61 protein-coding genes and 2 pseudogenes (2 of these 63 cut by a window edge) are annotated in these 56,271 nt (G+C 62.9%); 15 read left to right on the forward strand and 48 right to left on the reverse strand.

The genetic code is table 11. From position 1 onward, the window contains the following. Window positions 1–465, forward strand: partial view of a dienelactone hydrolase family protein gene (locus tag ABH922_RS15905; RefSeq protein WP_424807840.1) — the 3' portion only. The gene continues 375 nt to the left of window position 1, outside the view; only the last 465 of its 840 coding nucleotides appear in the window; its start codon lies off the left edge, out of view; its stop codon occupies window positions 463–465. Here the strand turns inward: ABH922_RS15905 and ABH922_RS15910 are convergent. From ABH922_RS15910 to eccCa, 10 genes are all read right to left on the reverse strand, one after another. Next, the gene (locus tag ABH922_RS15910; RefSeq protein WP_424807841.1) at window positions 426–737 is read right to left on the reverse strand and encodes a hypothetical protein; all 312 of its coding nucleotides are present in this window, start codon (window positions 735–737) and stop codon (window positions 426–428) included. The two genes, ABH922_RS15905 and ABH922_RS15910, sit on opposite strands and share 40 nt — an antisense overlap. Then, window positions 737–1,978, reverse strand: a complete 1,242-nt coding sequence (locus tag ABH922_RS15915) for a hypothetical protein (protein WP_424807842.1) — start codon at window positions 1,976–1,978, stop codon at window positions 737–739. Before ABH922_RS15915 ends, ABH922_RS15910 begins: the two co-directional genes overlap by 1 nt. Continuing rightward, a complete protein-coding gene (locus ABH922_RS15920; protein WP_424807843.1) occupies window positions 1,975–2,280 on the reverse strand; it encodes a hypothetical protein in 306 nt (101 codons plus the stop codon). The genes ABH922_RS15915 and ABH922_RS15920 overlap by 4 nt, the downstream gene beginning before the upstream one ends. A 140-nt stretch (window positions 2,281–2,420) precedes the next feature. After that, on the reverse strand, window positions 2,421–3,758 hold the full coding sequence (glmM, locus tag ABH922_RS15925; RefSeq protein WP_424807844.1) for a phosphoglucosamine mutase: 1,338 nt from the start codon (window positions 3,756–3,758) through the stop codon (window positions 2,421–2,423). 145 nt (window positions 3,759–3,903) lie between these two features. Then, the gene (rpsI, locus tag ABH922_RS15930) at window positions 3,904–4,413 is read right to left on the reverse strand and encodes a 30S ribosomal protein S9 (protein WP_424807845.1); all 510 of its coding nucleotides are present in this window, start codon (window positions 4,411–4,413) and stop codon (window positions 3,904–3,906) included. Beyond that, window positions 4,410–4,853, reverse strand: a complete 444-nt coding sequence (gene rplM, locus ABH922_RS15935) for a 50S ribosomal protein L13 (RefSeq protein WP_424807846.1) — start codon at window positions 4,851–4,853, stop codon at window positions 4,410–4,412. The genes rpsI and rplM overlap by 4 nt, the downstream gene beginning before the upstream one ends. Before the next feature lie 258 nt (window positions 4,854–5,111). Then, window positions 5,112–5,423, reverse strand: a complete 312-nt coding sequence (locus ABH922_RS15940) for a WXG100 family type VII secretion target (RefSeq protein ID WP_424807847.1) — start codon at window positions 5,421–5,423, stop codon at window positions 5,112–5,114. A 69-nt stretch (window positions 5,424–5,492) separates the two neighbouring features. Continuing rightward, window positions 5,493–5,813: a WXG100 family type VII secretion target gene (locus ABH922_RS15945; RefSeq protein WP_424807848.1), complete on the reverse strand. Its 321-nt coding sequence runs from the start codon at window positions 5,811–5,813 to the stop codon at window positions 5,493–5,495. A 185-nt stretch (window positions 5,814–5,998) separates the two neighbouring features. Next, complete coding sequence (locus ABH922_RS15950) at window positions 5,999–7,444, reverse strand: type VII secretion-associated protein (protein ID WP_424807849.1); 1,446 nt, start codon at window positions 7,442–7,444, stop codon at window positions 5,999–6,001. Further along, entirely contained in the window at window positions 7,426–11,433 is a 4,008-nt protein-coding gene (gene eccCa, locus ABH922_RS15955; RefSeq protein ID WP_424807850.1) for a type VII secretion protein EccCa, read from the reverse strand. The genes ABH922_RS15950 and eccCa overlap by 19 nt, the downstream gene beginning before the upstream one ends. Window positions 11,434–11,692: 259 nt before the next feature. Between eccCa and eccD the strand changes: the two genes are divergently transcribed. After that, entirely contained in the window at window positions 11,693–13,132 is a 1,440-nt protein-coding gene (gene eccD, locus ABH922_RS15960; RefSeq protein WP_424809693.1) for a type VII secretion integral membrane protein EccD, read from the forward strand. A 17-nt stretch (window positions 13,133–13,149) separates the two neighbouring features. Next, window positions 13,150–14,538: a type VII secretion-associated serine protease mycosin gene (gene mycP, locus ABH922_RS15965; protein ID WP_424807851.1), complete on the forward strand. Its 1,389-nt coding sequence runs from the start codon at window positions 13,150–13,152 to the stop codon at window positions 14,536–14,538. A gap of 15 nt (window positions 14,539–14,553) precedes the next feature. Here mycP and eccB read toward each other — a convergent pair whose 3' ends face one another. Further along, window positions 14,554–16,017 (reverse strand): type VII secretion protein EccB, encoded by a 1,464-nt coding sequence (gene eccB, locus ABH922_RS15970; RefSeq protein ID WP_424807852.1) that lies wholly within the window; start codon window positions 16,015–16,017, stop codon window positions 14,554–14,556. A gap of 123 nt (window positions 16,018–16,140) precedes the next feature. Between eccB and eccE the strand changes: the two genes are divergently transcribed. Further along, entirely contained in the window at window positions 16,141–17,760 is a 1,620-nt protein-coding gene (gene eccE / locus ABH922_RS15975; protein ID WP_424807853.1) for a type VII secretion protein EccE, read from the forward strand. A gap of 4 nt (window positions 17,761–17,764) precedes the next feature. Here the strand turns inward: eccE and ABH922_RS15980 are convergent, their stop codons facing one another. After that, window positions 17,765–18,322, reverse strand: a complete 558-nt coding sequence (locus tag ABH922_RS15980; protein ID WP_424807854.1) for an NADPH-dependent FMN reductase — start codon at window positions 18,320–18,322, stop codon at window positions 17,765–17,767. A 22-nt stretch (window positions 18,323–18,344) separates the two neighbouring features. Beyond that, complete coding sequence (locus ABH922_RS15985) at window positions 18,345–18,923, reverse strand: TetR/AcrR family transcriptional regulator (protein ID WP_424807855.1); 579 nt, start codon at window positions 18,921–18,923, stop codon at window positions 18,345–18,347. 58 nt (window positions 18,924–18,981) lie between these two features. Here ABH922_RS15985 and ABH922_RS15990 point away from each other — a divergent pair, with 58 nt between their 5' ends. Continuing rightward, the gene (locus tag ABH922_RS15990) at window positions 18,982–20,124 is read left to right on the forward strand and encodes an acyl-CoA dehydrogenase family protein (RefSeq protein ID WP_424807856.1); all 1,143 of its coding nucleotides are present in this window, start codon (window positions 18,982–18,984) and stop codon (window positions 20,122–20,124) included. A gap of 64 nt (window positions 20,125–20,188) precedes the next feature. On the opposite strand, the gene truA is transcribed toward ABH922_RS15990, so the two are convergent. The 21 genes and pseudogenes from truA to rplN form a co-directional block, all read right to left on the reverse strand. Further along, a complete protein-coding gene (gene truA, locus ABH922_RS15995) occupies window positions 20,189–21,073 on the reverse strand; it encodes a tRNA pseudouridine(38-40) synthase TruA (RefSeq protein WP_424807857.1) in 885 nt (294 codons plus the stop codon). A gap of 5 nt (window positions 21,074–21,078) precedes the next feature. Further along, window positions 21,079–21,636 carry a 50S ribosomal protein L17 gene (rplQ, locus tag ABH922_RS16000; protein WP_424807858.1) on the reverse strand — a complete coding sequence of 186 codons (558 nt, stop codon included), beginning with the start codon at window positions 21,634–21,636 and terminating at the stop codon, window positions 21,079–21,081. Window positions 21,637–21,665: 29 nt separating this feature from the next. After that, entirely contained in the window at window positions 21,666–22,727 is a 1,062-nt protein-coding gene (locus ABH922_RS16005; protein ID WP_424807859.1) for a DNA-directed RNA polymerase subunit alpha, read from the reverse strand. 120 nt (window positions 22,728–22,847) lie between these two features. After that, the gene (rpsD, locus tag ABH922_RS16010; protein WP_003940769.1) at window positions 22,848–23,453 is read right to left on the reverse strand and encodes a 30S ribosomal protein S4; all 606 of its coding nucleotides are present in this window, start codon (window positions 23,451–23,453) and stop codon (window positions 22,848–22,850) included. 22 nt (window positions 23,454–23,475) lie between these two features. Beyond that, window positions 23,476–23,889 (reverse strand): 30S ribosomal protein S11, encoded by a 414-nt coding sequence (rpsK, locus tag ABH922_RS16015; RefSeq protein ID WP_003940683.1) that lies wholly within the window; start codon window positions 23,887–23,889, stop codon window positions 23,476–23,478. Beyond that, a complete protein-coding gene (gene rpsM, locus ABH922_RS16020; RefSeq protein WP_003940834.1) occupies window positions 23,889–24,263 on the reverse strand; it encodes a 30S ribosomal protein S13 in 375 nt (124 codons plus the stop codon). Before rpsM ends, rpsK begins: the two co-directional genes overlap by 1 nt. A gap of 254 nt (window positions 24,264–24,517) precedes the next feature. Further along, a complete protein-coding gene (rpmJ, locus tag ABH922_RS16025) occupies window positions 24,518–24,631 on the reverse strand; it encodes a 50S ribosomal protein L36 (protein ID WP_003938068.1) in 114 nt (37 codons plus the stop codon). 90 nt (window positions 24,632–24,721) lie between these two features. Continuing rightward, complete coding sequence (gene infA / locus ABH922_RS16030) at window positions 24,722–24,943, reverse strand: translation initiation factor IF-1 (RefSeq protein WP_003418601.1); 222 nt, start codon at window positions 24,941–24,943, stop codon at window positions 24,722–24,724. A 319-nt stretch (window positions 24,944–25,262) separates the two neighbouring features. Continuing rightward, the gene (map, locus tag ABH922_RS16035) at window positions 25,263–26,057 is read right to left on the reverse strand and encodes a type I methionyl aminopeptidase (protein ID WP_424807860.1); all 795 of its coding nucleotides are present in this window, start codon (window positions 26,055–26,057) and stop codon (window positions 25,263–25,265) included. Then, window positions 26,057–26,603: pseudogene (locus ABH922_RS16040) on the reverse strand (adenylate kinase). The gene map and the pseudogene ABH922_RS16040 overlap by 1 nt, the downstream one beginning before the upstream one ends. Next, window positions 26,600–27,919, reverse strand: coding sequence for a preprotein translocase subunit SecY (secY, locus tag ABH922_RS16045; RefSeq protein ID WP_424807861.1), 1,320 nt, complete (start codon window positions 27,917–27,919; stop codon window positions 26,600–26,602). The pseudogene ABH922_RS16040 and the gene secY overlap by 4 nt, the downstream one beginning before the upstream one ends. A gap of 259 nt (window positions 27,920–28,178) precedes the next feature. Then, on the reverse strand, window positions 28,179–28,622 hold the full coding sequence (rplO, locus tag ABH922_RS16050; protein WP_424807862.1) for a 50S ribosomal protein L15: 444 nt from the start codon (window positions 28,620–28,622) through the stop codon (window positions 28,179–28,181). A gap of 2 nt (window positions 28,623–28,624) precedes the next feature. Further along, entirely contained in the window at window positions 28,625–28,804 is a 180-nt protein-coding gene (gene rpmD, locus ABH922_RS16055) for a 50S ribosomal protein L30 (protein WP_005253859.1), read from the reverse strand. Next, window positions 28,804–29,475: a 30S ribosomal protein S5 gene (gene rpsE / locus ABH922_RS16060; RefSeq protein ID WP_424807863.1), complete on the reverse strand. Its 672-nt coding sequence runs from the start codon at window positions 29,473–29,475 to the stop codon at window positions 28,804–28,806. The genes rpmD and rpsE overlap by 1 nt, the downstream gene beginning before the upstream one ends. A 31-nt stretch (window positions 29,476–29,506) precedes the next feature. Next, window positions 29,507–29,915: pseudogene (gene rplR, locus ABH922_RS16065) on the reverse strand (50S ribosomal protein L18). A gap of 1 nt (window position 29,916) precedes the next feature. Then, window positions 29,917–30,456, reverse strand: a complete 540-nt coding sequence (rplF, locus tag ABH922_RS16070; protein WP_424807864.1) for a 50S ribosomal protein L6 — start codon at window positions 30,454–30,456, stop codon at window positions 29,917–29,919. Window positions 30,457–30,470: 14 nt separating this feature from the next. Continuing rightward, entirely contained in the window at window positions 30,471–30,869 is a 399-nt protein-coding gene (rpsH, locus tag ABH922_RS16075) for a 30S ribosomal protein S8 (protein ID WP_033231371.1), read from the reverse strand. A 327-nt stretch (window positions 30,870–31,196) separates the two neighbouring features. Beyond that, window positions 31,197–31,382 carry a type Z 30S ribosomal protein S14 gene (locus ABH922_RS16080; protein WP_005239644.1) on the reverse strand — a complete coding sequence of 62 codons (186 nt, stop codon included), beginning with the start codon at window positions 31,380–31,382 and terminating at the stop codon, window positions 31,197–31,199. A 4-nt stretch (window positions 31,383–31,386) separates the two neighbouring features. Continuing rightward, a complete protein-coding gene (gene rplE / locus ABH922_RS16085) occupies window positions 31,387–31,953 on the reverse strand; it encodes a 50S ribosomal protein L5 (protein ID WP_424807865.1) in 567 nt (188 codons plus the stop codon). A gap of 1 nt (window position 31,954) precedes the next feature. Continuing rightward, the gene (gene rplX, locus ABH922_RS16090) at window positions 31,955–32,272 is read right to left on the reverse strand and encodes a 50S ribosomal protein L24 (RefSeq protein ID WP_424807866.1); all 318 of its coding nucleotides are present in this window, start codon (window positions 32,270–32,272) and stop codon (window positions 31,955–31,957) included. Further along, window positions 32,272–32,640, reverse strand: a complete 369-nt coding sequence (gene rplN, locus ABH922_RS16095) for a 50S ribosomal protein L14 (RefSeq protein ID WP_424807867.1) — start codon at window positions 32,638–32,640, stop codon at window positions 32,272–32,274. Before rplN ends, rplX begins: the two co-directional genes overlap by 1 nt. Before the next feature lie 718 nt (window positions 32,641–33,358). On the opposite strand from rplN, the gene ABH922_RS16100 reads away from it, so the two are divergent. From ABH922_RS16100 to ABH922_RS16110, 3 genes are read left to right on the forward strand one after another with little or no spacing between them, the layout of a single operon-like run. Then, window positions 33,359–34,483, forward strand: coding sequence for an endonuclease domain-containing protein (locus tag ABH922_RS16100; RefSeq protein ID WP_424807868.1), 1,125 nt, complete (start codon window positions 33,359–33,361; stop codon window positions 34,481–34,483). After that, window positions 34,480–35,127 carry a hypothetical protein gene (locus ABH922_RS16105; protein ID WP_424807869.1) on the forward strand — a complete coding sequence of 216 codons (648 nt, stop codon included), beginning with the start codon at window positions 34,480–34,482 and terminating at the stop codon, window positions 35,125–35,127. Before ABH922_RS16100 ends, ABH922_RS16105 begins: the two co-directional genes overlap by 4 nt. Continuing rightward, entirely contained in the window at window positions 35,124–38,291 is a 3,168-nt protein-coding gene (locus ABH922_RS16110; protein ID WP_424807870.1) for a helicase HerA domain-containing protein, read from the forward strand. The genes ABH922_RS16105 and ABH922_RS16110 overlap by 4 nt, the downstream gene beginning before the upstream one ends. Before the next feature lie 78 nt (window positions 38,292–38,369). Here ABH922_RS16110 and rpsQ read toward each other — a convergent pair whose 3' ends face one another. From rpsQ to rpsJ, 11 genes are read right to left on the reverse strand one after another with little or no spacing between them, the layout of a single operon-like run. Further along, window positions 38,370–38,651, reverse strand: a complete 282-nt coding sequence (gene rpsQ, locus ABH922_RS16115) for a 30S ribosomal protein S17 (RefSeq protein ID WP_094271913.1) — start codon at window positions 38,649–38,651, stop codon at window positions 38,370–38,372. Continuing rightward, window positions 38,648–38,884 (reverse strand): 50S ribosomal protein L29, encoded by a 237-nt coding sequence (rpmC, locus tag ABH922_RS16120; protein ID WP_003940734.1) that lies wholly within the window; start codon window positions 38,882–38,884, stop codon window positions 38,648–38,650. The genes rpsQ and rpmC overlap by 4 nt, the downstream gene beginning before the upstream one ends. Beyond that, complete coding sequence (gene rplP, locus ABH922_RS16125; RefSeq protein ID WP_003940899.1) at window positions 38,884–39,300, reverse strand: 50S ribosomal protein L16; 417 nt, start codon at window positions 39,298–39,300, stop codon at window positions 38,884–38,886. Before rplP ends, rpmC begins: the two co-directional genes overlap by 1 nt. A gap of 3 nt (window positions 39,301–39,303) precedes the next feature. Next, the gene (gene rpsC / locus ABH922_RS16130) at window positions 39,304–40,110 is read right to left on the reverse strand and encodes a 30S ribosomal protein S3 (RefSeq protein WP_003941003.1); all 807 of its coding nucleotides are present in this window, start codon (window positions 40,108–40,110) and stop codon (window positions 39,304–39,306) included. Then, window positions 40,110–40,514, reverse strand: a complete 405-nt coding sequence (gene rplV, locus ABH922_RS16135) for a 50S ribosomal protein L22 (RefSeq protein WP_003940717.1) — start codon at window positions 40,512–40,514, stop codon at window positions 40,110–40,112. The genes rpsC and rplV overlap by 1 nt, the downstream gene beginning before the upstream one ends. Continuing rightward, window positions 40,511–40,792, reverse strand: coding sequence for a 30S ribosomal protein S19 (rpsS, locus tag ABH922_RS16140; RefSeq protein WP_003940820.1), 282 nt, complete (start codon window positions 40,790–40,792; stop codon window positions 40,511–40,513). Before rpsS ends, rplV begins: the two co-directional genes overlap by 4 nt. 13 nt (window positions 40,793–40,805) lie before the next feature. After that, window positions 40,806–41,642 carry a 50S ribosomal protein L2 gene (gene rplB / locus ABH922_RS16145; protein ID WP_424807871.1) on the reverse strand — a complete coding sequence of 279 codons (837 nt, stop codon included), beginning with the start codon at window positions 41,640–41,642 and terminating at the stop codon, window positions 40,806–40,808. 39 nt (window positions 41,643–41,681) lie between these two features. Further along, entirely contained in the window at window positions 41,682–41,987 is a 306-nt protein-coding gene (gene rplW, locus ABH922_RS16150; protein ID WP_003940990.1) for a 50S ribosomal protein L23, read from the reverse strand. Then, a complete protein-coding gene (gene rplD / locus ABH922_RS16155; protein WP_424807872.1) occupies window positions 41,984–42,658 on the reverse strand; it encodes a 50S ribosomal protein L4 in 675 nt (224 codons plus the stop codon). The genes rplW and rplD overlap by 4 nt, the downstream gene beginning before the upstream one ends. After that, entirely contained in the window at window positions 42,655–43,311 is a 657-nt protein-coding gene (rplC, locus tag ABH922_RS16160) for a 50S ribosomal protein L3 (RefSeq protein WP_424807873.1), read from the reverse strand. Before rplC ends, rplD begins: the two co-directional genes overlap by 4 nt. Before the next feature lie 17 nt (window positions 43,312–43,328). Next, window positions 43,329–43,634: a 30S ribosomal protein S10 gene (rpsJ, locus tag ABH922_RS16165; protein WP_003938093.1), complete on the reverse strand. Its 306-nt coding sequence runs from the start codon at window positions 43,632–43,634 to the stop codon at window positions 43,329–43,331. 518 nt (window positions 43,635–44,152) lie between these two features. Here rpsJ and ABH922_RS16170 point away from each other — a divergent pair. Both ABH922_RS16170 and pabB read left to right on the forward strand, forming a co-directional pair. Then, window positions 44,153–44,638 (forward strand): hotdog fold domain-containing protein, encoded by a 486-nt coding sequence (locus tag ABH922_RS16170; RefSeq protein ID WP_424807874.1) that lies wholly within the window; start codon window positions 44,153–44,155, stop codon window positions 44,636–44,638. Between the two features lie 102 nt (window positions 44,639–44,740). Then, window positions 44,741–46,864 carry an aminodeoxychorismate synthase component I gene (gene pabB / locus ABH922_RS16175; RefSeq protein ID WP_424807875.1) on the forward strand — a complete coding sequence of 708 codons (2,124 nt, stop codon included), beginning with the start codon at window positions 44,741–44,743 and terminating at the stop codon, window positions 46,862–46,864. 294 nt (window positions 46,865–47,158) lie between these two features. On the opposite strand, the gene ABH922_RS16180 is transcribed toward pabB, so the two are convergent. Next, window positions 47,159–48,019: a glycosyltransferase family 2 protein gene (locus tag ABH922_RS16180; RefSeq protein ID WP_424807876.1), complete on the reverse strand. Its 861-nt coding sequence runs from the start codon at window positions 48,017–48,019 to the stop codon at window positions 47,159–47,161. 407 nt (window positions 48,020–48,426) lie between these two features. Between ABH922_RS16180 and ABH922_RS16185 the strand changes: the two genes are divergently transcribed. From ABH922_RS16185 to ABH922_RS16205, 5 genes are all read left to right on the forward strand, one after another. Next, window positions 48,427–49,398, forward strand: coding sequence for an ATP-binding cassette domain-containing protein (locus tag ABH922_RS16185; RefSeq protein WP_424807877.1), 972 nt, complete (start codon window positions 48,427–48,429; stop codon window positions 49,396–49,398). Next, window positions 49,395–50,258 carry an ABC transporter permease gene (locus ABH922_RS16190; protein WP_424807878.1) on the forward strand — a complete coding sequence of 288 codons (864 nt, stop codon included), beginning with the start codon at window positions 49,395–49,397 and terminating at the stop codon, window positions 50,256–50,258. The genes ABH922_RS16185 and ABH922_RS16190 overlap by 4 nt, the downstream gene beginning before the upstream one ends. Next, the gene (locus ABH922_RS16195) at window positions 50,255–51,115 is read left to right on the forward strand and encodes an ABC transporter permease (protein WP_424807879.1); all 861 of its coding nucleotides are present in this window, start codon (window positions 50,255–50,257) and stop codon (window positions 51,113–51,115) included. Before ABH922_RS16190 ends, ABH922_RS16195 begins: the two co-directional genes overlap by 4 nt. A 169-nt stretch (window positions 51,116–51,284) precedes the next feature. Beyond that, entirely contained in the window at window positions 51,285–52,322 is a 1,038-nt protein-coding gene (locus tag ABH922_RS16200) for an alpha/beta hydrolase (RefSeq protein ID WP_424807880.1), read from the forward strand. Between the two features lie 5 nt (window positions 52,323–52,327). Beyond that, the gene (locus tag ABH922_RS16205; protein ID WP_424807881.1) at window positions 52,328–53,260 is read left to right on the forward strand and encodes an esterase/lipase family protein; all 933 of its coding nucleotides are present in this window, start codon (window positions 52,328–52,330) and stop codon (window positions 53,258–53,260) included. 25 nt (window positions 53,261–53,285) lie between these two features. On the opposite strand, the gene ABH922_RS16210 is transcribed toward ABH922_RS16205, so the two are convergent. Continuing rightward, a complete protein-coding gene (locus ABH922_RS16210; RefSeq protein WP_424807882.1) occupies window positions 53,286–54,149 on the reverse strand; it encodes a glycosyltransferase family 2 protein in 864 nt (287 codons plus the stop codon). A gap of 105 nt (window positions 54,150–54,254) precedes the next feature. Continuing rightward, on the reverse strand, window positions 54,255–56,271 hold the 3' end of the coding sequence (locus ABH922_RS16215; protein WP_424807883.1) for a non-ribosomal peptide synthase/polyketide synthase. It continues 24,494 nt past the right edge of the window; the window shows 2,017 of its 26,511 coding nt (coding positions 24,495–26,511); its start codon lies off the right edge, out of view — the gene reads right to left on this strand; it ends in the stop codon at window positions 54,255–54,257.

Here is a 56,271-nt window from a genome sequence, read left to right on the forward strand (position 1 = left end):
GCCGGCGTCGCGGTCCTCGCTGCCGCGCAACGCGCGGAGATCGGGGCTGTCGCGGCGCTCTTCCCCGCACCGACCGCACCGAAAGCTGAGAACTACGCGTCCAAGATCACAGCCCCAGGGCTGATCCTCGCCGGTGCCGACGACGTCGATTCCCTCACCAGCAATGCCCGACCGTTGAGTCAGGCCTGGGGTGGACCGGTAATCGCCCGAACCGTCGACGACGCTCGAGACGCCGGTTTGATCGAAGGTAGACGCCTGCTCGGCGCCCTGGGATTCGGTGGTTCCGAGCGCAAGACTCAGGCCACGACCCGCTCACTGCTCACCGGATTTCTGCTCCAACATCTGGCTGGGGAGAAACGATACGAAGCACTGACCGACGAGACCGCCGAGATTTCCCACACCGCGTTGCTGACAGAGGAGCCGGCTCAGTCCGACGCGCGAGTGAGCCAACTGCTCCGCCGGTGACCGTCCGGGTCACCGGGCGGATCAGACGAAGTGATCCGCCCAGCCGGGGTCTTCGCAGCCGTGCTCTCCCCGGCCGTGCTCTCCCCGGCCGACCTCAGGTATCGCACCGGCTCGTCGCGGTAAGCACGGGAATCGTCGGCACGCACCGGTTCGCTCTCCGGGGTCTTCGGCTCACCGTACGTCCGTTCGGCGACGTCGCGCCGTCGCCGAAACTCCGCCAGTTCTGCATCACACGTCCGCAGGATGCTCGCGAACCGTTCGTGCGCCGACATCACAGCGGCCCCGACCCGGCCAGCCGAGCACCGTTCGATTCCCCCGCCTCCGGCACGGGACGATCTACCAGGTCCGTCGTCGATTCGGTTGGTGCCACATCGGATTCAGCCGATTCCAACCCGCCGGGCACTCGGGTAGAGCTGTCGTCGAACTCCACCTCCTCGGTCGTCATGCTGTTCGACGGCCCACTGTTCGACGAGACTGCAGAATCCGGCGCCCCCGCCGTATCGGCCGGACCTGATTCCGAAACCGCCTTCGGATCTTCTGATTCGACAGCCGGCGAGTACACGGTCCGGGACTCGACAGCCGGGGATTCGACTGTGAACCGAGGGATTCCGTTCGCATCCAGTTCCAGGCGTACCGACACCGCCTGCCCCGATGCACGCAGAATGTCGACCGCTACTCCCCGTCCGTCCGCGGCCATCGACAAACCCCATTGATCACCCGCGATGTTCAGTGACGCCAACGCCGTGGGCACTGCACTCGGCACGAGATCGTCCTCCCGTCCGGCACCACCGGTGGCCAAGGGAAACAGTTCCTCGATCAGGTCGGCTGCCGCGTCGAACGCGCGCGTCAACGCCTCCGAGCACTCTGCACACGCCCGGTCGAACTCGTCACGAGCGTCGACGTATACCGGCCGAAACATCGTGTCCACCCACCACCTGACCGCAGGATTCTCGACACTGCTGCCACCGCCGAGCAGCTGGTCGATCGTCGGGCGGTCAAGTCCACCGACAGTGTGCCGATCCAGGCTGGCAATCTTGAATGCCTTGTCCGACACCGCAGTCCGAACCACCCGGCTCAGATCCTCGGACACGGTGACCAACAGAGAAGTGGACTCGACGTCGAAATTCGACTCCTGCTGCACATTTCGGACCTGTCGGACCACCGCATCGACTCCGGTCACGTCCCACACCTCGGGTAGCGACTCGACACAAGCGGCGGCAAGCGCATATTCGACAGATGATCCGCGCACGGCGGCGGCCGTGTCCGAGACGTCGAGTGCGAACGCCGCGAGATCGACACCGGATTCCGCACGATACGCCCGGTCGTAGGATTCGAGGCTACGGTCGTCGATACCCAACTGCGACGCCACCTCGTGAAATCGTCGGAAGAACCCCAACCCCCCGGCACCTTGCTCGAGGACTGTGTCCGGATCACCCGGACAGTGCCGCTGCGCCAGAATGTCCTCGGCCGCACTCGACACCCGAACCGGCGAGCACCCGACGCCGAACGTCATTGCCCCGAACCGCCTGCCTTACGTAAGCGGTCCGCGGTCTCCCGATCCACCTCGGACAGGGCACTGGTGACCGAACCGATCCGGTCCGCGACAGACTCGACGACATCCGCCCGCGCTGACATCCGGATGTACACCCCGTCGAGCGCCGACGCCAGCCGGTCACCCTGCGCGGCGTGATCCCGCCCCGCCGCGGTACCGGCGAACCTGTGCGAATCAACCAGTTGCGCATGCTCACGCAGTCGGTGCGTGAGCGCTCGGATCTTCTGTTCCACCTGCTCGACCGCACGTACGTCGATCTCCACACCTGGCCCCCTTCGTCACCTCACACGTCGATCATCGACGGCAGTCGACTACTTGGACGCACCAGAGGGCTCGTACGTTCCCTCGCCGGGACAAGTCGAAAGGCAGGGCAATTTCAGGCAGCCGGGCGAGCGTGTTCGGGTCAGACCGACGCGACGGTCTCGGCCAAGGAGTCCGCCAACTTCTGTGCCACGGCCAGATCGGTTGCCTCCACCATGACGCGCACCAGTTGCTCGGTTCCCGATGGCCGAAGCAGAACCCGGCCGTCTTCGCCCAGAATCCGCTCGGCATCCGCCACTGCCGAGACCACCGAATCCGAAGAGGCCACTGCGGCTTTGTCACCGACCTTCACGTTGATCAGCACCTGCGGCAACGTCGTCATGATCGCAGCCAGCTCCGACGCCGAACTACCCGACTGCGCCATCCGTGCCAGCAGCCGCAATCCGGTGAGCACGCCGTCACCTGTCGTCCCGAAATCGGGCAGAACCACATGGCCGGACTGTTCACCGCCGAGGCTGTACCCACCGGCTCGCAATTCCTCGAGGACGTACCGATCGCCCACCGATGCGGTGACGACCTCGATTCCCGCCGACCGCATCGCAATGTGCAGGCCCAGGTTGCTCATGACCGTGGCCACGAGCGTGTTGTCCACCAGTTCACCAGCTTCGTTCATAGCCACCGCCAGCACCGCCATGATGGCGTCACCATCGATCACGGCGCCGTTCTCGTCGACCGCGAGGCACCGATCGGCGTCGCCGTCGTGGGCGAGGCCCAGGTGTGCGCCGTGCTCGACGACAGCTTTCTGCAAGTTCGCCAGATGCGTTGAACCACACCCGTCGTTGATGTTCAAACCGTCAGGATCTGCATGAATGGCAATGACATTCGCTCCGGCAGCCCGGTAGGCCAGTGGCCCTACCACCGATGCCGCACCGTTCGCGCAGTCGACGACCACCGTCAGCCCGTCCAGCGGAGCGGACAGTGCCGTTCGCAGATGAGTCACGTACAGTTCCGCGGCATCGGTGACCGGCCGGACTCGTCCGATGGCAGCACCGACGGGCAAGGACTCGCCCGTATCACCGTGCAAAGCCGCTTCGATCGCCGCTTCCACCGTGTCGTCGAGTTTGTGTCCACCGGCTGCGAAGATCTTGATTCCGTTGTCGGGCATAGGGTTGTGCGACGCAGAGATCATCACACCGAGACATGCATCGAACTTGCCGGTCAGATATGCCACCGCCGGCGTCGGCAGTACCCCCACATCGAGAACGTCGACCCCCGCCGACGTCAGCCCCGCCGTCACCGCTGCCTGCAGCATCTCACCACTCGCGCGAGGGTCACGCCCCACCACCGCGACCGAACGCTCCTTCTTCGAGTCAGCTGTCAACACTCTGGCCGCCGCGACTGCCAATCTCAGAGCCAGATCTGCCGTCAGATCCGAATTGGCAAGGCCACGAACACCGTCAGTACCGAACAACCGACCCATAGAACAACTCCTGGATTCCTGTGAGAGATCGAAACACACCTAACCCGACAAACACGAGAGCGGGCGTCCGGTGATCGTGGACGCCCGCTCTCGTGGTGAACAGGTGCCGAACCCGACCGAATTCACGGTCGACCTCGGCAAAGCATCAGCGCTTGGAGTACTGCGATGCCTTACGGGCCTTCTTCAGGCCGTACTTCTTACGCTCGACAGCGCGGGCGTCACGCGTGAGGAAGCCGGCGCGCTTGAGCGCGGGACGATCCTCGGGGGTGACCTCGATGAGTGCCCGGGCGATGGCCAGACGCAGCGCGCCTGCCTGTCCGGACGGGCCACCGCCGTGCAGCAGTGCAACGATGTCGAAGGACTCGGGACGCTCGACCGTGACCAGCGGAGCCTTGATCAGCTGCTGGTGCACCTTGTTCGGGAAGTAGTCTTCCATGGTGCGACCGTTGAGCTTGAACTCTCCGGTGCCGGGGGTCAGACGGACGCGGACAACCGCTTCCTTACGACGACCCACGGTCTGGATCGGCCGATCGATGACGATCGGTGCGAGCGCAGCTGCGACCTCTTCGACCTCTTCGACGACGTCAGCAGCGACGAACTCTTCGACTGCCTCGATGTTCTCTTCGGACAAGTTCTGCTCTTCCGACGATGTCACTGTGCGACCTGCTTGATCTCGAACGGCACCGGCTGCTGCGCGGTGTGGGGGTGATTCGGGCCGGCGTACACCTTGAGCTTGCTGCTCATTGCGCGGCCGAGCTTCGTCTTCGGGAGCATGCCGACGATGGCCTTCTCGACGAGACGGTCGGGAGTCCGGTCGAGGACCTCACCGACGGTGCGGGACTTGAGACCACCCGGGAATCCGGAGTGGTGATAGACGTTCTTGCCCTGGAGCTTGTTGCCGCTGATGGCAACCTTCTCGGCGTTGATGACAACGACGAAGTCGCCGCCGTCAACGTGCGGTGCGTAGGTGGGCTTGTGCTTGCCGCGCAGCAAGGTCGCTGCCTGAACGGCAAGACGGCCGAGCACCACGTCGGTGGCGTCGATGACGTGCCACGTGTGGGTCACATCTCCGGCCTTCGGGGTGTACGTAGACACAGATCTTCCTCGTCTTAATTCATTCCACTGCTGACCATGTGCGTATCGCGAATACGATCCTCGGCGGCCAGTTGAGACCCGAGAACCGCCGGCCCGTTCACATCACTGCGAGAGGCCTACGGCACGCCACCGGTAGACGATACCGGCCGATACCATCTTCGGTCAAAGTGGCCTACTCCACCCGCACACGCCGCTGCCCCCGCCGAGATCACGATTCGACGGGGGCAACTGACGATCACACGGCGCGATCGCTCCGGATCAGCGATTCCCGAATCGGCTTGCCGCCGCGCGGTCCGCAGTGTGCATGTCCTCTGATCCTTGCCCGGTTGCCCGCGCGATCAATTCGAGGACTTCGTTCAACTCGCGCGATCCTTCGCCCCAGCGATTCTGCGCGTCGTTCCACTCCACGGCACCGGCCCCGTCCCACGAGGCCTGCAGATTTGCCACCACCGATGCGATCGCGCTGTTCTGGTCGTCGATATTCCTCGACTGAGACCGCATCGTGTCCGCCAACGCTTGCAGTGCCGGGAAGTTGTACTGAATACCCGTGCCGGTAATGTCCAGTCCCATAGTTGCTCCAGTTCGTGTGAAAGAAGTCCGTATTACCTTGTACTGCCGCCAATTACGTCAATCGATCCGTCAGAGCATGTTGATCGAGCCGCCACCCTGCACAGCCCGGTTGAGGCCCGCAACGTTCTCTTCCTCGACCGCGACGAAATCGCCGGCCGAAAGCTTGACCTGATTGCATATGTCGGTGAGAGCGTCGTCCAACTTCTTGGTGGCAGCGTCGTATCGCGTCATGATTTCCATGTACGTGGCCTGCGATACTCCCTTCCACATACCGTGTGAACCTTCAGCTTCGGCACGAACAGATGCCGCGACACTCTGGATCACACCCCGATGGTTGTCGATGGAATTGGCCGACTGCGTCAATTCGGACGGTGTTGCCGTGAAGCCCATGTATCCCCCTGAGATTCGTCGAGTCCCGTCCCCTGCCGATCCACCACCCCGAGACAGTCCCCCGGACACGGCACAGCACGAACGACACCCTGTTGATGTGCGCTACACATTGTTGGACGCGGCGACGTCACGATCGGTTCCGGCATCACGCGCAATTTTCTCGCCCCGACGAACCACCACCCGGCTCACTCCACGACGTGCACCGTCTCCCACACTCGGCGGCAATCCGCGGCGACGGCATCCCACTCGTCGAGCAGGTACTGACAGCCGACACTGATCTGAAACCCGCCTTCGACGTACACGCGCCACCGCACCTCCGAATAGTTGTCGGGGAACTCGACGTACGTCGCCGTCCTCCGCCCGTCCGCACCACCGACCACCGCGAATTCGCCGAACCGCAGCGGATCCTCGAAAGCCGAGAACTGCTGGTGCAGCGAATCGTGCACTTCGTCGACAGTGGATCCCGGACGTAACGCAGTCTCGACGATCACGATCTTTCGATCAGTCCCCGTCGGCGGCACCGCGTCCGTGCGGCCCGGCTCGGCGGACTTCGGGATGAACCTCCATCCCGAAGGGAAGACCGCCTCGACCTCCCCTACCCGGACCTGACCGGCCGCAAGTGATGTCGGGGCCGCGCCCGGCTCCTCAACCGGAGGCCCGGATTCCGGGATTCCGGTCTGCCGAATCGTCGAGATCGGCTTGTCGAGAGCTGAATTCGACTTCTCGATACCTGCCGTTCGAATCGTCAGGCCGACAACAGCCACGGCGACAAGCGTGAGCACACCGGCAAGAACTGCTCGACGCCGACGTGAACGCGTCGTAGCCGGCCCGATGTCCGCCGGTTCCGGGCGAACCGCGACGTCGGCCACTCGCGCCTGCCACTCTTCGCGGAGGACGCGATCGTCGACACCGGCCGCGGGTATCGGGCGCAGCCGAGGGTCGATCACGGCGGTGACCAGCTCGGATTCGTCGACAGCTCGAATCCCACCCCGCACCGAACTGCCTGGCACGTCGGCGTCGAGCAAGGCCGCAGTACGGCGCGACTGCATCCCGACCACCATCATGGCGTCTCGGCGAGATATCGCGCCCACACTTGCCACCAGTGACATCAACTCGCGGTTCGCGGCAACCCGAGAGAAGGTGATGCGCAACTCGTCGCCGCACTCCTCCACGACCGACACTGCGACCTCGGTCGGTCGCTGCTCCACTACGACACACCGGTCCCGCCACTGCGATCGTCTGCTGCGCGCCACCGCGACCGCCATCGGAACCAGCATCACATCGGAGGCGACTCGTCTTGCGGCGTCGAGGAATTGATTCCGGCGACGGTGACCCCAATGTGATGGATGCGTCAGATACACCCGGTCCGGGCCGGGAACGCCGCACCCGCGAACCACCCGCTCGAACAGGTCGGCAAGCGCCAGGACCGTCGGCCGGATTCGGTCATCGACATCTACGTAGTCGTCGTCGACGAACACCAGCGGACTCATCTCGACCACGCCGGACACACTCGAATCCGACCGCAGGTCGGCCGCGCATTCGAACACCTGTTCGCCTGAAGCCGCCCACACCGTCGAGTGCCCCACGTGTACGGCCACGGAATGCGGGTTCGTCACAGCGGCGGCAGCCACGGCACCTGGATCAGCTGGGTCCGGGATCGCGAAACGAAGGTTCCTCGGCCCTCCGGCATCGGTTGCCCTCGCACGGGACCGACGAGATTCCCTTCGTCTCGGCTACCACTCATGACCAATCCGGCCGGCGCCATGTCGCGAATACGGGCGATGACCGGTTCGTACAGAGCTCGGGATGCACCCCCCGACCGCCGGGCGATCACCAGGTGCAAACCGATGTCCTTGGCGTGCGGAATGTACTCGAGAAGCGCGGCAACCGGGTTTCCGCTCGGAGTTGCCACCAGGTCGTAGTCGTCGATCAGCACATACAACTCCGGGCCAGTCCACCACGACCGCTCACGTAGCTGTTGCTGCGTCGTCTCGCCGGTGGGCATCCGTTCGGCGACGATGAGTGCCAGATCGGCCATCACCTGCCCGAATGCCACGGACGACGACGAGTACGCACCCAGATGGTTTCCCTCGACCACGCCGAGCATCGAATGCCGATAGTCGGCGATGATCAGTTTCGCCTGAGCCGATGTGTTCGCGGCGACGATTCCCTCCGCAATTCCGCGCAGCAGCGTCGTCTTCCCGCACGCCGTGTCACCGAAGATCAACAGGTGGGGGTGCTCGGCGAAATCCATGTACACCGGTGCCAGGTCCGACTCGCCGAGACCGATGGGGACTCGCAGGCATCGCCCGTCCACCCCGGTGGATGCCGGCCAGGCCGAACCCACCGCGCCGAGCAGTTCCGTTCTCGGATAGGACTGCGGAAGCATCCGAACCGCCGGAGCCGGACGCGACACCGAACTGGCCGCTATCTGCGCCACTGCGGCAGCGACGGCGACGCTCGAGTTCTCGTAGCTCGCCACCCCGTCGATCCGCGGTAGTCCGATCAGCAGGTGCAGCCCCTCGCGGGTGATACCGCGACCCGGCCGGCGTTCCGGGACCAGGTTCGCTTTCTGGCGCCCGATATCGGAGTCACCCGGATCTCCCAGTCGGAGCTCGATACGAGTACCGAGCTGATCTTTGAGGGCAGGTCTGATTTCCGCCCACCTCGATGCGCTGACCACGACGTGAATTCCGAAGGACAGACCCTGAGCCGCCAGCATGGTGATCTCTGCTTCTGCGGACTCGAAGTCCGACCGTACCGTCGGCCAGCCGTCGACCACGATGAACACGTCGCCGAACCGGTCGCCTGCCAAACCGGCGGCCACGTTTTCTGCCCGCGGATCGGCAGCGCGTAACCTGCGGAACTCCGCCATGGAATCGATCCCTCGATCACGGAAAAGCCGCTCCCGCTCGGAGAAGACGGTGAGAACTTCGGCGATGGTCCGCCGAACACGATCGGAATCCAGACGATTCGCAACCGAGCCCACGTGCGGGAGATCTCTGAGACCGACGAGTGTTCCGCCACCGAAGTCGAGGCAGTAGAACTGAATCTGCTCGCTGGTGTGTGTCAACGCGAGCGACATGATCAGTGTCCGCAGAGCGGTCGACTTCCCGGACTGAGGTCCGCCGACTATCGCCACGTTTCCGGTCGACCCGACGAGATCGGCAACCAGGTTGTCTCGACGCTGGTCGTACGGTCGATCCACGATGCCGAACGGCGCAACCAGATTTCCTCCGGCACGGTTCGGTCCGGCCGCCACCACGTGCGGAAGTAATTGGTCGAGAGTGGGTGACTCCCTCAGTGGCGGTAGCCAGATCTCGTGGGCATTGGGACCGTGGTTCTTGATCCGATCGACGAGAACCCCCATCAAGGTTCGGGATTCGTCACCGTCCTCACCCATGTCCACCGTGTCGGGCGGTAACGGCGGCAGTGGCGCCTGGTACCCGATCACCGGCGCCGTGGTGAACGGTATCGGCACACCCGGCGACGAGGATTCCACTTCGTTCCTACTGGATCCGATCGTCGTACCCTCGTAAGGTCCCGACACGTACGCGCCTTGGAATCGGACGATCTCGGCGGAATCTGCCTTCAGATACCCGGCACCGGGTGTGCCGGGTAGGTGATATGCGTCTGGAACTCCCAGAACGGATCGGGACTCGTTCGCGGAGAACGTCTTCAAGCCGATTCGGTAGGACAGGTGACTGTCGAGGCCACGAAGTTTGCCCTCCTCGAGGCGCTGGCTGGCAAGCAGCAGATGAATGTGCAGAGATCGACCGAGCCGGCCTATCGCAACGAACAGTTCAGCGAAATCCGGCTGCTGACTGAGTAACTCGGAAAACTCGTCGACAACGACGAACAGGGCAGGGAGCGGATCCAGCGCCGCACCCGCCACCCGCGCCTTCTCGTAGTCGGTCACGTTCGCGAAATTTCCGGCCGAGCGCAGTAGTTCCTGTCTCCGATTCATCTCGCCGGCGAGCGCGTCTTTCATCCTGTCGACCATGGCCAATTCCTCGGCCAGATTGGTGATGATGGCAGCGACATGGGGAGCGTCTTCCAGCCCGAGGAACGTAGCCCCACCTTTGAAGTCGACGAGGACGAGGTTGAGCGCATCGGGTGAATGTGTTGCGATCAGACCGAGCACGAGTGTGCGTAGGAACTCCGATTTCCCGGACCCGGTCGCACCGATACACAACCCGTGCGGCCCCATACCGTTCTCGGCTGATTCCTTCAGGTCCAGTTCCACCGGATTGCCGTCCGGGCCGGTGCCGATCGGCACCCGCAGGCGGTCGCGGGCGTTGCGAATCTGCCAGCCGTGATCCGGGTTGAACCGCGCCGGGTTACCGATACCCAAGACCTGGGTCCACGACTGCGTCGACCGGTCGTCGTCGGAGTCTGCGGCGTCACGGGACGTCGGACGGTACGGCGCCATTCGGCGCGCCAGCGACTGTGCAAGTTCCACACCGGCCCAGTCGGGCGCCGCGAAGTTCTCGATACCGGCGCTGCTGACGGCGCCCAATTGGTCTTCACCGGCGATCAAGCGCAACCCTTTCGTGGCCGACAGCGCCGGACAGAAACCACAGAGGTCGATCACCGTGACCGAGTCCAATCCGACTTCGGTCAGGAGTGCGGTGTCGCCTTCCAGCAATCCGCCGTCGACTATGACGACAAGATGCGGCAATCCGGCGGTGGGCGCGGCATTACGAGCGAATCTCCCCCTGAACGAGAGCTGTTCACCGAGCGAGCTCGCGAACTCGTAATACGACCCGTACACCATCCGGGCGGAGCCGGCGTCGTCGTGGCGAGCTGGGTGTTGGACGTGCGGCAACCACTTGATCCACTCCCATCGAGCTTCCGTGTCCGGTCCGCGGACGAGGGCGATCTGCAGCACATCCGGCGCGTGAAACATCGACAACTGCATGATCATTGCGCGCACCAACGAACGAGACCGATCGCGTGCCCCCTCGACGGAGATCGAGGCGAACCCGCGCATCGACACCGCTGTCGGTAGATCGTGGACCACCGAATGCGCACGAACGAACCGGCGCAGCGCCGCAGCCGCCACCGGTTCCAGGTCCTCGACCGGACCGGTCTCCGGCGACACCAGCCGAGTGGCGAGTCGTTGGTTGCCGGTACCGACCCGGACGTGACAGAAGTCCGGGTCACCGACCTGCCGTTCCCACATCCGGGCGGTGCCGGTCAGTGTCCACAGCAGACCCGGTTCCGGATGCGTCCACTCGAGCGCGGCCCGCTGAGCTTGCGCCGTCGAAGCGACGTCTCGGCGTTGTTGGTCGAGATATCGCAGATAGTCCTTGCGGTCTTCGTTTGCCTCCGATGCCCTCGCGCCGCCGCCGCGCCCACCCCCGGCGAGCATCCCGAGCATGGATACCATCATCATCACGGGAAACATCAGGGACATGGGATTTCGTGCCATGCCGGAGCTGAACATCAACGCAACCATGCCGATCATGGCCACTACCATCACCACGGGCAGCAACTTCGTCAGAAGATTGCCGGGTGTGAGGCGAGGAATCTCCGGTGGCGCCTGAAGCGTCACCTCGCCACCAGGTGCTCGCGGCACCTCACGACGCGGCCGACGCCGGAATCTGACGGTACTCACTTCTGCCCCACCCCGATCCGTGCCGCGGACCCACCCGCGACGACACAACCCCATCGGCCGAAGCCGAACTGCCCCCCATGGCAGAGATATCGTACCGACAGAGCGTAGACCATGACGCCGACATGGCGCCCGATCCGAACCGTCGAGGCACCGTCCGCACGGCTCGTGTCGTAAAGTTCGGTGAAGTTGGTGGCGCGACGGGGGAAATCGCGTTGTAGGAGGGGACTAGTTTGTGACCATCTCGGAAGCTTCGAACACTGTGCAGGCCGGCAATGCACAACGGTTGGCACTGTCAGCTGAACTGTGCAGGTTGACAGTGCTTTCTGCACACTCTCAGGTGGATCTTGCAGTGCCCCTGCATATCCCGCTGACACTCGCGATTCCGGGCATTGTGGACACCATCGTGAGCCATCGGGAGATCAACGAATTCGACGACTCCGCCGAGCAACTCGAACCAGTCGACTGGACTCTGGCGAGAGTGGGTCGGGCGCCGCTGGCACCCGCACTGTCTCTTCACGAACACGGAATTCGGGACGGTGAACTACTGGTTCTGGAAGCAGCCGACAGCGCCGCACCGGCGCCGTTGTTCGACGACGTCATGTACACCGTCGCCGCAGCGGGGGCGGACGACTATCGTCGATGGACACCCGGAACCGCGCGCATCACCGGATCGAGCGTCGGCATCATCGCGTCGGCGATCGGTTCTCTCGCGCTGGTCCTCGGCTCCACCGAACTGGTCGGCGCGCTCTGCGCTCTGACGGTGGCGGCAGTGTTCGCAATCATCGCGGTGGTGCTCGCTCGTGTCTATCATGACGGAGCGGGAGCCATCACCCTCGGTTGCATGTCGATGTCGCCGGCACTCGCATCCGGGATTCTCCTCGTGCCGGGCACGATCGAAGCAGCGCACTTCATGCTGGGAACAGCCCTCGCTGCTGCCGTCTCGCTCTTGTGCCTGCGATTGTGCGGAACCGGGTTGGCCGTGTTCACGGCAGCATTCGGAATCACGCTCTCCGCCACAGCCGTTTTCGGTGCTATCACCGCATTTCCCCGCATTCCGGTTGCCACTGTCTGCGCCGTCTGCATAGCCGTGGCGTTGCTGGTGATCACGTTCTCGGCACGACTGTCCATGTTGTCGGCGCGTCTTCCGTTGCCGCCGGTGCCTGCACCGGCCAACCCCCTCGGCGACGATCCGAACGGGCCACCTGAACCCGAACCTGCGAGTCTGGCCGAATTGACCGAGCGCGCGTCGATCGCCCGCAATTATCTGACCGGCCTGGTGGTCACGTCAGCCGTGGTAGCAGCCGCTGCTGCCGTCGCCGTTGCGATACCGCGCCCGGGAACCGGCATCATCTGGCAGAACACCCTGCTCGCCGCTGTCACCGCGGTCGTGTTGATGTTTCGCGGACGAACGTTCGCGGGAGCGCATCAGGCCGTCCCCCTCATCGGCGCCGGCATCGCCATCGTCCTCGTCGTCCTCGGCCGGGTGGCATGGATTCACGTCGCCAACGCTGTGATCGTTTTCGGTGCCTGCATGGCAACCGCACTGTTCGCACTGGTGGTCGGGATCCTCGCGCCCCAAAGGATATTCAGCCCGGTGATGCGCCGAACTGCCGAGTTGATCGACCTCGCTGCGATTTCCGCAGTGGTTCCACTCGTCTGCTGGGTTGGCGGACTCTTCGCCACCATGCGCGGGCTCTGAAGCGCGAGTAGATCGACATGGGACTTCGATGGGCCGAAATCGCGGCAATGACGACCACCACCGCTCTCACCCTGCTCCTCGGTCAGAGCCCGGCGCTCGCCATCACTCCGGCTCCGATCGATTCGAGCGCGCTGCCCGAAGGCCTCCCGCCCGCGCCACCGCAGCCCACCGAGCAACGCTCGCTGTGTTTTTCGGCGGCCTCCGCAGGAGACGGCCCTGACGTTCCGCTCGCCCAACTGAGCCTCGGGTTCGAGTCCGTGTGGCCGATCACCCGCGGCGGCGGGCAGCGAGTTGCGGTGATCGACACCGGAGTCGGTAGACATCCGCGACTACCGACTCTCGAAGCAGGTGGTGACTACGTCGGCACGTCCGACGGTACCGAGGACTGCGATGTGCACGGAACCGTGGTCGCCGGTCTGATTGCCGCCCAACCGATGGCGGGATCGGGGTTCGCCGGTGGTGCGCCGGACGCCCAGATCATCGCGATCCGGCAATCCAGTGCCGCCTTCTCTGCGGCAGGCAGTTCGCAGGCACCTGATGTCGCCGAGAACTCTCCCGGATACGGAGACGTGAACACCATGGCCGCTGCGATTCGTCACGCCGCAGACCTGGGCGCCACCGTCATCAACATTTCCGAAGTCGCGTGCAAGAGCGCATCGGACGGCATCGACGACCGCCGCCTCGGTGCCGCTGTCGAATACGCCGCCGTGGTCAAGGACGCGGTTGTCGTGGCGGCCGCAGGCAACGTCGGTTCCGGTGGATGCAAGACCCAAAATCCCCCACCGGACCCGCTTCGCCCCGGACATGATCTCTGGCAATCGGTCACCACCATCGCAAGTCCGGCGTGGTATGACGACTTCGTCCTCACCGTGGGATCAGTCGACCCCAACGGGTCTGCCAGTACATTCAGCCTGGGCGGTCCCTGGGTAGGTGTAGCGGCGCCCGGAACCGGCATCGTCTCACTCAGCCCCACCGAACCCGGGTTGACCAATGGAAAGAACGGCTCGGACGGTGCCTCCGAACCGTTCGACGGAACGAGCTTTGCGGCGCCTTTCGTCGCGGCAACCGCGGCGTTGGTTCGGTCGAGATATCCGGAATTGAATGCGGCGCAGGTCATCCGAAGAATACAAGCGACCGCGCATGCCCCCGCCCAGGGCTGGAATCCGTACCTGGGGTACGGAGTCGTCGATCCGCTCGCGGCCGTGACCGCCGAATTTCCCGAGGTGGGTCCAACCATCGATCATCGGTCCGTTGCGATCTCACCCTTACCGCCGATACCTGCGGCCGATACCCGCGCCCGCGACACCGCTTTGATCGGCGCCGGCGCCGTCGCTGTCGTCACCGTACTGGCCGTCCTCGCCTCGGTTCCGATCCGCCGACGCATGTCGGAACGCAGCGCACACTGATCGGATTCACCTCGATCAGTTCACGGGAGCAGCCGGCGCAGAATCAGGGGCCACCCCGTCGTGCGCGATCAATGCATTCGAGCGCTCCAGGGTCGGACCGGGAGCAAGTAACTTCAACATCTGCCACGGAGCGCGATCAGGAGCACGACTGAGCCCCAACGCATTCGCGGACTCCTGGTCCGGGACGCCGTAGCGGACACCGGTGTCGGAAAGATAGAACACGCTGTCTCGACGAATGCTGTCCGCCTCGATTCCGGTTGACTGGACGAATCCACCTCGGCCTGGTTGCACGTACACCGAGTCGACGTTGGGGCCGGCGCCGTCGGCCTGCGCCAACGTGACGGGACGGGCCGACGCGGAGATCGGGAGTTCCCGGCCGGCAACGACGGTCAACGTGGCCGCAGTGCCTTGGGTTCCGTCCGATACCGGTACCGGTTGCCACTGCAGGCAGGAGACAGGTGCCGACTTGTCGTCGACGATCTCCGGCGCGAGGACAGGTAGGTCCGCCACCGCGATTTCGTCGACGGACGGAATGGAGCTGACCGCATCCGGTGTCACCTCGGGTATTCCGTTGGCGCCCTGGGAATCCGCGAAATAGATCAGTTGAGCCACCGCCGGGCTGATTTTCTGGATACCGTCCGTGAGCAGAACGTAGAACTGCGGGTCACCGCCGGTGGACAGCTTGACCACCGATCCCACGGTCTTGTTCTGCAACGAGTACCTCGGCGGCGTGCCCGCCCCGGGGATGGGAGGAGCTCGCAGGCTCGACACCTCCGGGATCGCATCGAGCATTCCCGGGCTGATCGGCCGCGATGGCGCCCCCTCCAAACCCAACGCCCGGGTGATTGCCGGATCGCCGACGTCGATGCGCGCACGCCTTCCGTCGTAGACGAGATATGTGTCCCGACCTGCCGTCACCAGGAGCGCACGATCACTGCCCAGATATGATGCGGAAGAGCCTGTTTCGGGCTCTCCGACCAGCACCGACGAGCTCAGTGAACGGCTTCCCCCAGTGGCGACCGTGTCACAGATCAACCACGACGCGTTGGTCGGAGACGAGGCCTGCGGTAGTGCGGACGGAGCTCCCGGTATGCCCACCAGTGCCCCTCTCGGCTTCGCTGCGATCTCGGCGTCCTTCACCACGGCAGGTTTGGCTGCGGATCCGAGGATCAACCTCGCCGACGCCAGGTTCAAGACGGGTCGCCACGTGCCTTCCATGGAGACGAACATCGCCCCCGAGTCCTTTGCGATCACGATATCGGCGTTTCCGATCTTGTCCTGCGGCCGAAAGAGTGCCAAAATCGCGCAGCCGGCCAGACCGAGCGTCGCGAGCACAATTCCCACGGTGAAGGCCCTCGACTGCGATCGCATCGGATCGTGCAGCATGCGCACGTCACGTCGAACCAGCGCGTGTTCCATCCGCCGAACCAGAAACCGGTACCCGTTGACCTGCCAACGAGTTGTCGGTGTTGCAGCCATCATCCCCCCGTTACTCCCATCCCCTGACAGGACACAGTACAGTTTCGCTGGGGTGGAAACAGTGGGCCGTGCTCGACCCACGACTGGTCAGGCATTCGGGGAGGGACCTTGCACCGATCGCGGTTGAAGCATTGGCCGGCTTCACACAGATCGACCGCACGAGAGTTCGTGTGCGCACAGATCGTGGGAACAGGAGTGGCGTTCGTCGTGCTCGCGGCCGGCCTCGGCCGGCACTGGGCGGTCGGAGTCGGTTGCGGCGCAGTACTGTTCGCGATGCTTCATATAGGTGGTTGGTCCACAACATCCTGGGTCAGGACCTTCTTCCGGTTCAAACGTCGACGATCGACCGATCCCGGCACCGTCGTCAGTTTCGAGACACACGACGAACAATCCATCGGACTGTGCGTCGACGGGCCGTCCCTGGTGGCGGTCGTGGCCGTCACCGCCCCGCACGACTACCTCACCCGAGTCGCCCGGCATTCGTTCGACGCATCGCATCCGCTGCCGACATCGGCGATAGCCGACTGCCTTCACCAGCACGACATTTCACTGAGCGGCATCGACATAGTCGCACACGGGTACCGAATGGCGTCGGGGACCGCCGCCACAGACGTCTACGACCGGCTGATCGGGCCGTTGCCTGCAACTGCAATCAGAAGTGTCTGGCTTGCAGTACGTTTCGATGCAGCCACCGGGCACGCGGCGGCAGCGCGGCGAGGTGGCGGCGAGCAGGGTGCCGGGCGCGCCGTCACCATCGCCACCCATCGGATCGTGCGCGTACTCGACCGTGCCGGCTGTTCCGCACGCATTCTCACCGCCCCCGAAATCGCGTCGTCGACCGCCCAGGTCACCCGCGGGACACCGATCGCCGACATCACCGAGACCTGGCGGAACACACCACTGCCCGGAGTGTCCAACTACGGCTACGGAATCGACCCGGCATTCATCACGGCGGCCACACTGGCCAAGATCTGGGCAGTGTCGACGTCCGGGACCTCGGTCACGATTCGACTGCGGCCGGGCGACCGGAACTCCAGCGTGAAGATCAGCGCCACCTGCCGTTTCACCACGTTGAATCCGCCGTCGTCGGCACCGCTCGCCGGACTCGTGTCACTGCGCGGACGTCAGCGCGACTCGTTGCTGACCAATCTACCGACGGCGATAACGACGCTCGACTCGATCTCACCGGCCGGCACCATGCACCTCGACGCCCTCGACTCTCTCGCACTGCCCGTGGCCGGTTGCGGGCAACTGGTGGGATCGGACGAGAACGGTCACGGCGTCATGGCTCGCATCTTCGGGCCCGGCGTCAACGTGGTATTCGTGGCGGGCGAGCTGTATCTGGCCCAACAGTTGATCTTCCGGGCGGTCGCCACCGGCGCACGGGTACTCGTACATACCGACCGGCCGTCGAACTGGTCGTCACTCGTCGATTCGATCGGAGCGCCGGATCGTCTTCGTGTGTCCGGGCAGGGAAACAATCCCGAGTCCGCCTTCGATACCGTCGTGTTCGACGGAGTCGAGGGACTGCCGCCGCGGGCAGGCGTGACCGCGATCCACGTCTACGGACATCCTCGTCAGTGGCCGACCGGGGATCCGGAGATCTCGATGGTGCAGCCGTACGCGCTCGGCGACAAGATCACCGTACGCACCGGCACGAAGGCAGTCGAGCTCACCTTGGTCACCATTGCAGCGGAAACCACGTTCATCGGCCGTCCGCGCGCCGCAGCGACGCCCGCCTGACTCTTCAACCTGGATATTCGGCGGTTTCACGGCTGTCACGCAATCCACGCCCCCACCAATCCAGTTGTTCGATCATCTTCGCGCAGGCATCGACGCTCACCGGGTCCACGACGGCGCGACCGTCGCGAAATCGCTTACGCGCCTGGTGGATACTAACGCTCTGCCGCACCGAGACCATATGCAGTTCGGCCACCACCTGTCGCAGCTGTTCGGTGGCGCGCAGACCTCCTGCGATGCCACCGTACGAGACGAATCCGATGGGCTTCGCGCGCCATTCGTACTTGGCCGAGTCGAATGCCGTTTTCAACGCGGCCGGGTAACCGTGGTTGTACTCCGGCGTCACCGCTACCAGAATGTCTGCTCGCCCGATACGCTCACGGAACTCCGCAGTTGCGGAAGTCACCGAGAAATCGACCGGCAATGCCGCATCAACGAGATCGAGCACCGTCACATTCCACCCGGCCTTGGCGACGGCCTGCTCCGCGAACCAGTCCGCGACAGCTCGCCCGATACGGCCGGCGCGTACCGAACCGACGATGATCTCGACGTTGACTTCGGTCATGTGCGCTAACGCTACTCGACCGTCAGACGGCGATGCCGGTGGTGATCAGCGCAGCAAGTTCACGATATGCCTGGGCGTCGTCAAGTCCCGTCGCTCGATACACCTCGCGCTGCTGTATCCGCACCATCGTCGCGGCGGCGGCATCGGCCACGAACGACGCGTGTACTTCCCGAAATGCCCCGGACTCCACACCGTGCACGATGAGTTCCCGTACCCGGTTCGCCGCGAACGCGGTGTTCGTCTCGTACACCTGACGGGCCGACGGCGACTGCGCCAGATCTTCCATGAACTGGTGCGACACCGCGGAAAGTTGGTCGCCGACCGCCTCCAGATATACGCCCACCCGACGACCCGGGTGTCGCTCGGCCTCGACTGCCCGCTCGACGGCATCGGTGGCGGACTTGAAGAAATGCACCGTGACAGCGCGAACCAGGTCGTCCTTGCCCGCCGCGACCGTGTAGAGGGTGCTCTTCGAACAATGCAAGCGCGCGGAGATCTCGTCGAGCGTCAGATGTGCGAAACCGTCGCCCCGAAAGAGGTCGCTCAACTGGTCGAACAGTTGAGCCCTACGTGCGGTCGCCGTGCGGTCCACTCTTGCCATACCGCGTACAGTACTGCAGTATCGCTTTCAGTACTATCCACATCACGAGGAGCTAACCGTGCCCGTCGAACGCCTCATGCCCAACCAAGAATCGCGTGACCTGATCGACCTCACTCGTGACGTCGCCGACAAAGTGCTCGCCCCCAAGGTCGACGAGTACGAGAAGGCAGAAAAGTTCCCCGAAGGCGTCTTCCCCGCGCTCGGCCAGGCCGGTCTCCTCAGCCTTCCCTACCCCGAAGAATTCGGTGGCGGCGATCAACCGTACGAGGTCTACCTCCAGGTACTCGAAGAGATCGCGGCCAGATGGGCCGCCGTGGCCGTGGCCGTCAGCGTTCACAGCCTCTCCTGCTTCCCGCTCTTCACCTACGGCACCGACGAGCAGAAAGCCAAGTGGCTACCGGACATGCTGGGCGGCAACACTATCGGCGCCTACAGCCTTTCCGAGGCCCAGGCCGGGTCCGATGCCGCCGCGCTGTCGTGTAAAGCCACAGCCGTCGAGGGCGGATTCCGGATCAACGGATCCAAAGCCTGGATCACCAACGGCGGAAGAGCCGATTTCTACAACCTCTTCGCCCGCACCAGCGACGACGGCTCACGCGGCGTCTCCTGTCTGCTCGTCGACAAGGACACCGAAGGTCTCAGCTTCGGCAAGCCGGAAGAGAAGATGGGACTGCGCGCCGTCCCGACCGCCTCCGCGAACTACGACGACGCCTTCGTCCCTGAGGAACGGCTCGTCGGCGCACGCGGACAGGGCCTACCCATCGCCTTCAGCGCACTCGACTCCGGACGGCTCGGCATCGCCGCGGTCGCCGTCGGTATCGCGCAGGGCGCCCTCGACGACGCCGTCGCATATGCCAAGGAGCGCAAGGCATTCGGTAAGCGAATCATCGATCATCAGGGACTCGGATTCGTTCTCGCCGACATGGCCGCGGCGGTCGACTCCGCACGCGCCACCTACCTCGACGCCGCCCGCCGCCGCGACGCCGGAGTTCCGTACTCGCGCAACGCTTCCGTGGCAAAGCTGGTGGCCACCGACGCTGCCATGAAGGTCACCACCGACGCCGTCCAGGTATTCGGTGGGTATGGCTACACCCAGGACTTCCCGGTCGAACGATACATGCGAGAAGCCAAGATCACACAGATCTTCGAGGGCACCAATCAGATTCAGCGTCTCGTGATCGCCCGCCAGCTCGCGGGATAGCTCGACGTACCCGAATGCCCTCTCACTCGCGACGAGTGTGAGGGCATTCGGGTACGTGACCGATTCAACCGCCGCAGCAACCACCCGATGACGGAAGCTCACGTGTGTCGCGGGTGACCGCGTTGCGCGCCGCCAACTCCGAGTACGGCGGATAGTCGACTCGCACCAACGACAAACCGTGCGCCGGTGCCACCAGGATCGAACTGGAACGAGAAGTCTCGGCCAAGAGGCCGGCTACCCAGTCCGCAGTGCGTCGACCCTCACCCACCGACAGAACAGCGCCCACCAAACTGCGAACCATGGACCAGCAGAACGCGTCCGCATTCACGAACGCCGTGAACACCGTGCCGTCCTGCGCCCAGTCGAACCGCTGTAGTTCGCGAACCGTCGTCGCCCCGTCTCGACGCTTGCAGAACGCCGCGAAATCGTGCAATCCGAGCAGTCTGGCCGACGCCACCTGCATCGCATCGAGATCCAGTGGTTTCGGGTACGACACCGTGTCTCGGGCACGCAACGGTTCCACGCCGAACATCGCGTTGGAGACGCGGTACTGGTAATAGCGTCGCATGGCGGAGAAACGCGCATCGAACTCCGGCGGGACGACTGACACAGCTTTGACCCGAACGTCCGTGGGCAGGAACCGGGCCAGCCGGCGTACCAACCTGGACGGATCGTCGGGCAGACTACCGGCCGGGACGTCGACGTGCGCAACCTGACCACTCGCATGGACACCGGCGTCGGTACGTCCGGCGACGGTCAGCGTAACCGGTTGCCGCAGCACCGTTCCCAACTTGTCCTCGATCTCCCCACACACCGTGCGCAGATCGGTCTGCCGAGCCCAGCCCGAAAAATCGGTGCCGTCGTAAGAGATGTCGAGCCGCAATCGAACGAGCCCGCCGTCCCCGAGGGGAGCGGCGGGCTCGTTCGATTCGACGTGTGCCGAAACCAAGGGAACTAGTCCTTCTTGGCCTCTTCGGCTTCGGGAGCGTCGGCCGCAGTAGCGGTCTCGTCCTCGATAGCCTCGACAACTGCGTCAGCGTTCTCGACCTCGGCATCGGTCGCGTCGGCTGCCACAGCCTCGACGACGTTCTCAGCGGCCGGAGCATCCTGCGATGCCTTGACGCGACGAGCGCGGTCGGCCTCGGAGGTGACGGTCTTTTCCTTGACGAGCTCGATGATCGCCATCGGAGCGTTGTCGCCCTTACGGGGAACCGTCTTGATGATACGGGTGTATCCACCGTCACGGTCCGCGTAGAACGGGCCGATCTCGGCGAACAGGGTGTGAACGACATCCTTGTTACGGATGACCTTCAGCACCTCACGACGGTGAGCCAGCGTGCCGGCCTTCGCGTGCGTGACGAGCTTCTCGGCGTAGGGGCGCAGCGCCTTGGCCTTGGACTCGGTGGTGGTGATGCGACCGTGCTCGAAGAGCGCGGTAGCCAGATTGGCGAAAATCGCCTTCTGGTGCGAAGCCGACCCGCCGAAGCGGGCACCCTTCTTGGGCTTGGGCATGATGATCTCCTAGTAAAGGACCTGAGCTGCTACAGCTGTTCGGTCTCGGCGTAGTCCTCGGTACCGTCGGCATCGCCGAAGGAACCGGCATCAGTGTCACTCCACGTTCCGGTGGCGGCGTCGTAGCCGGCAACGGTGGTGGGATCGAAGGATGCGGGGCTGTCCTTGAGGGACAGGCCGAGCGAATGCAGCTTGACCTTGACCTCGTCGATGGACTTCTGTCCGAAGTTGCGGATGTCGAGCAGATCGGACTCGGTACGGCCGACAAGCTCACCGACGGTGTGAACACCTTCGCGCTTGAGGCAGTTGTAGGAGCGAACCGTGAGGTCCAGATCCTCGATGGGGAGTCCGAAGGAAGCGATGTGATCGGCCTCGGCGGGCGAGGGTCCGATCTCGATGCCTTCTGCTTCGACGTTCAGCTCACGGGCCAGGCCGAAGAGCTCAACCAGGGTCTTGCCCGCCGAAGCGAGCGCGTCCCGTGCGGTGATGGAGTTCTTCGTTTCCACGTCGAGAACGAGCCGATCGAAGTCGGTGCGCTGTTCGACGCGTGTTGCCTCCACCTTGTAGGTGACCTTGAGCACCGGCGAGTAGATCGAGTCGACCGGGATGCGGCCGATCTCTGCGCCGGACGCCTTGTTCTGGACGGCAGGGACGTAGCCGCGACCGCGCTCGACGACGAGCTCGATCTCCAGCTTTCCCTTGTCGTTCAGGGTGGCGATGTGCAGATCAGGGTTGTTCACGGTGACGCCGGCCGGGGGCACGATGTCGCCTGCAGTCACAGCGCCGGGGCCCTGCTTGCGGACGTACATGGTGACCGGCTCGTCCTCTTCGGAGTTCACGACGAGGCCCTTGAGGTTCAAGATGATGTCGGTGACATCTTCCTTCACACCCGGGACGGTGGTGAATTCGTGGAGAACGCCGTCGATGCGGATGCTGGTGACAGCAGCGCCGGGGATCGACGAGAGCAGCGTGCGGCGCAGCGAATTGCCGAGCGTGTACCCGAAACCTGGCTCCAGGGGCTCGATGACGAACTTCGAGCGGTTATCAGCGATGACCTCTTCGGTCAATGTGGGTCGCTGAGAAATGAGCATTGGTATTTCCTCCTGTACGGACGTCCACTATTTGACGCCCACGATGGGAAAGGGCCTGCGGCCCTGTGCGCCTTTCCGGTAATCGGAACTACCGGAAAGGCGCACAGGGTGCGAGGCACCTTACTTCGAGTAGTACTCGACGATGAGCTGTTCCTGCAGAGCGATATCGATCTGCGCGCGCTCGGGAAGCTGGTGAACCAGGATCCGCAGACGCGAGCCGACCACCTGAAGCCAGCCGGGAACGGGGCGATCGCCGACGGTCTCGCGCGCAACCTGGAAGGGAAGCGTGGAGAGCGACTTCTCCTTGACATCGATGATGTCGTACTGCGATACGCGGTAGCTGGGGATGTCGACCTTCTTGTTGTTCACGAGAAGGTGACCGTGCGTGACCAGCTGACGTGCCTGACGGCGCGTGCGAGCAAGTCCGGCGCGGTACACGACGTTGTCGAGACGCGATTCGAGGATGCGGAGCAGGTTCTCGCCGGTCTTACCGGGGCGGTTGTTCGCCTCCTTGTAGTACAGACGGAACTGCTTCTCCATGACGCCGTAGGTGAAGCGGGCCTTCTGCTTCTCCTGCAGCTGGAGCAGGTACTCGCTCTCCTTGATACGCGCGCGGCCGTGCTGTCCGGGCGGGTACGGGCGACGCTCGAATGCCTGGTCGCCTCCAACGAGGTCGACGCGCAGACGACGCGACTTGCGGGTGATGGGTCCGGTATAACGTGCCATTTTTTTCTACCTATCCTTCCCGCTATACCCGACGCCGCTTGGGCGGACGGCAGCCGTTGTGCGGCTGGGGGGTTACATCGGAAATGGTGCCGACCTCGAGGCCAGCGGCCTGGAGGGAACGGATCGCGGTCTCGCGACCGGAGCCCGGTCCCTTGACGAAGACGTCGACCTTCTTGACACCGTGCTCCTGCGCCTTACGGGCAGCGCTCTCAGCAGCGAGCTGAGCGGCGAAGGGAGTCGACTTACGCGAACCCTTGAAGCCGACATGTCCCGAAGACGCCCAGGAAATGACATTTCCGGCGGGGTCGGTGATGGACACGATGGTGTTGTTGAAGGTGCTCTTGATGTGAGCGGCGCCGTGCGGGATGTTTTTCTTATCCCTGCGACGCGTCTTCTGGGTCTTCTTCGGACCGGTGCTACGTGACTTCGGGGGCATTACTTCGCCTTCTTCTTGCCGGCAATGGTGCGCTTCGGACCCTTACGGGTACGGGCGTTGGTCTTGGTGCGCTGACCACGCACGGGCAGACCACGACGGTGGCGCAGGCCCTGGTAGCAGCCGATCTCGATCTTGCGACGGATGTCGGCCTGGACCTCGCGGCGAAGGTCACCCTCAACCTTGAGCGACTCCTCGATGTACTCGCGGAGCTTTGCCAGGTCCTCGTCCGAGAGGTCCTTGCTCCGCAGATCCGGGCTGACGCCGGTGGCGTCGAGGATTTCCTTGGAGCGGGTACGGCCGATGCCGTAGATGTAAGTCAGTGCGATCTCCATGCGCTTTTCGCGAGGAAGATCGACACCAGAGAGACGTGCCATGGTGGCATTTCCTATCGGTGTGCGGAGGTCTGCTCCCAGCCCATCCCCTGTGCCTCTTGTCGAGTAACCATCGTCCGGTGGACGCCGTTGATCTCATCAACTAACTCAGTGGGGCCCCGGCCTCCGTGCCGGGGGTGAACCGCAGTCCGACCTTCGTCGATCGGTGAACGATCGCGTGGGGTCTCGTAAGACGACGGCTGGTACTGGAAGGTCTTCTTTTGCTTGTTGCCAAGCAGATCTTCGAAAAGCTAGATCTAGCCCTGACGCTGCTTGTGACGCAGGTTCTCGCAGATCACCATGACCCGACCGTTACGGCGGATCACTTTGCACTTCTCGCAGATCTTCTTGACGCTCGGCTGAACCTTCACGTCTGCTGATCTCCTGTTTTGTCGCAGCCCGCTGCGACGAACCACAGCGGACATACTTCTCCCTGACCCAGGTCAGGTCCGGGAAGTTCGTTACTTGTAGCGGTAAACGATGCGTCCGCGCGACAAGTCGTAGGGCGAGAGCTCCACGACAACGCGATCTTCCGGGAGGATGCGAATGTAGTGCTGACGCATCTTTCCGCTGATGTGGGCGAGGACCTTGTGGCCATTCTCGAGCTCAATGCGGAACATCGCATTGGGCAGCGGCTCGACTACTCGTCCTTCGACCTCGATGGCCCCGTCTTTCTTAGCCATATCCTCCGCGATCCGTTTGGTTTGGCATGCTTCGTGCATCGGCTTCCGTTACATTGGCACGCAATGGAAAGATCGTCGGCACTTCGTAGGCATGTTCCCGAAGACTTCCCGGGCACGGACACACGAACCATCGACGCGCATAGCGCACCGCCTAGCCATGCTACGCGAAGTCGACGACCAGGCCAAATGCGCCCCTGCCCGAACCTGCGATCGGACCCGCGAGACACAGAGGTCCCGGCCACGAATTTCGTGGCCGGGACTCCCTCGTCAATCAGAACACTCTCGCCGACAACAACTTTCGGCGACAGTCGATCACGGGTTACGGACGTGGCGTCAGGATTCGCGGGCCGTCTTCGGTGACTGCCACCGTGTGTTCCCAGTGCGCGGCGCGAGTGCCGTCGGTGGTCACCACGGTCCAGTCGTCCTCGAGGACGACCGTGTCGGGGGTACCGAGCGTGAGCATCGGCTCGATGGCCAAGCACGAACCCACGACCAACTCCGGCCCCTTACCGGGAGCGCCTTCGTTGGCGAGAAACGGATCCATGTGCATTTCACGACCGATACCGTGCCCGCCGTAGCCGTCCACGATCCCGTAGGAACGGCCGTGCAGCTTTTCCGCGGCCCGGGTTCCGAGTTCGATCGCGTGTGAGACGTCGGTGAGCCGGTTGCCGGCGATCATCGCCGCGATACCGGCTTCCATCGACAGCCTTGTCGCTTCGCTGAGCTGATCGTCGGCCTCGCTGAGCTGACCGATCCCGAACGTCCAGGCCGAATCGCCGTGCCATCCGTCGAGAATGGCGCCGCAGTCGATCGAGACGAGATCACCCTCGGCCAGGACGTCCTGCGCCGAAGGAATTCCGTGCACGACTCGATCATTGACCGACGAGCAGATCGACCCGGTGAAGCCGTGGTATCCGAGAAACGACGGCACTGCGCCGGCGTCGCGGATCACAGCTTCCGCCACCGCGTTCAGCTCCAGGGTGCTCACCCCGGGCTTTGCCGCTTCCCGCACCGCTACCAGCGCAGAACCCACAATTGCACCCGCCGCAGCCATCGCGTCGAGTTCACCAGCCGAACGGAAAGGGACAACCTTGCGCTTACGCCCGAAAACCATTATTTGCCCAGTGCTGCCAGAGCGCGAGAGTTCACTTCTTCGACTTCACCGATGGCGTCGACGGAGACGATGCTGCCCTGGTAGTAGTCGAACAACGGAGACGTCTCGTCGCGGTACACCCGGAGACGGTTGCGGATGACGTCCTCGGTGTCGTCTGCACGCCCCACGCGCAAGCATGCGCTCGACGACGATGTCCTCGTCGACGACGAAGGAAAGCACTCCGTCGAGCTTGACGTCGAGCTCGTCGAGAATCCCTTCGAGAGCCTTCGCCTGCTCCACCGAGCGGGGGAAGCCGTCCAACAGAAAGCCGTTGGCTGCATCGGGTTCGGAAACCCGGGCCTTCACCATGTCGTTGGTGATCGAGCTGGGAACGAGTTCACCGGCGTCGATGTACTTCTTCGCTTCCACTCCGAGAGCGGTGGCCTGGCCGATGTTCGCGCGGAAGAGATCACCCGTGGAGATGTGGGGAACACCGAACTTCTCGGACAGGATCGCGGCCTGGGTGCCTTTGCCGGCACCGGGAGGACCAAGGAGGACAAGTCTCACTTGAGGAACCCTTCGTAGTTTCGCTGCATGAGCTGACTCTCGATCTGCTTCACGGTGTCGAGGCCGACGCTGACCATGATCAGCACTGCGGTGCCACCGAACGGCAGATTCTGTGCGCCGCCGCCGTTTCCGATATCGAGGAACAGGTTGGGCAGAACAGCAATGGTGCCGAGGTAGATCGCACCAGGAAGGGTGATGCGACTCAGCACGTAGTTGAGGTAATCCGCAGTGGGTTGACCGGGGCGGATACCGGGGATGAAGCCACCGAACTTCTTCATCTCGTCCGCACGCTCTTCAGGGTTGAAGGTGATGGCGACGTAGAAGTAGGTGAAGAAGACGATCAGGCCGAAGTAGATCAGGATGTAGACCGGGTTGGCGGGGTTGACCAGGTACGTGTTGATCAGGCGCTGCCACCAACTCGGATCGACCGCAGTGCTGGCCGAGGTCAGCTGCGCGATGAGGTTGGGGAGATAGAGCAACGAGGACGCGAAGATCACCGGGATGACACCCGCCTGGTTGACCTTTAGCGGCAGGTACGTGGACGAGCCGCCGTACATCTTGCGCCCCACCATGCGTTTGGCGTACTGCACCGGAATGCGGCGTTGACCCTGCTCGACGAACACGACGCCGGCGATGATCAGGAAAGCTGCGACGCAGACGAGCGCAAAGACCAGTCCCCCACGGCTGTCGAGAATCGACTTGCCTTCGGTCGGAATACGCGAGGCGATACCGGCGAAGATGAGCAGCGACATACCGTTACCGACGCCGCGTTCGGTGATGACCTCACCGAACCACATCACCACTGCGGCACCGGCGGTCATGACGAGCACGAGGATGACTAGCCCGAAGATGGACTTGTCGGCGATGATGTCGTCGCAGCCCTGCAAGAGTTGGCCACGCGCGGCCAACGCCACGATGCCGGTGGACTGCAGCACAGCCAGAGCGATCGACAGGTAACGCGTGTACTGCGTCATCTTGGCCTGGCCGGACTGGCCTTCCTTGCGAAGTTCCTCGAACTTCGGGATGACGACGGTCAACAACTGCACGATGATGCTCGCGGTGATGTACGGCATGATGCCGATCGCGAATACCGACAGCTGCAGCAACGCGCCGCCGGAGAACAGGTTGATCAACGAGTAGATACCCGCGGAATCGCCCGAGTTGGCGATGTCGATGCACGCGCGGACGCGGGAATAGTCGACACCGGGAGATGGCAGAAGAGCGCCGACCCGATAGAGGGCCACCAAACCGAGGGTGAAGAGGATCTTCCGCCTCAGGTCAGGGGTCCTGAGGGCCGAGACGAAGGCGGAAAGCAAAGATCCTCCTGGCACGACGGTAGGGAGACAGATCGTTTGACCTGTCGAACTGTTGAACTCTAACAGTGAGCATTTGAGAAGTAAGAGGGCAGACCACGAAAACCGGGTCACCCCGAAACAGGTTTACCACTGCGGCCCAGACTACGGGACCGCGCCTGGTACATCGAAAGTCGCCGAGCACCGAAGGGTGTGGAGACAGTGATGGCCGCAACGCAACAAACGCTGCGCTGCGGCCATCTGCCTAGCTACGTGGGAGAACTCACAGCTCGGTGGTCGTCCCACCGGCAGCAGCGATCTTCTCCTTGGCCGAACCGGTGAACTTGTCGACGGTCACCTGAACGGCAACAGTCAGTTCGCCGTCGCCGAGAACCTTGACGAGCTGGTTCTTGCGCACAGCGCCCTTGGCAACGAGATCCTCGACCGTGATCGCTCCACCTTCGGGGAACAGACGGGCGATGTCGCCGACGTTGACGACCTGGTACTCGGTGCGGAACGGGTTCGTGAAGCCCTTGAGCTTGGGCAGACGCATCTGGAGAGGCATCTGTCCACCCTCGAAGCCCACGCGCACGGTGTTACGTGCCTTGGTGCCCTTGGTACCGCGACCTGCGGTCTTGCCGCGCTTGCCGCCTTCACCACGACCAACACGAATCTTGTTGGACTTGGCTCCGGGTGCGGGGCGCAGGTGGTGCAGTTTGATGGTCATGGTTAGACCTCCTCAACTGTGACGAGGTGGCGCACCACATTGATCAGACCACGGTTCTGTGCGTTGTCCTCACGGACCACGGTCTGACGAATGCCTTTGAGACCGAGCGTGCGCAGAGAATTCCTCTGGTTCTGCTTGGTTCCGATGGTGCTCTTGATCTGAGTGACCTTGAGTTCTGCCATTACTTCACACTCCCAGCTGCCTGTGCGCGAGCGCGCAGCATGCCGGCGGGTGCAACCTCTTCGAGGGTGAGGCCGCGGCGAGCCGCAACTTCCTCGGGACGCTGCAGACCCTTGAGCGCAGCAACGGTCGCATGCACGACGTTGATGGCGTTGTCGCTACCGAGCGACTTCGACAGGATGTCGGCGATGCCGGCGCATTCCAGCACGGCACGCACCGCGCCACCGGCGATGACGCCGGTACCCGGGGTTGCCGGACGCAGCATGACGATGCCTGCTGCGGCCTCACCCTGGACGGGGTGCGTGATGGTGTTGCCGATCATCGGGACCCGGAAGAAGCTCTTGCGAGCCTCCTCGACGCCCTTCTGGATGGCCGCGGGAACTTCCTTGGCCTTTCCGTAGCCGACGCCGACCAGTCCGTTGCCGTCTCCGACGATCACGAGAGCGGTGAAGCTGAAGCGACGACCACCCTTGACGACCTTGGAGACGCGGTTGATCGTGACAACGCGCTCGATGAACTGTGACTTCTCCGCAGCGTTTCCGCCACGTCCACCGTCGCGGCGGTCACGGCCGCCACCACGGTTGTCCCCACGAGCGTTGCTGTTGTCACCGCTGTTGGGGCCATTCTGTCCGGCGGGTCCGCTGCCGCCGTCACGCCTTTGACGTCCCGGCATCAGGCTGTCCTTCCGTTGAAAATGATGGTCATCAGAACTTCAACCCGCCTTCGCGAGCTGCGTCTGCCAAAGCCGCGATGCGACCGTGGTAGCCGTGTCCACCGTGGTCGAAGACCACAGCTTCCACTCCGGCAGCCTTCGCGCGCTCGGCGATCAGCTGACCGACCTTCGCGCTCGCAGCCTTCTTGTCGCCTTCGGCAACGCGCACGTCCGCCTCGATGGTCGACGCGGCGGCCAAGGTGCGGGCCGGCCAGGTCGTCCACGAGCTGGACGTGGATGTGGCGAGAGGACCGGTTGACAACCAAGCGGGGACGCTCGGGGGTGCCGGACACCTTCTTGCGAAGACGGAAGTGACGACGCGTCTTCGACAGACGACGCTTGGTGGACGCATCCTTGCCCAGCGGAACCCGCTTGGCTTTCTGGTTTGCAGTCTGGCTCATATCACTTACCCGTCTTTCCGACCTTGCGGCGGATCTGCTCACCCTCGTACCGCACGCCCTTGCCCTTGTACGGGTCGGGACGACGGAGACGACGGATGTTGGCCGAGATCTGCCCGACCTTCTGCTTGTCGATGCCGGACACCGAGAACCGGGTGGGCGACTCGACGACGAAGGTGATGCCTTCGGGAGCCTCGATCGGGACCGGATGGCTGTAGCCGAGCGAGAACTCGAGGTCCTGGCCCTTCAGTGCCACACGGTAACCGACACCGTGGATCTCCATCTTCTTGGTGTAACCCTCGGTGACACCGGTGATGATGTTCGCGACCAGGGTCCGCGACAGACCGTGGAGCGCGCGGCTGCGACGCTCGTCGTCAGGGCGAGTGATGCTCAGCGAGCCGTCCTCTGCCTTGGCGATGGCGATGGGCTCGGAGATGGTCAACGCGAGGGTGCCCTTGGGACCCTTGACGGTGACATCCTGGCCGGCGATGGTGACGTCGACGCCCGCGGGGACGTTGACCGGAATCTTTCCAATACGCGACATTGTGGTGGCCTCCCTTACCAGACGTAGGCGAGGACTTCCCCGCCTACTCCTTGATTGGCCGCCTGGCGATCGGTGAGTAGACCGGACGACGTGGAGATGATCGCCACGCCGAGGCCTCCGAGGACCTTGGGCAGGTTGGTGGACTTCGCGTAAACCCGGAGGCCGGGCTTGGAAACGCGACGAACGCCGGCGAGGCTACGCTCGCGGCTGGGGCCGTACTTCAGATCGACGACGAGGGTCTTGCCGACCTCTGCGTCCTCGGTACGGAAGTCGGAGATGTAGCCCTCACGCTTGAGGATCTCGGCGATGTTCGCCTTGATCTTCGAGTGGGGAAGCTTCACCTCATCGTGGTACGCCGTGTTGGCGTTGCGCAGACGCGTCAAGAAGTCTGCGATGGGGTCGGTCATGGTCATAGTGCGACCTCGACACCTTTCTCGCTGTGGTTCCCATGCACCACCGGACGAATCCGATCGTGGGCCTCCAGCAATTCGGCTGGGCCGTCCGACTTGTGTCAGGCGGCGTACGTTACCGAGGCGATCGCAGACATGCGGCAGCCACGGCAACCGCTCTAGTGTAGGGAACATCGACTTGCATGTCCACATCATTGTGTTGCGGACCACGACACGTGCGCGGTGTCACCATCGGTGAGGCCTCGTGGTGCGAAAACGACAAAACGGGCGTGGGTTCCTCGCGGAACCCACGCCCGTCAGCGTGGTGTGTCGAAGCCGGAGGGCCTCAGATCACCAAGAGCTCTTGTGAACTCCGGGAAGCTCGCCGGCGTGAGCCATCTCGCGAACGCAGATACGGCACAGGCCGAACTTGCGGAACACCGAGTGGGGGCGACCGCACCGCTGGCAGCGGGTGTAGGCGCGAACCGCGAACTTGGGCTTCTTGTTGGCCTTGTTGACCAATGCCTTCTTAGCCATGCGCTCAGTTCTCCTTGAACGGGAAGCCGAGGTGCTTGAGCAGTGCACGGCCTTCTTCGTTGTTGGTTGCGGTGGTCACTACGGTGATGTCCATGCCGCGGGGGCGATCGATCTTGTCCACGTCGATCTCGTGGAACATCGACTGCTCGTTGAGGCCGAACGTGTAGTTGCCGTTGCCGTCGAACTGGTTTCCCGACAGGCCGCGGAAGTCGCGGATACGGGGAAGCGCGACGGACACGAGACGGTCCAGGAACTCCCACATGCGGTCGCCACGGAGGGTGACGCGTGCACCGATCGGCATGCCTTCGCGAAGCTTGAACTGCGCGATGGACTTACGTGCCTTACGGATCTCGGGCTTCTGGCCCGTGATCAGCGAGAGGTCGTGGACAGCGCCGTTGATGAGCTTGGCGTCACGGGCAGCGTCGCCGACGCCCATGTTGACGACAACCTTCACGACACCGGGGATCTGCATGACGTTTGCGTAGGCGAACTCGCTGTTGAGCGCGTCCTTGATCTCAGCGCGGTAGCGTGCCTTGAGGCGCGGCTGGACCTTGTTTTCGGTGGAGGTCATGTCAGATGTCCTTCCCGTTCTTCCGGGAAATCCGAACGCGCTTGCCGGACTCTTCGTCGGTGCGGTAGCCCACGCGAGTGGGGTTTCCGTCCGAGTCGACCACTGCGACGTTGGAAACGTGGATCGGGGCTTCCTGCGTGACGATGCCGCCGGAGGATGCTCCGCGCTCGTTCGCGGAAACCGCGGTGTGCTTCTTGATTCGGTTCACGCCTTCGACGAGGACCTTGTCGGTTGCGGGGAAGGCCTGAATGACCTTGCCCTTCGCGCCCTTGTCCTTACCGGCGATGACCAGAACGGTGTCACCCTTGTGCACCTTCATCACAGCACCTCCGGGGCGAGCGAGACGATCTTCATGAACTTCTTCTCACGCAGCTCGCGACCGACGGGTCCGAAGATGCGAGTTCCACGGGGATCGCTGTCAGCCTTGATGAGCACTGCTGCGTTCTCGTCGAACTTGATGTAGGAACCGTCCGGACGACGGCGCTCCTTGGTCGTGCGGACGATGACGGCCTTGACGACCTCACCCTTCTTGATGTTGCCGCCCGGGATGGCGTCCTTGACGGTGGCGACGATGACGTCACCGATCCCGGCGTAGCGACGTGACGAACCACCGAGAACGCGGATGCAGAGAATCTCCTTGGCACCCGTGTTGTCGGCGACGCGAAGTCGCGACTCCTGCTGAATCACTTGATCTCCCTAGACCTGGAATTTCGTGCGCAACGGATTACCGACCCGGTGCGCGCGGTCAATGCCGCCTGCGTGGTGTCCGAGCTGGATCGGTTACCCGATCCACTGCAAATACCGAAGTCGAGCTGCGCACGTGAAGACACACCTCTGCCACAGGCAACCGTTCAATTGTAGGGATTCGTCCCCCGATAACCAAATCCGGGCCGGTACGTCAGGGCCGCGTCCGCTTTTCGTCACCCCCGACGTCATCTCGGCGGCGACGCATCCACCGCGCTCCGACATGAAGGATCGAACCGTTCGGACTGCCGATTCGAAGGCACGTACAGGAGCGATCCGATGGGGTGCGTCCGAGACCGAGGCAGCGGAACTGCCCGGCGCCGAACCGGCACCGGATGCGGACTGGACGTGCACCCATGCGGTGACGATGAGAACGCCACCGGAAGCCCTGTGGCCGTGGCTCGTTCAGATCGGACACGGTCGTGCCGGCTTCGGCGTCGAATCGAGATCTCCCTCGAACTCACGTACTACTGCCGCGACCTTCCACCCGCGCAATTCTGCCCGGCCCGACGATTCCGATCAGTGCGGTGCGGTCGATCTGCTGCCGGAAGCACTCCTGCGAACCGGCTTGCCGGCGCTCAGACGGCACGTCAGGACGGACCGCCACCGACTGTGTCGGGCGGGTTTGGAATGATGGTCCGACTAGGTCAGGGGGGCGAGTATGCGTTGGTCCGCACTGCCGTCGACGGGAGTCGCCGCAGTCCGCGGCGCACCATTCGACGTGCTGCAGATCGGGTCGGACCCACTGCCCGAGAGTGATCTGGCGATTGTCAGCTACCGAATCGCCGACGTGAGCACGGCGGCCGAGGTAGTCGACGACATCCTGCTTCAGTTCGAATCGGCGGCGCAGGCGCTTTTCCCCGCCTGGCTCCCCGGCGGGGAAGTCCTCGACACCACCAGCCGCCTCGATGTGTTGACAGCGCGCACGCTCGCGCGGCAACTGGCAGCGACATCCGAACACTTCGGGCCGTTCGTCGAACGGCTGGCAGAGTCGTCGGTGACGGGCCGACGCTTCGACCGCGCCGGTTTCTCGCGCGAGACCCGCGCGATCGGACTCGCCCGAGTGATCTCCCAGTCGTACGAGCGCAGCCGTCTCGCCTTGCTGCTTGCCGCCCCGGATCTTCTTCCCGCCGATCGCCGACGCGCCCTGTCGTGGGCATGCGAGTGGCTGAACTTGCACGGCGGTGTGGTGGTGTGGTTGACCGGGTCACCAGTCCCGGACGTCGAACATTTTCCCGTCGTGACGGTACCGTGGGAGCCACTCGAGATTCCCGCCGACTTCCATTCCGTCGCGGTGCCGGAGTCCGTCGGCGCACCCTGTGATCGAGGCCTTACGTTTCCGCCCGTCGCCGGACGGCCTCATCCCGGCAGCGCGGCTGAACTGGCGTTCGAAGCTGCCATGGCCACGACCCGATGGGCAGTCGGCCGACAATGGAACCCCACTTACCAACCGAACCCGCTGCATCCGCCGATCCGTGTCGACCTGCTGTGGGCCGACGAGAAATGCGTAGTCGAGCTCGACGGTGACGACCACCGATCCGCTTACAAGTACGCCGCAGATCGATTGCGGGACAATGCCCTTCACCTCGACGGATACACGGTTCTGCGTTTCACCAATCAACAGGTGGCCGACGATCTCGACGCAGTTCTACGAACTGTGGAGACGTTCCTGTCTCGGCGCCGCACTCGCTTCGGTGGTGGTGTCCGGATCGAACCTCGTCCACTGCCCGCCCGATTTTCGCCCGAACGATCAGCGCCCACGCAATCCGAAAGGACATCGATGTGACCGACTCCGACCTGACCCCTAACGAGGCGTTGGTCCTCTTGGTCCTGATGGCCGAATCCCGGGAGGTCTCGAACCCCGAGCTCAAAGCCCTCGGTCCCGAACTTCGAGTGGCGGGCCGCAACAAACTCAATTCCCTGGGCCTGATCGAGAGCAATGTCGACGTACGTCCGTTCACGCACACCCTCACCGATCGTGGGTGGGCCACTGCGGCCGACCTGATCGGAAGCGCCGCACCTGCCGGTTCGTTCAGTCCGGCCAAGGCGCTCTTCACCGTCCTCGCCGGGCTTCGCCGTCATTTCGACCGAAACGACCTACGCGCGTCCGAAGTCTTCTTGCCGGAATCGTCGGACCCGGCCTCGTCGATCCCGTCCGATGCGGGCACGGACGTGGAAGCACTGATCACCCACGCTTACGCGGATCTGGCCTCCTCCCCCGGAGCCTGGGTACGACTGGCCAGGCTCCGGCCGGCGCTGCCGGATCTGTCCCGCGATGATTTCGATCGTGCGCTCATCGCTCTTCAGCGTCGGTCCGGAGTCAGTCTGATTCCGGAAGAAAACCAGAAGACCATCACCGCCGAAGATCGCGAGGCCGCCGTGTTCCTGGGCAACCAGAACAACCACCTGTTCTCCATCGAGGCGAGATGACACCCGAGGAACGGGCAGCGCTCGAATCGATACGACTGAGCTGGGCTCCCACCCCGGAGGACGTCTGGCTCCCCCAGAGCGATCTTCACGTCCAGGGGCTGCACGAGCATGCGATGGCAGACGTTCTGGCGGCCTTCCAGGACGGCGCACGTGGCGGCGACGCCAGTCCGCTCGGAGTGGTCGTCCACGGTCCGGCCGGTTCGGGAAAGACGCATCTGCTCGGACAGGTTCGCGAGCGGGTGCAACGCGACGGCGGCTACTTCTTCCTGATCCGCCTGCTCGATGCCGAGGACTTCTGGCGTTCGGTTCTGGTGGGAATGCTCGAGGATCTCGGCAGACCGGCCATCTCACACCCGACCCAACTCGACTGGCTGCTCAACCGGCTCGCCGACGAAGCCGGCGTCGACGACACGGTCCGGCGTTCGGTTCTGGGCCTCGACACGCTCACGTCGGCGTCCTTGGAAACCTTCGTCGCCGCGCTCTACCGTGCACACCCGCGACACCGTCGCTCCTCGCAGCACACTCTTCGCGCGTTGGTGTTGCTGTCGTCGGCCGAACCTGCGTTCCAGGACACCGGTGACGCGTACCTGCAGTCCATCGACAGTGTGGATCCCGCGGAGTTCTCCACGTGGGGAATCCGGGTGGCAAAACTCGGCCATCAGGGCATCGCCGAGAACATCTCGCGTCTGCTGGCGATCACCGGACCGACGGTGCTCGCGGTGGACCAGATCGACACGCTGGTCGCGCAATCTCGCCAGGGCAGCGATCTTGCCGACGACGGCGAGGAGGATCTTCTGGTCGAGAAGATCGCGCACGGCCTCATGGCACTGCGTGAAACCATGTGCCGCACCGCCTCCGTGGTCTCCTGCCTCTCTGCCGCATGGGAATTGATCGCTACCCGCGCGACCGCATCCGTGCAGGACCGATTCCGCCGAAGTGCGACATTGGAACGCATTCCGTCTTCGGACATCGGGCGGTCGTTGCTGGCGAGACGATTCGCCGCCGGTTACCACGACCTCGGCTTCGTACCCGACTACCCCACGTGGCCGATCACGGAGTCCGCATTCACCCAGGCGCCGAATTACACGCCGCGCCAACTACTCGTCATGGCGGACAAGCACATTCGCTCGTGCTTGAGCTCCGACCGGGTTGTCGAACTGCGCACGTTCGACGAGACTTCCGCCGCTGGAGCGCCGAGCGGTGGAGCCGCACCGGTAGCCGGCACCACTTCTCCGGAAAACGGTTTCGCAGAATTCGACCGACGTTTCGCGGAATTGACCGCAGCATCCACCGATTCGGTTCTCGATCCGGATCTCGAGGACTCGGTGCTACCTGCCCTTCTCGCGGACGGACTCACTGCGTGGATTCACGAGTGTCAACTCGGCGACGACGCCCTTACCCTCGACGCACAGCCCGGCGCGAAGCCTGCACTACATGCGCGTATGAAACATCTACCGGCCTCCGATGCCGAAGAGCACTTCTCGTACCGGTCCATCTCGGCAACCAATGCTGTCGCGGTCCTCAACCGCATCCAGAAGGCAAGTGCCGCCGCGGGCCTGGACAAGAATGTCGAGAACCGTCGTTTGTTCTTGATCCGCAATCATGCCTGGCCCACCGGCGCGAAGACGGCGACGGTATTGCAGGCCTTCGAGGACGCCGGCGGCCGGACGGTCCGCTTGTCGTCGACGGACGAAGCCACTCTGCACGCCGTCCAAGCCCTGTTACGGGAGGGTGCCCCCGGCCTGGAGTCCTGGCTGCTCGCCCGCAGGCCGGCGCACGGAATCACGCTCTTTCGGGACACACTCGTCGGCCTGGATCGAGAAGCCGAGAACGTGTCCTCGTCCCCCGCCCCAGCTTCGGACGGTCTCACGGCATCGCCGGGCCCGGTGACACCCGTGGATCCGGAATCACCTCCGGTACCGCACTCCGTTCCGGTCGGCATCGTCGTCGGTTCCGGTCGCCAGGTGTCGGTTCAACTCGAGGCGTTGCGCAAACACACGGCGATCTTCGCCGGTTCGGGTTCAGGCAAGACCGTACTAATCCGTCGATTGGTCGAAGAGTGCGCTCTGCAGGGTGTGTCGTCGATCATCATCGACCCCAACAACGACCTGACTCGGCTCGGGACGGCGTGGCCTGCGGGCTCGCGGCCGTGGGACCCTGGTGACCAGGTCAAAGCTGCCGAGTACCTCGAGCACACCGAGGTACTCGTCTGGACGCCGAGGCGAGCGGGCGGTCGGCCACTGAGTCTGCAAGCGCTACCGGACTTCGCGAGCGTTGTCGACGACCCGGACGAACTCGATGCTGCGGTCGACTCCGCCGTCGCGGCATTGGCGCCGCGGGCGGGTGCGGCTGGTTCCGGTACCCGACCGCAGCATCTACGCGCCGTTCTCACCCAGACCGTCGGCGACTTCGCACGACGCTCGCAGGGTTCGCTCGCAGACTTGATCGACATGCTCGAAAATCTGCCGGACGGGACCAGCGACATGCGCAATGCGTCGGCGCTCGCCGCAGACCTGGCCGAGAATCTGAAGGCGTCGACGGCCAACGATCCGCTGTTCGGTGGCGCCGGCTCCCCCATGGATCCCGGCCTGCTCCTGACGCCGACTCCGGGCAAGCGTGCTCGTGTATCGGTGGTCAACCTCTCCGGGCTATCGTCCGACGAGCAGCGGCACGGGTTCGTGAATCAGCTGCAGATGGCGCTGTTCGCCTGGATCAAGAAGAACCCTGCAGGTGATCGTCCGCTGGGAGGACTGTTCGTGATGGACGAGGCGCAGAACTTCGCCCCGTCCGGTAAGACGGTGACATCGACCGAAAGCACTCTGGCGCTGGCTTCGCAGGCACGAAAGTACGGGTTGGGTTTGGTGTTCGCGACGCAGGCACCCAAAGGGCTGCACAACCGAATTCCCGGGAACGCGGCGACGCAATTCTACGGTTTACTCAACAGTCCCGCCCAGATCGAGTCCGCCAAGGAGATGGCGCGGGTCAAGGGCGGTCGGGTCGACGACATCGGGCGCTTGCCGACCGGGCAGTTCTACGCGGCAATCGAAGGCTCGGGATTCCAGAAGACCCAGACACCACTGTGCTTGACCTATCACCCCAAGAGTCCGCCCACCGAGGAAGAGGTTCTCGCTCTCGCTCGTGACGGACTTGCCCTCGGCCGATAGCCGCACAAACGGCAGAACGGCCCGCCTCGAATGAGGCGGGCCGTTCTGCTGTATCGGGTTTCGAGATCTCGATCAGGCTTACTTGGCCTTTTCGAGAACCTCCACCAGACGCCAGTGCTTCGTCGCGGACAGCGGACGGGTTTCCATCAGCTGAACGCGGTCACCGACGCCGGCAACGCCGTTCTCGTCGTGTGCCTTCACCTTGCTCGTACGGCGGATGATCTTGCCGTAGAGCTTGTGCTTGACGCGGTCTTCGAGCTCGACCACGATCGTCTTTTCCATCTTGTCGGACACCACGTATCCGACCCGGACCTTACGGCTCGCGCGCTCTTCTGTGCTCACTGCTTTTTCCTCACTCATGCCGCGTCACCTGCATCCGGACCCACAGCGAGTCCGAGCTCACGCTCACGCAGGACGGTGTAGATGCGCGCGATCTCGTGACGAACGGTGCGCAGTCGTCGGTTGTTGTCCATCTGGCCGGTAGCCATCTGGAAACGAAGGTTGAAAAGCTCTTCCTTCGACTCACGGAGCCGGGTGACCAGCTCGTCTTCACTGAGCTCGCGGAGCTCTGCTGCTGGGGTTCCAGTAGCCATCAGAACTGCTCCTCTCTGGTCACGATCCGGCACTTGCACGGGAGCTTGTGCATCGCGCGGCGCAGGGCCTCGCGAGCGATCTCCTCGTTGGGGTAAGTCATCTCGAACAGAACGCGTCCGGGCTTGACGTTGGCAATCCACCACTCCGGCGAACCCTTACCGGAACCCATGCGGGTTTCGGCCGGCTTCTTCGTGAGGGGGCGATCCGGGAAGATGTTGATCCAGATCTTGCCGCCACGCTTGATGTGCCGGGTCATGGCGATACGAGCGGACTCGATCTGCCGGTTGGTGATGTAGGCAGGCTCGAGAGCCTGGATGCCGTAGTCACCGAAGGTCACCTGGGTACCGCCCTTGGCGGCACCCGAACGGCTCGGGTGGTGCTGCTTGCGGTGCTTGACCCGCCGTGGGATCAACATGCGTCAGCCCTCCTGATTCTGTTCAGTAGCGGGAGCATCGGCGGTTGCGGTCGCTGCGCGGCCGGCCTCGGTGCTGGTCGCAGTGGTGCCGGTGGCTCCGGAACGACGCGGACGGCTCGGACGCTCACGACGCGGGCGATCCCCGGCCGGTGCGGCCGTGTTGGCGGCGAGCTCACGCTTGCCACCGACGATGTCGCCCTTGTAGATCCAGACCTTGACGCCGATGCGACCGAAGGTGGTCTTGGCCTCGTAGAGGCCGTAGTCGATGTCCGCGCGAAGCGTGTGCAGCGGCACACGGCCTTCGCGGTAGAACTCCGAACGGGACATCTCGGCGCCGCCGAGACGACCGGAGCACTGCACGCGGATTCCCTTGACGTTGGGCTGACGCATGGCCGACTGGATGGCCTTGCGCATTGCGCGACGGAAGGCAACGCGGTTGCTGAGCTGCTCGGCCACACCCTGTGCGACGAGCTGTGCTTCTGCTTCGGCGTTCTTGACCTCGAGGATGTTCAGCTGAACCTGCTTGCCGGTCAGCTTCTCGAGCTCGGAACGGATGCGATCGGCTTCGGCGCCGCGGCGGCCGATGACGATGCCCGGTCGTGCCGTGTGGATGTCCACGCGAACACGGTCACGGGTGCGCTCGATCTCGACCTTCGCGATGCCCGCGCGCTCCATGCCGGTGGCGAGGAGCTTACGGATCGCGACGTCTTCCTTGACGTACTCCGCGTACTGCTTGTCTGCGTACCAGCGAGACTTCCAGTCGGTGGTGATGCCGAGACGGAAGCCGTGCGGGTTGATTTTCTGGCCCACTACTGAGCACTTCCCTTCCGGCGATTACGGGTCGATGTTCCGGTCTTCGGCAGGCTCTCCACGATCACGGTGATGTGGCTGGTGCGCTTGCGAATACGGAACGCACGTCCCTGTGCACGCGGCTGGAACCGCTTGAGGGTCGCGCCCTCGTCCACGAACGCCGTAGCGACGACAAGCGTGCTCGGGTCGAGGTCGAGGTTGTTCTCGGCGTTGGCTGCTGCGGAGGCGATCACCTTGGCGACCGGCTCGCTCGCTGCCTGCGGCGCGAACTTCAGGATGTTCAGGGCGTCTTCAACCGAGCGCCCGCGGACCAGGTCCACAACTCGACGTGCCTTCATGGGCGTGACGCGAACGTGCTTCGCTACGGCCTTGGCAGTCGGGTTGGCGGTTTCGGTGTTGCTCATCGCCTCTTCGCCTTCCGATCATCCTTGATGTGACCCTTGAACGTGCGGGTCGGTGCAAACTCGCCGAGCTTGTGTCCGACCATCGAGTCGGAGACGAACACGGGGACGTGCTTACGGCCGTCGTGCACTGCAAACGTGTGGCCGATGAAGTCCGGGATGATGGTCGAACGACGGGACCAGGTCTTGATGACCTGCTTGGTTCCCTTTTCGTTCTGTACATCCACCTTCGCGAGGAGGTGGTCATCGACGAACGGGCCCTTCTTAAGGCTGCGTGGCATCCTTCACTCCCTCCTAGCGCTTGTTCTTGCCGGTACGGCGGCGACGAACGATCAGCTTGTCGCTTGCCTTGTTCTTGCGGGTACGGCCTTCCGGCTTACCCCACGGGCTGACCGGGTGGCGTCCACCGGAGGTCTTGCCCTCGCCGCCACCGTGCGGGTGGTCGACCGGGTTCATCACGACACCGCGAACGGTCGGGCGAACGCCCTTCCACCGCATACGGCCGGCTTTACCCCAGTTGATGTTCGACTGCTCGGCGTTGCCGACCTCGCCGACGGATGCGCGGCAGCGCACGTCGACGCGACGGATTTCTCCGGACGGCATACGCAGTGTGGCGTAGGCGCCTTCCTTGCCGAGGAGTTGGATGCTCGCACCTGCGGAGCGGGCCATCTTGGCACCGCCGCCCGGGCGAAGCTCCACAGCGTGGATCGTCGTACCGGTGGGGATGTTGCGCAGCGGCAGGTTGTTTCCCGGCTTGATGTCGGCGCCTGCGCCGGACTCGATCGGGGAACCCTGCACGATGCCCTTGGGGGCGATGATGTAGCGCTTTTCACCGTCTGCGTAGTGCAGCAGCGCGATGTTGGCGGTGCGGTTGGGGTCGTACTCGATGTGAGCGACCTTGGCCGGGATTCCGTCCTTGTCGTTGCGACGGAAATCGATCAGTCGGTAGGCACGCTTGTGTCCGCCACCCTTGTGTCGGGTGGTGATACGACCGTGCGCGTTGCGTCCACCGCTGCCGTGCAGCGGGCGGATCAGCGACTTCTCGGGAGTCGACCGAGTGATCTCGGCGAAGTCCGAGACGCTCGAGCCGCGACGGCCCGGTGTTGTCGGCTTGTACTTACGGATTGCCATGAGTCTTCTCGTCCTCTATGTCTCGTCAAGTCCCGGCGCTTACGCGACCGGTCCTCCGAAGATCTCGATGGGCTTGCTGTCGGCGGACAGGGTCACGAGCGCGCGCTTGGTGTCCTTGCGCTTGCCGTAACCGAATCGGGTCCGCTTGCGCTTGCCCTGACGGTTGGCGGTGTTGACGCTGGTCACCTTGACGCCGAAGACCTTCTCGACGGCAATCTTGATCTGCGTCTTGTTCGAGTCCGGGTGCACCAGGAAGGTGTAGGTGCCTTCCTCGATCAGTCCGTAGGACTTCTCGGAGATGACCGGAGCGAGCAGGATGTCGCGGGGGTCAGCGATGGTGCTCACTTGGCGTCCTCCTTGTTCTGAGCGCTCTCGGCGGGCCCGTGGATGAACGCGTTGAGTGCCTCGACGCTGAAGACGACATCGTCTGCGTTGAGCACGTCGTAGGTGTTGAGCTGGTCGGGTGCAATGGGATGCACGCCTTCCAGGTTCTGCACGCTCTTCCACGCAGCTACGTCCTGGCGACCCACGACGAGCAGCAGCTTCTTGCGGTCAGAGATCTCACCGAGGAACGCGATGGCGTTCTTCGTGGAGGGCGTCTGGCCGGAAACCAGTTCGGTGATGACGTGGATACGCTCGTTGCGTGCCCGGTCGGAGAGGGCACCGCGCAGGGCGGCTGCCTTCATCTTCTTGGGGGTGCGCTGGCTGTAGTCACGCGGCTGCGGGCCGTGAACGGTTCCGCCGCCTACGAACTGGGGAGCGCGGGTCGAGCCCTGGCGAGCGCGGCCGGTGCCCTTCTGGCGGTACGGCTTCTTGCCACCGCCGCGAACCTCGCCGCGAGTCTTGGTGGAGTGGGTTCCCTGGCGAGCAGCGGCGAGCTGCGCGACGACAACCTGATGCAGAAGCGCGATGTTGGCCGGCGCGTCGAAGATCTCAGCCGGGAGATCGACGGTGCCGTCGGTCTTGCCGCCGGCGATCTTGACGTCGAGGGTCAACTTGGTCTCGGTGCTGGTCATGCCCGCGCACCACCCTTCACTGCACTCTTGACGATCACGAGGCCACCCTTGCGGCCGGGGATCGCACCCTTGATCAGCAGCAGACCGTTCTCGGCGTCCACCTTGTGGACCGAGAGGTTCTGCGTCGTGATGCGGTCGCTACCCATGCGTCCGGACATGCGCATGCCCTTGAACACGCGGCCGGGGGTTGCACAGCCACCGATGGAGCCGGGGCGGCGGTGAACAGCCTGGGTACCGTGCGACGCGCCCTGTCCCTTGAAGCCGTGACGCTTCATGGTTCCGGCGAAGCCCTTGCCCTTGCTGGTTCCGGTGACGTCGACGAATGCGCCGTCCTCGAAGACCTCGGCGGTGAGCTCCTGGCCGACCTCGTAGTCGGAGGTGTCCGCGAGGCGGAACTCCACTACGTGGCGACGCGGGGTCACACCGGCCTTGGCGAACTGGCCGGAAGTCGGCTTGTTCACCTTGCGCGGGTCGATGGCGCCGAACGCGAGCTGTACGGCGCTGTAGCCGTCGCGCTCTTCGGTACGGATCTGGGTGACGACGTTCGGCCCAGCCTTGACGACCGTCACCGGGACGACCCGGTTGTTCTCGTCGAAGACCTGGGTCATGCCGAGCTTGGTGCCCAGGATTCCCTTGATCTTGGTATCAGTCATTGTTTTTGTCTCCGCCGTCACTGAATGTTCACGTCGACACTGGCCGGAAGGTCGATGCGCATGAGCGCGTCAACCGTCTTCGGCGTCGGGTCGAGAATGTCGATCAGCCGCTTGTGAGTACGCATCTCGAAGTGCTCGCGCGAGTCCTTGTACTTGTGCGGCGAGCGGATGACGCAATATACGTTCTTCTCGGTCGGCAACGGCACAGGTCCAACGACGCGGGCACCCGTACGGGTTACCGTCTCGACGATCTTGCGCGCTGACGCGTCGATCGCCTCGTGGTCGTAGGCCTTGAGCCTGATGCGGATCTTTTGTCCCGCCACGCTTAGTGTCCTTTTCTTGCCGCGTTTCGTAGCCCACCTGGTCAGGCTCGAGCTACCTCGTCTGCACAGCCCTCACTTGGACTTCCGACACGACGAACCACTGAAGCGATCGGGAATGATCCGGATCTGCTGCCGCTGTTCGTTTGTCATGGTTCTCCGGTACACGCGGTCGGGCGTGTCGCCTTCTCACTCATCCTGCGCCCGACGATCTTTCGATCATCTGGCGCGCGATGCGTACCGGACGCGTTCTACGAAAGAACGCAAAGTTAGGTACTGCTTCCGTCCTGCATTACTTCTCGTCTTGCATGGCCACGTTCGTCGACCGCGTTACCCCGAGGGGACGACGATCAGACATTCGTGACGTCTTACCCTTACCCGATCGCGGCCGCAGTGGACCGCGTCCCGGACAAGGCAACCCGACTAGTATGCCGTACGTGCCCCGATTCCTCAACTCCCCCGCCGATCGGATTCACCGGCATTCACCCGCCGGACACCTTACCGAGAAGTAAGATAGACCGATGACAACGTCGAGCCCCACCTATCGCGGGTGGCAGAAGCTTCCGGACAACGCTCTCGGACACGCCCTGTTCTCCGCCGCCATGTCCGTCCGAGTGCCGTATTTCGCGTCGATACTCCCCCGCGTCACTCAGCTTCAACCCGGACTGTGCGAGGTGCGCTCCCCGAAGTGGTGGGGTGTACACAACCATCTGGGGACCTTCCATGCCATCGCAGCGTGCAATCTCGCCGAAGTCGCGATGGGGATGCTCAGCGAGGCGACCGTGCCCGGCACCCACCGCTGGATCCCCAAGTCCATGAAGGTCGATTACCTCACCAAGGCGACCACCGGACTGCGTGCGGTCGCGCGCCTCGACGTCATTCCGGACTTCGAGACGATCGACCGCGGCACCGAGATGGTGGTGCCGATCTCCATCTTCGACCGCGCGGGAGTGGAGGTGGTCCACGCCGAGATCACCACCTGGGTCACCCGGTCGTCCGGCCGCTGACCAGAAGGTGCGCCGGCGGTCACACCACCTGGTGATCGACGGCGCTCCCCCGACAGTGGACACTGAGGTCCAATCCGTCGGCCCGAGATCAGGATCATCGACATGAGTGCCCGCACACTGCTGGTGGACAACTACGACTCCTTCACCTACAACCTGTTCACCTTGTTGACGGAGGTCAACGGAGCTCCGCCAGTGGTCATCCGTAACGATGCCGATTGGGACGCACTCGACCTGACCGTGTTCGACAATGTCGTCATCTCGCCCGGCCCGGGCCGGCCGGACAGGGTTCGTGATTTCGGGATCAGTCGACGGTTCGTCGAGGAAGCGCCCCTGCCCCTCCTCGGTGTGTGCCTGGGTCATCAAGGGTTGTGCGCGCTCTTCGGGGCCGATGTCGATCTCGCGCCCGAGGCGATGCACGGGCGACCGTCCCAGATCGAGCACGACGGATCCGCAATCTTCGCCGGCATACCGTCACCTTTTCGGGCAATTCGATATCACTCCCTGACGGTGTACCGCTTGCCGGCCGAGCTGGCCTGCAATGCGTGGACGGCGGACGGACTCGTGATGGGCGTGCGTCACCGCTCGAAACCCTTGTGGGGCGTGCAGTTTCATCCGGAGTCGATCAGTTCCGAATTCGGAGTGCAGCTACTCGCAAATTTCCGAGACCTCTCGATCGGGTCCGAAGGCCGTGCGTCGACCACGAACGTCGATCGTCCACCGGCCCGTCGTCGATCACCGTCGGAGCACTATCGAGTAGATGTCTCGAGCCTGGACTTCGCGGTCGACGCGGCCGCCGCGTTCGCGGAACTGTTCGCCGGTGGGCCCAACTCGTTCTGGCTGGACCGGTCGAGCGCGTCGGAGTCGCACGAGCGGCTGAGCGTTCTCGGTGACAGCAGCGGGCCATTGGCCGAATACGTCACCTACAGCGTGGATTCGGAAGCACTGACCGTTGTCCGCAGCGACAGCACCGCAGAGACCGTCCAGGTGCCGTTCTTCGAGTATCTGAACGAACAACTCACCCGAAGGTTCGTGCAGGCGCCAGAGGGGGTCGACTTCAATCTCGGCTACGTCGGATATCTCGGTTACGAACTGAAGGCCCAAACAGGCGGTACCTCAGCTCATTCGTCGCCGTATCCCGATGCCGCACTGGTCTTCGCCGATCGGGCCGTCGTCGTCGATCACCACCTCGGCCGGACCCATGTGCTCACGTTGCATCGTCTCGGCCACCGCGACCCGCACGACACCTGGACGCGGAACACACTCGCCGCATTACGCCGGACCGGAACCGGTGAGCCGGAGACGACTCCGTCGACTCTGGTCGGAGACGACAGCTGGTCTCGTGTCCGCCTGCGGCACGATCGCGACGACTATCTGCGTCTCATCGAGGAGGCCAAGGAAGACATCCGCCAGGGCGAGTCCTACGAGATCTGCCTGACCAACATGGCCACCGTCGACGGCGAGTTCGACGCCTTACATACGTTCGCCCAGCTGCGTCGGATCAACCCGACGCCGTACAGCGCCTTTCTCGACTTCACCGAGTTGTCGGTGGTTTCGGCGTCTCCCGAACGATTTCTGCGCGTGAGCACCGACGGGCTGGTCGAATCCAAGCCCATCAAGGGCACCCGCCCACGCGGGCTCACTCTCGCGAGCGACGCGGCCCTGCGCCAGGATCTCCTCGACAGTGAGAAGGAACGCGCGGAAAACCTGATGATCGTGGACCTCTCGCGCAACGATCTGGCAAAGGTCTGCATTCCAGGCAGCGTGCACGTGCCCCGACTGTTCGGTATCGAAACGTACTCGTCGGTTCACCAGATGGTGTCCACCATCCGCGGATCATTGGGCGCCGGCACCACTGCCGTGGACTGCGTCCGCGCGGCATTTCCCGGCGGATCGATGACAGGCGCACCGAAGGTGCGGACCATGGAGATCATCGACCGGCTCGAAGCTGGACCACGTGGGGTGTATTCGGGGTCGATCGGCTACTTCGCACTCGGCGGCGCAGCAGACCTGTCGATCGTGATCCGTTCACTGTCCTGCACCAAGTCCGGCGTGAGTTTCGGAACCGGTGGAGCCATCACCGCGCTGTCCGACCCGAGTGAGGAGTTCGAGGAGACAGTCGTGAAAGCGTCGTCGTTACTGCGAGCGCTCGATGACGCGTCCGCTCCGGCGCCGAGTTCGGTCGGGACGGATCCGGCGCCACCCTTGCAGAGGGACCCAGCTACATGACAGCCGGTTCCGAACGGGACGCGCCGCGGCGACGAGTGGCCTCGTCACGGCCTTCGCAACGGCGCAGACCACGTTCGGTATATACCGAACAGATGAATTCGAGGGTGAAATAACCCATCCCGGGCACCACTGAGCTAACCCTCGATGAGCGTATGAACCGCAGGTAAATGAGTCGATGAATTCTTTCGTCGACCACGGGTGACGAAAGTCCTGATTTACCAAATCTCCTCGATGAAATTTTCGCATCATTCGTAGGCTGATTTCACATGCCCGAACAATTGATCGCCGCTGAACTCATCTCTCGAAAACCGGGAGAAGTCGGACCTCATGGCGACGGAAAATACTACGAAGGGAAATCCGCCCGGAATCGCGATCGTACATCCGATACAGCGGCCACAGAAAAGCGTGCAGCATTCCGTCGATCGCAATCTCCATATTCAACCGTAAGTTGGAAATTCCGTGGTGCTGCAAAGTCGCCTTCGACGCTTTGTTGTACTGCGCGTATTCACGCGGCGGACTCATTCCGCGCCGGCCGGACACTTTCACCTCCATGCCAGGAATCTGACCAAGTTCGAACTGATGACGCGCGAGGCACAGAGACAAGTCGATGTCCTCATGTATGTCGGTCCGATGGCTCACCAGCTCGCGAACCGCAAGCCAGGCCGAGCGCCGAAGAGCCAGATTACTTCCCGGAACTGCAAAGACTCGACGAACCGGGGTGGAATCACTGCCGCGCGATCGCCATTTGGTCAGAGCCGCTTGGACGCCCGCGATCGGCGATTCGTACACGAAGATGGTCCCGGTAACCGCTGCGTACGTTTGGTCTTGCTCGAAAAAATCACGTACCGACCTCGCCCAATCGGGCCCGACAATCGTGTCCGCGTCAATTCTGCCGATGATGTCTCCGGAGGCGGTGTCGAAGCCGCGATCGCGAGCGTGTGCCACGCCGGCCTTCGGCTCACTCGCATAAACCACTTTAGGGCTTTCCAACTGAAAGCTCTTGATAATGTCGGCTGTATCATCGGTGGAATCGTTGTCCACGACGATGATCTCGTCGATGTAAGAACCTTGATCCAACAACGCGCCAATGCAAATCGGAAGGTATTCGGATTCGTTGTAGGCAGGAACCACCACTGACAACGCAACCTTCACCATTCGTCGAGATTATCCCGTATAGACCATTTGGTCATCCTGAGATCGACAAGCTCGAGACAATCAACCGAACAGCCCCTGCATTTCATCGCCACAACCGATGCACTCGTCGATTGCACGCCTGCCCTACCAGCACGTATGGCCCGACGTCCCACTCAGGTCGACCGCCCAACTCTTGTCAAGTGTCCGAATTACCGAGAATTGTGACGTCGGACACGTCCCACACCCCGCAATCGCACCTGATGTCCTACCGACCTCGAAGACTCATGCCTCGCGGCCACCCAGCAAACAGGGGTGCGGCATGACCCTCCGGTAACATCTGACCGGAGAACACGGATAGTAGACAGAAGGCATCTGTGCGCCCGCCGGGAGCGCGTGCCCGTTCCGACCATGAAGACAGCGGAGTGTTGATGCCCTTTTCCACGGACGCAGCAGTACTAGTGGAGGACGTCCATAAGTCTTTCAAGAACGTGCACGCCCTGCGAGGGATCAACTTCGTCGCTCCGCGCGGCACAGTTCTGGGCATTCTGGGACCGAACGGCGCAGGCAAGACCACTACCGTGAAAGTGCTGTCCACACTCATCCGACCAACCAGTGGCCGTGCGATGGTTGCCGGCTACGACGTGGTGCGAAACGCACCCGAGGTTCGTCGCTCCATCATGATGACGGGCCAATTCGCCGCACTCGACGACGCGTTGACCGGGCGTGAGAACATCGAACTGTTCGGCCGCTTGATGGGACTCGATCGGACGTCGGCAAAGGTCCGAGCCGCCGATCTTCTCTCTCAATTCGATCTCGTCGAGGCCGGATCTCGCGCCGTGCGTAACTATTCGGGTGGTATGCGACGGCGAATCGACATCGCGTGTGGTCTTGTCGTTCGTCCAGAAGTTGTATTCCTCGACGAGCCGACGACCGGTCTTGATCCGCGAAGCAGGCAGAGCGTTTGGTCACTGGTTCAGTCGTTGAAGGAACAAGGCATCACGGTGCTCCTGACAACGCAGTACCTGGAAGAGGCCGACCTGCTCAGCGACAACATCATCGTCATCGACAAAGGTGCGGTCATCGCCGAGGGGACAGCTGATCAACTGAAGGCCCGTACCGGCTCGAGTTTCTGCGAGATCGTGCCCGAAAATCTCCAACAGTTGGCGCACGCAGTCCACGCACTCGGGAATCTGGTCCCCCGGGACTTCAGATTCGACCTCGCGCAGGAGAGCGGTCGAATCGCGATACCTGCCCCGGCCGGAGCCGGAACACTCGCCGAGGCGCTGCGCCGGTTGGACCATGCTCGAATACCGCTTGCGGACATCGCGCTTCGCCGGCCGTCGCTCGACGATGTATTCCTGTCGCTCACGGGTCACCAGCCTGTAAGCGAGACCCAATGACAACCACTACCAAATTCGGTGTAGACAAGGCCGCGGTTCTGGAGAACTCGCGGAGCAAGATCGCTGTCCCCGAGGCCCTGAGCGTAGGAAGGCATCGGCGTCCACACCCGTCGGCTGTCAATCAGTGGTGGGTATTGACCTCTCGGACCGTGAGGTCGATGGTCAAGCGTTACGAACTGTTGATCGCGGTCATCGCACCGTTGATCTTCACAGTCGGGTTCTATCTGCCACTGAAATTCGTCATGCAGATTCGGGGCCTCGACTACGCACAGTTCTTGATGCCGATCATCGTGCTGCAGGCCATGGCGTTCACGTCGATCTCGGCTGCCCAGATGGCTTCGACCGAATCCATCACCGGTTTCAGCAACCGGATGAAGACCATGCCCGTCGTCGGCCCGATCCCGTTGCTCTCTCGCCAATCGAGCGGGTTCGTGCGATCGACGGTCTCGCTGGCCGCTGCGTTGGGTTTCGGTCACGTAATCGGATTCCGGTTCTCCGCCGGCCTGGGTCAGGCAGTTTTGTTCTGTGTGGTCGCCCTGGCTTTCAGCACCTGTCTGTCGTTCTTCGGCGACGCAATCGGATCGTTGTCGAAGAGCCCTCAAGCCACAAGCCAGGCGCTGACGCTGCCACAGCTGATCCTTGGAATGCTCTCCTGCGGCTTCGTACCTGAGACGGGCTTTCCCGAATGGATCCGCCCGTTCGTCCGCAATCAACCGGTATCGCAGTTCTCGTTCGCGATGCGCGATCTCGCGCAGGGCGGCGTGACCTGGGATGTCTTGTTCCCCGTAGTGGCGTGGACGGTCGGCCTACTTGTCGTTGTTGCACCGTTGGCGTTCTGGGCAAGCATGAGGCGCTCATGAGTGAACCGACAGATCGCTTCATGGCAGTTGTTCGGCCTGTCGAAGGGTTCAACTTCCCGTACCCGGACAAGGCGTTGCCTGAAAAGTCACTCAACGCGCTTGTGGTGCACAGCTGGATTCAGGCCAAACGGCTACTGATCACCTGGATGCGCGACCCCTCGACAACCATTCAAGCTCTTGTCTACCCAGCTTTCATGCTCTTGATGTTTCGGGTGGTGTTGGGGGACTCGATATCGGCTGCCACCGGCCAATCAAGCATTTTCGGGACCGTACCGCTGATCATTCTCATCGGCGCGATGTTCGGATCGATCGCCAGCGCTGTGGGGCTCAAAGGCGAGCAGGCATCCGGCCTGCTCAGCCGATTCTGGACGCTTCCGGCCCATCGCGCCTCTGGTCTTGTCGGACGCATGATTGCCGAGGCTGTTCGAGTCCTCGCCACATCGATGGTCATTCTCGCCGCCGGATACGCCCTCGGCTTCAGATTCAATCAGGGGCCATTGGCTGCTGTGGCGCTGCTGGCTTTGCCAATCGTATTCGGCGTCGGCTTCGCGATGATGGTGACAGCACTGGCAACAGTGTCGGCCAATCTGCCGCTCGTCGAGATCGTGTCGATCTCATGCACCTTGTTGATGTTCTTCAATTCCGGATTCGTGCCGGTCATCGCCTATCCGAAGTGGTTACAGCCCATCGTGGCCGAACAACCCATGTCGGTGGCGATCGACGCGATGAAAGGTTTGTCATTGGGAGGGCCTGTGGCCGAGCCCGTGATCAAGACTTTGATCTGGTCGTTCGGAATGGTGGCCGTTTTCATCGTTCCTGCGATCAAAGGTTTCCGGCGTGCCGCGGAGACCGCCTGAGTTCGCCTGGATCATCGCTATGGCGGGAAGTGGAAAGTCACCGCACGTAACGATCGCAATCGGATAACCGACTTCACAGTCCAGGAACAACGTGAAAGGCTGGCGAGCATCAACAGCAATCGCCTGCCGAGCAACGAGAGGGAACAACTTGCCGCGAATAACTCGATCCATGTGGAAGCGCGTGACCGGTGTCGCCGCCCTGACCATGGCATGCGCGCTGGTTCCAGCCGGATTGGCAGGCGCCGAGGCCCCCGCCAAACAACCGGACGGCAACTCGTCCAAGTCAGCTTCAGACGGTTCGTACATAGAATCGGTCGAGAAGATCAACGATCGCCAGCAGATCGTCAATGTGTACGCAGCGTCAATGGATCGGACTGTTCCTATCCAGGTCATCACACCGGCCGACAACTCTGCACCGCGCCCCATCCTCTACCTGCTCAACGGCGCGGGTGGCGGCGTCGACTCGGCAACCTGGGAGTACCAGACCGACGTCGTCGAGTTCTTCGAGGACAAGAATGTCAATGTCGCCACCCCGGTGGGCGGTCGACTGTCTTATTACACGGACTGGCAAAAGGAAGACCCCCTACTCGGTAAGAACATGTGGAGCACCTTCCTCGGTGTGGAACTCCCTCCACTGTTGGACAAGCAGCTCGGCAGCAACGGCGAACAGTCGATAGCGGCAATCTCGATGTCCGGCACCTCTGTGCTCAACCTCGCGATCGAATACCCCGGCTTCTACAAGTCCGTCGCGGCCTACAGCGGATGCGCTCAGACCAGTGATCCGCTCGGACAGCAGTTCGTCAGGACAACCACGGAGTGGATCGGCGGCGTCGACGACGTCCAGAACATGTGGGGACCGTTCGACGGACCCGGTTGGAGGGAACACGATCCACTGGTCAACGCCGAGAAGCTACGTGGAACGCAGATCTACATGAGCACGGGTAGCGGACTCCCTGGCTACCCCAATGACACCCCGGCCAATCCGCGCATCCAGGATGGTCGCGCCGCATTGTTCGATCAGATCGTCGTCGGAAGTCCGATCGAGCTGGCGACCAATCTGTGCACGTCCAACATGGCAAAGCGACTCTACGAGCTCAATATTCCGGCGGTCGTCGACTTCCGTCCCGTCGGTACGCATTCGTGGGGTTACTGGCAGGACGATCTACACAAGTCCTGGCCCTTCATCGCACAGTCGCTGGGTATCTGACGCAGATGAGAAGCCCACTTCGAATCATCCTTGCTTCCGTGTGTGTCGGCACCACCATCTTCTGCGCCACGAATACGGCTACCGCCGACGAGGCGAAGCCTCTGGAGCCGACACCAGGGTTTTTCGAAATGGGCACATCGCCGGCCGGCGCCAATGACTGGAATTGCACCCCGAGCCCGGAACATCCCCGACCCGTGGTGTTGATTCACGGCACCGGCATCAGCATGAACGACACGTGGTCGGCTCTTTCGCCCCAGCTCTCGACGCTCGGCTACTGTGTCTTTGCGTTGAACTACGGCGGTGCGCAGGAATTCCTCGATCCGAGTGCAGTTCATTGGGGCATACGCGACATCGCCAGTTCAGGCAGAGAACTGGCGATGTTCGTGGACTCCGTTCGCAGGCATACCGGGGCGGCCCAGGTTGATCTCGTGGGCCACTCGCAGGGTGGGGTTGTTGCGCGGCAGTTTCTTCGATTCGACGGCGGCGCCAATCCGTCTGACCCATCGCAGAATCTGGTACGCAATGTGGTCACTTTAGGCGCTACAAACCATGGCACTACATTTGCCGGGCTTCAGGCGAATGCACATGCCCTGTCCGGACTCGGTTTACCTGGAGATCTCCTTGTTCAGGCGATCTGGGGGCCGGCAGGCGTTCAGCAACTCAGTGGTTCACCGTTCTTGGCCGCGCTCAACGGCGGGTCCGAAACCGAACCCGGGATCGACTACACGGTGATCGCATCGAAGAGCGATGAAATCTCGACCCCGCCAGAGGCAACGTTTCTCACGCCAGGACCCGACGCAGTCGTCGACAATGTATGGGTCCAGACCGGGTGTGAAGCGAACACTACCTCGCACGGAGATCTGGTTCGTGATCCACACACCCTTGATCTGGTGAAGAGGGCACTCGATCCCACTTATGTCATGGCAGCTTGCCAATAGCGCACCCCTGGTGCAGAAGCACAGCTCATGAAGCTGCAGCGAACGGTAGGCTGCGAGCCGCAGGCGAGCGCCAGAGGTTACGAATCGAAATCCGATTCGATTCGGCGTCGTACGCACGATGAAGCGGCCAGAGGGCGACGTGCATCAATCCGTTGATTCCGAGGAGAATGTCGAGTACCGAGCTCTTCAACCCGTGCCTGGCGAAAGTTGCCCGAGACGCCAGGCAGTACTTTGCGTACTCCACCGGTGAAGACTGCCCGCGCCTTCCCGAGATATGAGCGCGCATTGTGAGGGACTGAACGATTGGGAGGCCTTCGTCCACGAAGCACATTGTCAGGTCGACATCCTCGTGGAATTGGTCTGAGTCGCTCACAAGTTCACGTACCTGGGACCACGCTGCTCGGCGGATCGCCATGTTGTTTCCCTGCATCATCTGGGTGGATTGACCGTCGAGCAGTTTTCCAGTGGAAATCCGACGGTCTATCGACCGTCGCCGGTGGTTCGCGATAGGCGATTCGTAGAGATACGACAGGCCGTTCATCCCCGCGATCTCGCGATGGCTGCAAAGATAGTCGACCACACTCGCTGCCCAACCTGGACTCACGATCGTGTCTGCGTCGATTCGACCGATGAACTCACCGGTCGATGCATCGAACCCAGCATTCCTGGCATGGACTACGCCGGCGGTCTTCTCCTCGACGATCCGGACCTTGTGAGAACGATCCGCGTACCGCTGGAGAATTGCCGCTGTTCCGTCGGTCGAGTTGTTGTCCACCACAACAATCTCCGCAATCGAATCTTCCTGGGCCAGCAGTGCATCCAAACACGGCTCGATATATGCCTCTTCATTGAATACCGGGACAACTATCGAGAGGGTCGAGGCAACCATCACACGACTCTACATCAGACATCAGTGACGATTAGGTCGTGATCACGGGCACCCGCAGGGTGGCCCGCGATCACATCAGCCTTCATATCGAACCCTCCGGCAGTGTCATCGACTACGTCGCAGCGCTGCCTCGATCATCGGAGCAACAGCTTCGAGTGCCGGTCCCGACAGCAGTTCCACGTGCTCGAAGTCGACCTGCTGCTCGTCGAGCGTGCCGGCCACCCACGGGCCCCATAGTCGACCGGCGCTCGTCTCCTCGGTTCGTTCGTTCGAATTGACAAACAGCATGTCGCCCAAAAACTTTCGCGGAACATACGCATTGATCAGCTCGGCGGTACCGGCGATGCTGACAAACAACCGCTGGATCTTCTCGACGCTGAGGCCGATCGCCTCCCCCTGGACGGCATCGAGCACACGCCGCGCGTTGTCAATTGAGAAATCAGCTAGCTCCTCGGCGTCGACGGTGACACCGAGCGCGAACAGTTCCTTGTCCAATCCTCGGCGGAACTCTCCTGCGTCACGGTGCTCAGGCGTGCCGTCCAGGAGCACAAGCGCATCCACTTCGCCGCCGAGCTCGACGATGCGCGCCGCGATTCCGTGCGCGATAACACAGCCAAGTGACCATCCGAGTACCCGGTATGGACCGGCCTGTTGAACCCGCATCATCTCCTCGACATAACGATTGATGTACGAATCCAGTGACGACGAGTCGAAATCGGGATCAGTGAGCACCGGCGACTGGAGACCGTAGATCGGAATCGACCGATCTACGTGCGCAGCAAGAGCAGCATAGGGCCACGCCAGTCCAACCATCGGGTGCACGCAGAAGAGTGGCCGCTCGGTACCGGTGGCACGAATGGGAAGCACTACCTGAAGTGCTGCGTCCTTCTCTGTTTCGAATCCAGCTCGAATTCCAAGCGCAACAGCGTCCGCTAGGCCGGCAACTCGCGAGTGTGTGAACAGAGTCCTGATCGGAACATCCATCATGATCACCCTGCTGAGTCCTGCCATCACTTTGGTCGCCAACAGGGAGTTGCCGCCGAGTTCGAAGAAATCATCATCGAGACCCACCCGATCAACACCCAACACCTCGGCAAACACCCGAGCCACCACAACCTCCGACTCCGACACCGGAGCCCTGAACACCGCCGACTCGAACACCGGCTCCGGCAACAACCGCCGATCCAACTTCCCCGACGCATTAACCGGCAACACATCCAACACCACAAACAACGACGGCACCATATACGACGCAACCCGAGCCGACACACCCACCTTCACCACATCAACATCAACCAACGACCCCACCGCAGCAGTGACATACGCAACCAACTGATCACGCCAGACCACCACCACCACAGAACCCACACCCGACTGATCCCGAACCGCAGCCTCGATCTCCCCCAACTCGATCCGCTGACCACGCAACTTCACCTGAAAATCAGTACGCCCCACATACTCGAGCTCACCCGACACACCGATCCACCGCACCACATCCCCCGTGCGATACATCCGCGAACCCACACCACCAAACGGATTCGCCACAAACCGCTCCGCCGACAAATCCACCCGCCCGTAATACCCACGAGCAACCTGAACACCCGACAAATACAACTCACCCGCAACACCCACCGGCACCGGACGCAAACGAGAATCCAACACCAACACCGACGAATTCCACACCGGAGCACCCACCGGCACCACACCCACACCATCGAGCGGACCCGCCGCCGTCGCATGCACCGTGAACTCCGTCGGACCATACAAATTATGAACCTCAACCGACGGCAACACCGACAACACCCGACGCACCACCGACACCGGCAACGCCTCACCCGCCGCGAAAATCACCCGCAACGAACCCAACCCACCCCCGCCAACACCCTGATCGACAACCTGACCAGCACCCTGATCGACAACCTGATCGACGAACACCTCCAACATCGACGGCACAAACGAAACCATCGACACCGACTCCGCCGCCATCACCGACGCCAAATACCCCGGATCCCGATGACCGTCATGAGCAGCCACCACCACCCGAGCACCCACCGCCAACGCAACAAACAACTCCCACACCGACACATCGAAAGTCACCGGAGTCTTGAACAACACCACATCA

Origin of the sequence: Rhodococcus sp. 27YEA15, from assembly GCF_049739425.1 — a bacterium.
Lineage (GTDB): Bacteria > Actinomycetota > Actinomycetes > Mycobacteriales > Mycobacteriaceae > Rhodococcus_F.

What these genes read in the sequence shown, in the direction of transcription:
- ABH922_RS16185 (WP_424807877.1), top strand. Translation starts at nt 48,427, where the DNA reads ATGCCCTTTTCCACGGACGCAGCAGTACTAGTGGAGGACGTCCATAAG.
- mycP (WP_424807851.1), top strand. Translation starts at nt 13,150, where the DNA reads ATGGGACTTCGATGGGCCGAAATCGCGGCAATGACGACCACCACCGCT.
- ABH922_RS16195 (WP_424807879.1), top strand. Translation starts at nt 50,255, where the DNA reads ATGAGTGAACCGACAGATCGCTTCATGGCAGTTGTTCGGCCTGTCGAA.
- ABH922_RS16110 (WP_424807870.1), top strand. Translation starts at nt 35,124, where the DNA reads ATGACACCCGAGGAACGGGCAGCGCTCGAATCGATACGACTGAGCTGG.
- rpmD (WP_005253859.1), bottom strand. Translation starts at nt 28,804, where the DNA reads ATGGCAGAACTCAAGGTCACTCAGATCAAGAGCACCATCGGAACCAAG.
- ABH922_RS15980 (WP_424807854.1), bottom strand. Translation starts at nt 18,322, where the DNA reads ATGACCGAAGTCAACGTCGAGATCATCGTCGGTTCGGTACGCGCCGGC.
- ABH922_RS16100 (WP_424807868.1), top strand. Translation starts at nt 33,359, where the DNA reads ATGCGTTGGTCCGCACTGCCGTCGACGGGAGTCGCCGCAGTCCGCGGC.
- rpsH (WP_033231371.1), bottom strand. Translation starts at nt 30,869, where the DNA reads ATGACCATGACCGACCCCATCGCAGACTTCTTGACGCGTCTGCGCAAC.
- ABH922_RS16180 (WP_424807876.1), bottom strand. Translation starts at nt 48,019, where the DNA reads ATGGTGAAGGTTGCGTTGTCAGTGGTGGTTCCTGCCTACAACGAATCC.
- rpsM (WP_003940834.1), bottom strand. Translation starts at nt 24,263, where the DNA reads ATGGCACGTCTCTCTGGTGTCGATCTTCCTCGCGAAAAGCGCATGGAG.
- rplQ (WP_424807858.1), bottom strand. Translation starts at nt 21,636, where the DNA reads ATGCCCAAGCCCAAGAAGGGTGCCCGCTTCGGCGGGTCGGCTTCGCAC.
- infA (WP_003418601.1), bottom strand. Translation starts at nt 24,943, where the DNA reads ATGGCTAAGAAAGACGGGGCCATCGAGGTCGAAGGACGAGTAGTCGAG.
- rpmC (WP_003940734.1), bottom strand. Translation starts at nt 38,884, where the DNA reads ATGGCTACTGGAACCCCAGCAGCAGAGCTCCGCGAGCTCAGTGAAGAC.
- rplD (WP_424807872.1), bottom strand. Translation starts at nt 42,658, where the DNA reads ATGACCAGCACCGAGACCAAGTTGACCCTCGACGTCAAGATCGCCGGC.
- ABH922_RS16190 (WP_424807878.1), top strand. Translation starts at nt 49,395, where the DNA reads ATGACAACCACTACCAAATTCGGTGTAGACAAGGCCGCGGTTCTGGAG.
- ABH922_RS15940 (WP_424807847.1), bottom strand. Translation starts at nt 5,423, where the DNA reads ATGGGACTGGACATTACCGGCACGGGTATTCAGTACAACTTCCCGGCA.
- rplE (WP_424807865.1), bottom strand. Translation starts at nt 31,953, where the DNA reads ATGACCTCCACCGAAAACAAGGTCCAGCCGCGCCTCAAGGCACGCTAC.
- rpsD (WP_003940769.1), bottom strand. Translation starts at nt 23,453, where the DNA reads ATGGCACGTTATACCGGACCCATCACCCGCAAGTCGCGTCGTCTGCGC.
- rplP (WP_003940899.1), bottom strand. Translation starts at nt 39,300, where the DNA reads ATGTTGATCCCACGGCGGGTCAAGCACCGCAAGCAGCACCACCCGAGC.
- glmM (WP_424807844.1), bottom strand. Translation starts at nt 3,758, where the DNA reads ATGGGTCGGTTGTTCGGTACTGACGGTGTTCGTGGCCTTGCCAATTCG.
- ABH922_RS15945 (WP_424807848.1), bottom strand. Translation starts at nt 5,813, where the DNA reads ATGGGCTTCACGGCAACACCGTCCGAATTGACGCAGTCGGCCAATTCC.
- eccB (WP_424807852.1), bottom strand. Translation starts at nt 16,017, where the DNA reads ATGGCTGCAACACCGACAACTCGTTGGCAGGTCAACGGGTACCGGTTT.
- ABH922_RS16205 (WP_424807881.1), top strand. Translation starts at nt 52,328, where the DNA reads ATGAGAAGCCCACTTCGAATCATCCTTGCTTCCGTGTGTGTCGGCACC.
- ABH922_RS16170 (WP_424807874.1), top strand. Translation starts at nt 44,153, where the DNA reads ATGACAACGTCGAGCCCCACCTATCGCGGGTGGCAGAAGCTTCCGGAC.
- rplF (WP_424807864.1), bottom strand. Translation starts at nt 30,456, where the DNA reads ATGTCGCGTATTGGAAAGATTCCGGTCAACGTCCCCGCGGGCGTCGAC.
- rplB (WP_424807871.1), bottom strand. Translation starts at nt 41,642, where the DNA reads ATGGCAATCCGTAAGTACAAGCCGACAACACCGGGCCGTCGCGGCTCG.
- ABH922_RS16200 (WP_424807880.1), top strand. Translation starts at nt 51,285, where the DNA reads ATGTGGAAGCGCGTGACCGGTGTCGCCGCCCTGACCATGGCATGCGCG.
- rpsS (WP_003940820.1), bottom strand. Translation starts at nt 40,792, where the DNA reads ATGCCACGCAGCCTTAAGAAGGGCCCGTTCGTCGATGACCACCTCCTC.
- rplX (WP_424807866.1), bottom strand. Translation starts at nt 32,272, where the DNA reads ATGAAGGTGCACAAGGGTGACACCGTTCTGGTCATCGCCGGTAAGGAC.
- rplO (WP_424807862.1), bottom strand. Translation starts at nt 28,622, where the DNA reads ATGACCATCAAACTGCACCACCTGCGCCCCGCACCCGGAGCCAAGTCC.
- rplV (WP_003940717.1), bottom strand. Translation starts at nt 40,514, where the DNA reads ATGAGCAACACCGAAACCGCCAACCCGACTGCCAAGGCCGTAGCGAAG.
- rpsE (WP_424807863.1), bottom strand. Translation starts at nt 29,475, where the DNA reads ATGCCGGGACGTCAAAGGCGTGACGGCGGCAGCGGACCCGCCGGACAG.
- ABH922_RS16080 (WP_005239644.1), bottom strand. Translation starts at nt 31,382, where the DNA reads ATGGCTAAGAAGGCATTGGTCAACAAGGCCAACAAGAAGCCCAAGTTC.
- ABH922_RS15985 (WP_424807855.1), bottom strand. Translation starts at nt 18,923, where the DNA reads ATGGCAAGAGTGGACCGCACGGCGACCGCACGTAGGGCTCAACTGTTC.
- rpsK (WP_003940683.1), bottom strand. Translation starts at nt 23,889, where the DNA reads ATGCCCCCGAAGTCACGTAGCACCGGTCCGAAGAAGACCCAGAAGACG.
- map (WP_424807860.1), bottom strand. Translation starts at nt 26,057, where the DNA reads ATGGTTTTCGGGCGTAAGCGCAAGGTTGTCCCTTTCCGTTCGGCTGGT.
- ABH922_RS15910 (WP_424807841.1), bottom strand. Translation starts at nt 737, where the DNA reads ATGTCGGCGCACGAACGGTTCGCGAGCATCCTGCGGACGTGTGATGCA.
- rplC (WP_424807873.1), bottom strand. Translation starts at nt 43,311, where the DNA reads ATGACTGATACCAAGATCAAGGGAATCCTGGGCACCAAGCTCGGCATG.
- ABH922_RS16005 (WP_424807859.1), bottom strand. Translation starts at nt 22,727, where the DNA reads ATGCTCATTTCTCAGCGACCCACATTGACCGAAGAGGTCATCGCTGAT.
- rpsQ (WP_094271913.1), bottom strand. Translation starts at nt 38,651, where the DNA reads ATGAGTGAGGAAAAAGCAGTGAGCACAGAAGAGCGCGCGAGCCGTAAG.
- ABH922_RS15915 (WP_424807842.1), bottom strand. Translation starts at nt 1,978, where the DNA reads ATGACGTTCGGCGTCGGGTGCTCGCCGGTTCGGGTGTCGAGTGCGGCC.
- pabB (WP_424807875.1), top strand. Translation starts at nt 44,741, where the DNA reads ATGAGTGCCCGCACACTGCTGGTGGACAACTACGACTCCTTCACCTAC.
- ABH922_RS16210 (WP_424807882.1), bottom strand. Translation starts at nt 54,149, where the DNA reads ATGGTTGCCTCGACCCTCTCGATAGTTGTCCCGGTATTCAATGAAGAG.